The organism is Actinoallomurus sp. NPDC052274, from assembly GCF_040679475.1.
Lineage (GTDB): Bacteria > Actinomycetota > Actinomycetes > Streptosporangiales > Streptosporangiaceae > Actinoallomurus > Actinoallomurus liliacearum.
Genome location: NZ_JBFAUT010000060.1, coordinates 1 through 53,546 on the forward strand (window position 1 = coordinate 1; position 53,546 = coordinate 53,546).

54 protein-coding genes and 2 pseudogenes are annotated in these 53,546 nt (G+C 70.8%); 33 read left to right on the top strand and 23 right to left on the bottom strand.

Annotation, left to right across the window (positions count from 1 at the left end):
• The coding region (locus tag AB0K82_RS35830; RefSeq protein ID WP_364405576.1) for a hypothetical protein at window positions 1-395 on the top strand (395 nt) is incomplete at its 5' end.
• A gap of 9 nt (window positions 396-404) precedes the next feature.
• Here the strand turns inward: AB0K82_RS35830 and AB0K82_RS35835 are convergent.
• The 3 genes from AB0K82_RS35835 to AB0K82_RS35845 are packed head-to-tail and all read right to left on the bottom strand — an operon-like array spanning window position 405 to window position 4,252.
• The gene (locus AB0K82_RS35835) at window positions 405-1,490 is read right to left on the bottom strand and encodes a glycosyltransferase (RefSeq protein ID WP_364405578.1); all 1,086 of its coding nucleotides are present in this window, start codon (window positions 1,488-1,490) and stop codon (window positions 405-407) included.
• Between the two features lie 23 nt (window positions 1,491-1,513).
• Window positions 1,514-2,782 carry a nucleotide sugar dehydrogenase gene (locus AB0K82_RS35840; RefSeq protein ID WP_364405580.1) on the bottom strand — a complete coding sequence of 423 codons (1,269 nt, stop codon included), beginning with the start codon at window positions 2,780-2,782 and terminating at the stop codon, window positions 1,514-1,516.
• Between the two features lie 12 nt (window positions 2,783-2,794).
• Window positions 2,795-4,252 (bottom strand): glycosyltransferase family 4 protein, encoded by a 1,458-nt coding sequence (locus AB0K82_RS35845; RefSeq protein ID WP_364405582.1) that lies wholly within the window; start codon window positions 4,250-4,252, stop codon window positions 2,795-2,797.
• A gap of 50 nt (window positions 4,253-4,302) precedes the next feature.
• On the opposite strand from AB0K82_RS35845, the gene wecB reads away from it, so the two are divergent.
• From wecB to AB0K82_RS35860, 3 genes are read left to right on the top strand one after another with little or no spacing between them, the layout of a single operon-like run.
• Window positions 4,303-5,370: a UDP-N-acetylglucosamine 2-epimerase (non-hydrolyzing) gene (wecB, locus tag AB0K82_RS35850; protein ID WP_364405663.1), complete on the top strand. Its 1,068-nt coding sequence runs from the start codon at window positions 4,303-4,305 to the stop codon at window positions 5,368-5,370.
• A complete protein-coding gene (locus tag AB0K82_RS35855; RefSeq protein ID WP_364405584.1) occupies window positions 5,363-6,037 on the top strand; it encodes a hypothetical protein in 675 nt (224 codons plus the stop codon). Before wecB ends, AB0K82_RS35855 begins: the two co-directional genes overlap by 8 nt.
• Window positions 6,034-8,268, top strand: coding sequence for a glycosyltransferase (locus AB0K82_RS35860; RefSeq protein WP_364405586.1), 2,235 nt, complete (start codon window positions 6,034-6,036; stop codon window positions 8,266-8,268). The genes AB0K82_RS35855 and AB0K82_RS35860 overlap by 4 nt, the downstream gene beginning before the upstream one ends.
• On the opposite strand, the gene AB0K82_RS35865 is transcribed toward AB0K82_RS35860, so the two are convergent.
• The 3 genes from AB0K82_RS35865 to AB0K82_RS35875 all read right to left on the bottom strand — a co-directional run bounded on the left by AB0K82_RS35865 (window position 8,198) and on the right by AB0K82_RS35875 (window position 11,652).
• A complete protein-coding gene (locus AB0K82_RS35865) occupies window positions 8,198-9,319 on the bottom strand; it encodes an acyltransferase family protein (protein WP_364405587.1) in 1,122 nt (373 codons plus the stop codon). The two genes, AB0K82_RS35860 and AB0K82_RS35865, sit on opposite strands and share 71 nt — an antisense overlap.
• Before the next feature lie 141 nt (window positions 9,320-9,460).
• Window positions 9,461-10,885, bottom strand: a complete 1,425-nt coding sequence (locus AB0K82_RS35870; RefSeq protein WP_364405589.1) for an LCP family protein — start codon at window positions 10,883-10,885, stop codon at window positions 9,461-9,463.
• Between the two features lie 44 nt (window positions 10,886-10,929).
• A complete protein-coding gene (locus AB0K82_RS35875) occupies window positions 10,930-11,652 on the bottom strand; it encodes a TIGR03089 family protein (protein WP_364405591.1) in 723 nt (240 codons plus the stop codon).
• A gap of 61 nt (window positions 11,653-11,713) precedes the next feature.
• Here AB0K82_RS35875 and AB0K82_RS35880 point away from each other — a divergent pair, with 61 nt between their 5' ends.
• From AB0K82_RS35880 to AB0K82_RS35890, 3 genes are read left to right on the top strand one after another with little or no spacing between them, the layout of a single operon-like run.
• The gene (locus tag AB0K82_RS35880) at window positions 11,714-13,756 is read left to right on the top strand and encodes a hypothetical protein (protein ID WP_364405593.1); all 2,043 of its coding nucleotides are present in this window, start codon (window positions 11,714-11,716) and stop codon (window positions 13,754-13,756) included.
• A 54-nt stretch (window positions 13,757-13,810) separates the two neighbouring features.
• Window positions 13,811-14,707: a glycosyltransferase family 2 protein gene (locus tag AB0K82_RS35885; protein WP_364405594.1), complete on the top strand. Its 897-nt coding sequence runs from the start codon at window positions 13,811-13,813 to the stop codon at window positions 14,705-14,707.
• Window positions 14,704-15,849: a glycosyltransferase family 4 protein gene (locus AB0K82_RS35890; RefSeq protein ID WP_364405596.1), complete on the top strand. Its 1,146-nt coding sequence runs from the start codon at window positions 14,704-14,706 to the stop codon at window positions 15,847-15,849. The genes AB0K82_RS35885 and AB0K82_RS35890 overlap by 4 nt, the downstream gene beginning before the upstream one ends.
• Before the next feature lie 11 nt (window positions 15,850-15,860).
• Here the strand turns inward: AB0K82_RS35890 and trxA are convergent, their stop codons facing one another.
• Together trxA and AB0K82_RS35900 are read right to left on the bottom strand one after the other, a co-directional pair.
• A complete protein-coding gene (gene trxA / locus AB0K82_RS35895) occupies window positions 15,861-16,190 on the bottom strand; it encodes a thioredoxin (RefSeq protein WP_345353364.1) in 330 nt (109 codons plus the stop codon).
• A 99-nt stretch (window positions 16,191-16,289) separates the two neighbouring features.
• Window positions 16,290-17,237, bottom strand: a complete 948-nt coding sequence (locus tag AB0K82_RS35900) for a lysylphosphatidylglycerol synthase transmembrane domain-containing protein (protein WP_364405598.1) — start codon at window positions 17,235-17,237, stop codon at window positions 16,290-16,292.
• A gap of 82 nt (window positions 17,238-17,319) precedes the next feature.
• Between AB0K82_RS35900 and AB0K82_RS35905 the strand changes: the two genes are divergently transcribed.
• The 5 genes from AB0K82_RS35905 (at window position 17,320) to AB0K82_RS35925 (ending at window position 21,982) form a co-directional block, all read left to right on the top strand.
• Complete coding sequence (locus tag AB0K82_RS35905) at window positions 17,320-18,027, top strand: class I SAM-dependent methyltransferase (RefSeq protein WP_364405600.1); 708 nt, start codon at window positions 17,320-17,322, stop codon at window positions 18,025-18,027.
• A gap of 101 nt (window positions 18,028-18,128) precedes the next feature.
• The gene (locus AB0K82_RS35910; RefSeq protein ID WP_364405602.1) at window positions 18,129-19,244 is read left to right on the top strand and encodes a glycosyltransferase family 1 protein; all 1,116 of its coding nucleotides are present in this window, start codon (window positions 18,129-18,131) and stop codon (window positions 19,242-19,244) included.
• 49 nt (window positions 19,245-19,293) lie between these two features.
• Window positions 19,294-20,346, top strand: a complete 1,053-nt coding sequence (locus AB0K82_RS35915; RefSeq protein ID WP_364405665.1) for an NDP-sugar synthase — start codon at window positions 19,294-19,296, stop codon at window positions 20,344-20,346.
• A 12-nt stretch (window positions 20,347-20,358) separates the two neighbouring features.
• Complete coding sequence (locus tag AB0K82_RS35920; protein ID WP_364405604.1) at window positions 20,359-21,270, top strand: DNA-3-methyladenine glycosylase 2 family protein; 912 nt, start codon at window positions 20,359-20,361, stop codon at window positions 21,268-21,270.
• 181 nt (window positions 21,271-21,451) lie between these two features.
• On the top strand, window positions 21,452-21,982 hold the full coding sequence (locus AB0K82_RS35925) for a GNAT family N-acetyltransferase (protein ID WP_364405605.1): 531 nt from the start codon (window positions 21,452-21,454) through the stop codon (window positions 21,980-21,982).
• On the opposite strand, the gene AB0K82_RS35930 is transcribed toward AB0K82_RS35925, so the two are convergent.
• From AB0K82_RS35930 to AB0K82_RS35940, 3 genes are all read right to left on the bottom strand, one after another.
• On the bottom strand, window positions 21,963-22,154 hold the full coding sequence (locus AB0K82_RS35930) for a hypothetical protein (RefSeq protein WP_364405606.1): 192 nt from the start codon (window positions 22,152-22,154) through the stop codon (window positions 21,963-21,965). The two genes, AB0K82_RS35925 and AB0K82_RS35930, sit on opposite strands and share 20 nt — an antisense overlap.
• Before the next feature lie 312 nt (window positions 22,155-22,466).
• Complete coding sequence (locus AB0K82_RS35935) at window positions 22,467-22,667, bottom strand: hypothetical protein (protein ID WP_364405607.1); 201 nt, start codon at window positions 22,665-22,667, stop codon at window positions 22,467-22,469.
• Between the two features lie 143 nt (window positions 22,668-22,810).
• Window positions 22,811-23,299 carry an ATP-binding protein gene (locus tag AB0K82_RS35940; RefSeq protein ID WP_364405609.1) on the bottom strand — a complete coding sequence of 163 codons (489 nt, stop codon included), beginning with the start codon at window positions 23,297-23,299 and terminating at the stop codon, window positions 22,811-22,813.
• Between the two features lie 254 nt (window positions 23,300-23,553).
• On the opposite strand from AB0K82_RS35940, the gene AB0K82_RS35945 reads away from it, so the two are divergent.
• From AB0K82_RS35945 to AB0K82_RS35955, 3 genes are all read left to right on the top strand, one after another.
• Window positions 23,554-24,846 carry a helix-turn-helix domain-containing protein gene (locus AB0K82_RS35945; protein ID WP_364405611.1) on the top strand — a complete coding sequence of 431 codons (1,293 nt, stop codon included), beginning with the start codon at window positions 23,554-23,556 and terminating at the stop codon, window positions 24,844-24,846.
• A gap of 9 nt (window positions 24,847-24,855) precedes the next feature.
• Entirely contained in the window at window positions 24,856-25,236 is a 381-nt protein-coding gene (locus AB0K82_RS35950; protein WP_364405613.1) for a hypothetical protein, read from the top strand.
• A gap of 221 nt (window positions 25,237-25,457) precedes the next feature.
• On the top strand, window positions 25,458-28,010 hold the full coding sequence (locus AB0K82_RS35955; protein WP_364405615.1) for a bifunctional FO biosynthesis protein CofGH: 2,553 nt from the start codon (window positions 25,458-25,460) through the stop codon (window positions 28,008-28,010).
• 86 nt (window positions 28,011-28,096) lie between these two features.
• Here the strand turns inward: AB0K82_RS35955 and AB0K82_RS35960 are convergent, their stop codons facing one another.
• Window positions 28,097-29,041, bottom strand: coding sequence for an NlpC/P60 family protein (locus AB0K82_RS35960; protein ID WP_364405617.1), 945 nt, complete (start codon window positions 29,039-29,041; stop codon window positions 28,097-28,099).
• 255 nt (window positions 29,042-29,296) lie between these two features.
• Here AB0K82_RS35960 and AB0K82_RS35965 point away from each other — a divergent pair, with 255 nt between their 5' ends.
• On the top strand, window positions 29,297-30,274 hold the full coding sequence (locus AB0K82_RS35965) for a substrate-binding domain-containing protein (RefSeq protein WP_364405618.1): 978 nt from the start codon (window positions 29,297-29,299) through the stop codon (window positions 30,272-30,274).
• 3 nt (window positions 30,275-30,277) lie between these two features.
• Here AB0K82_RS35965 and AB0K82_RS35970 read toward each other — a convergent pair whose 3' ends face one another.
• Entirely contained in the window at window positions 30,278-30,667 is a 390-nt protein-coding gene (locus AB0K82_RS35970) for a helix-turn-helix domain-containing protein (RefSeq protein ID WP_364405620.1), read from the bottom strand.
• 63 nt (window positions 30,668-30,730) lie between these two features.
• Between AB0K82_RS35970 and AB0K82_RS35975 the strand changes: the two genes are divergently transcribed.
• The gene (locus AB0K82_RS35975; protein ID WP_364405622.1) at window positions 30,731-31,123 is read left to right on the top strand and encodes a DUF4440 domain-containing protein; all 393 of its coding nucleotides are present in this window, start codon (window positions 30,731-30,733) and stop codon (window positions 31,121-31,123) included.
• A 100-nt stretch (window positions 31,124-31,223) separates the two neighbouring features.
• Here the strand turns inward: AB0K82_RS35975 and AB0K82_RS35980 are convergent, their stop codons facing one another.
• Both AB0K82_RS35980 and cofD read right to left on the bottom strand, forming a co-directional pair.
• The gene (locus AB0K82_RS35980) at window positions 31,224-32,495 is read right to left on the bottom strand and encodes a coenzyme F420-0:L-glutamate ligase (RefSeq protein WP_364405624.1); all 1,272 of its coding nucleotides are present in this window, start codon (window positions 32,493-32,495) and stop codon (window positions 31,224-31,226) included.
• Window positions 32,492-33,433 (bottom strand): 2-phospho-L-lactate transferase, encoded by a 942-nt coding sequence (cofD, locus tag AB0K82_RS35985; protein ID WP_364405626.1) that lies wholly within the window; start codon window positions 33,431-33,433, stop codon window positions 32,492-32,494. The genes AB0K82_RS35980 and cofD overlap by 4 nt, the downstream gene beginning before the upstream one ends.
• Before the next feature lie 99 nt (window positions 33,434-33,532).
• Here cofD and AB0K82_RS35990 point away from each other — a divergent pair, with 99 nt between their 5' ends.
• Both AB0K82_RS35990 and AB0K82_RS35995 read left to right on the top strand, forming a co-directional pair.
• Window positions 33,533-34,366, top strand: coding sequence for a hypothetical protein (locus tag AB0K82_RS35990; protein ID WP_364405628.1), 834 nt, complete (start codon window positions 33,533-33,535; stop codon window positions 34,364-34,366).
• A 223-nt stretch (window positions 34,367-34,589) separates the two neighbouring features.
• Window positions 34,590-34,853, top strand: coding sequence for a WhiB family transcriptional regulator (locus tag AB0K82_RS35995; RefSeq protein ID WP_364405630.1), 264 nt, complete (start codon window positions 34,590-34,592; stop codon window positions 34,851-34,853).
• Between the two features lie 110 nt (window positions 34,854-34,963).
• Here the strand turns inward: AB0K82_RS35995 and AB0K82_RS36000 are convergent, their stop codons facing one another.
• Window positions 34,964-35,395 carry a metallopeptidase family protein gene (locus AB0K82_RS36000; protein WP_364405632.1) on the bottom strand — a complete coding sequence of 144 codons (432 nt, stop codon included), beginning with the start codon at window positions 35,393-35,395 and terminating at the stop codon, window positions 34,964-34,966.
• 145 nt (window positions 35,396-35,540) lie between these two features.
• Between AB0K82_RS36000 and AB0K82_RS36005 the strand changes: the two genes are divergently transcribed.
• The 5 genes from AB0K82_RS36005 to AB0K82_RS36025 all read left to right on the top strand — a co-directional run bounded on the left by AB0K82_RS36005 (window position 35,541) and on the right by AB0K82_RS36025 (window position 39,594).
• Window positions 35,541-35,903, top strand: a complete 363-nt coding sequence (locus tag AB0K82_RS36005) for a DUF3499 domain-containing protein (protein WP_345353391.1) — start codon at window positions 35,541-35,543, stop codon at window positions 35,901-35,903.
• 61 nt (window positions 35,904-35,964) lie between these two features.
• A complete protein-coding gene (locus AB0K82_RS36010) occupies window positions 35,965-37,320 on the top strand; it encodes a phosphomannomutase/phosphoglucomutase (RefSeq protein WP_364405667.1) in 1,356 nt (451 codons plus the stop codon).
• A complete protein-coding gene (locus AB0K82_RS36015; RefSeq protein ID WP_345353393.1) occupies window positions 37,317-37,490 on the top strand; it encodes a Trm112 family protein in 174 nt (57 codons plus the stop codon). The genes AB0K82_RS36010 and AB0K82_RS36015 overlap by 4 nt, the downstream gene beginning before the upstream one ends.
• 1 nt (window position 37,491) lies before the next feature.
• A complete protein-coding gene (locus tag AB0K82_RS36020; RefSeq protein ID WP_364405634.1) occupies window positions 37,492-38,631 on the top strand; it encodes an SIS domain-containing protein in 1,140 nt (379 codons plus the stop codon).
• Window positions 38,632-38,664: 33 nt separating this feature from the next.
• A complete protein-coding gene (locus tag AB0K82_RS36025) occupies window positions 38,665-39,594 on the top strand; it encodes a cation diffusion facilitator family transporter (RefSeq protein WP_364405636.1) in 930 nt (309 codons plus the stop codon).
• Window positions 39,595-39,697: 103 nt separating this feature from the next.
• Here AB0K82_RS36025 and AB0K82_RS36030 read toward each other — a convergent pair whose 3' ends face one another.
• From AB0K82_RS36030 to AB0K82_RS36040, 3 genes are all read right to left on the bottom strand, one after another.
• On the bottom strand, window positions 39,698-39,832 hold the full coding sequence (locus tag AB0K82_RS36030) for a hypothetical protein (RefSeq protein WP_364405638.1): 135 nt from the start codon (window positions 39,830-39,832) through the stop codon (window positions 39,698-39,700).
• Between the two features lie 515 nt (window positions 39,833-40,347).
• A complete protein-coding gene (locus AB0K82_RS36035; protein WP_364405640.1) occupies window positions 40,348-41,019 on the bottom strand; it encodes a response regulator transcription factor in 672 nt (223 codons plus the stop codon).
• Complete coding sequence (locus tag AB0K82_RS36040) at window positions 41,016-42,515, bottom strand: sensor histidine kinase (RefSeq protein WP_364405642.1); 1,500 nt, start codon at window positions 42,513-42,515, stop codon at window positions 41,016-41,018. Before AB0K82_RS36040 ends, AB0K82_RS36035 begins: the two co-directional genes overlap by 4 nt.
• 996 nt (window positions 42,516-43,511) lie before the next feature.
• Between AB0K82_RS36040 and AB0K82_RS36045 the strand changes: the two genes are divergently transcribed.
• On the top strand, window positions 43,512-43,892 hold the full coding sequence (locus AB0K82_RS36045; protein ID WP_364405644.1) for a hypothetical protein: 381 nt from the start codon (window positions 43,512-43,514) through the stop codon (window positions 43,890-43,892).
• A gap of 307 nt (window positions 43,893-44,199) precedes the next feature.
• Here the strand turns inward: AB0K82_RS36045 and AB0K82_RS36050 are convergent, their stop codons facing one another.
• Entirely contained in the window at window positions 44,200-44,538 is a 339-nt protein-coding gene (locus AB0K82_RS36050) for a MerR family DNA-binding transcriptional regulator (RefSeq protein ID WP_364405645.1), read from the bottom strand.
• A 109-nt stretch (window positions 44,539-44,647) separates the two neighbouring features.
• On the opposite strand from AB0K82_RS36050, the gene ahcY (AB0K82_RS36055) reads away from it, so the two are divergent.
• Complete coding sequence (gene ahcY, locus AB0K82_RS36055; RefSeq protein ID WP_364405647.1) at window positions 44,648-46,075, top strand: adenosylhomocysteinase; 1,428 nt, start codon at window positions 44,648-44,650, stop codon at window positions 46,073-46,075.
• Window positions 46,076-46,088: 13 nt separating this feature from the next.
• Window positions 46,089-47,342, top strand: coding sequence for an adenosylhomocysteinase (gene ahcY, locus AB0K82_RS36060; protein ID WP_364405648.1), 1,254 nt, complete (start codon window positions 46,089-46,091; stop codon window positions 47,340-47,342).
• Between the two features lie 256 nt (window positions 47,343-47,598).
• Here the strand turns inward: ahcY (AB0K82_RS36060) and AB0K82_RS36065 are convergent, their stop codons facing one another.
• Window positions 47,599-48,453, bottom strand: coding sequence for a helix-turn-helix transcriptional regulator (locus AB0K82_RS36065; protein WP_364405650.1), 855 nt, complete (start codon window positions 48,451-48,453; stop codon window positions 47,599-47,601).
• A 229-nt stretch (window positions 48,454-48,682) separates the two neighbouring features.
• On the opposite strand from AB0K82_RS36065, the gene AB0K82_RS36070 reads away from it, so the two are divergent.
• The 4 genes from AB0K82_RS36070 to AB0K82_RS36085 all read left to right on the top strand — a co-directional run bounded on the left by AB0K82_RS36070 (window position 48,683) and on the right by AB0K82_RS36085 (window position 50,857).
• On the top strand, window positions 48,683-49,126 hold the full coding sequence (locus AB0K82_RS36070; protein ID WP_364405652.1) for an ATP-binding protein: 444 nt from the start codon (window positions 48,683-48,685) through the stop codon (window positions 49,124-49,126).
• Window positions 49,123-49,407 (top strand): hypothetical protein, encoded by a 285-nt coding sequence (locus AB0K82_RS36075; protein WP_364405654.1) that lies wholly within the window; start codon window positions 49,123-49,125, stop codon window positions 49,405-49,407. Before AB0K82_RS36070 ends, AB0K82_RS36075 begins: the two co-directional genes overlap by 4 nt.
• A gap of 443 nt (window positions 49,408-49,850) precedes the next feature.
• Window positions 49,851-50,411, top strand: a complete 561-nt coding sequence (locus tag AB0K82_RS36080; RefSeq protein ID WP_364405656.1) for a hypothetical protein — start codon at window positions 49,851-49,853, stop codon at window positions 50,409-50,411.
• Window positions 50,412-50,455: 44 nt separating this feature from the next.
• Window positions 50,456-50,857: a hypothetical protein gene (locus AB0K82_RS36085; protein ID WP_364405657.1), complete on the top strand. Its 402-nt coding sequence runs from the start codon at window positions 50,456-50,458 to the stop codon at window positions 50,855-50,857.
• Window positions 50,858-50,888: 31 nt separating this feature from the next.
• On the opposite strand, the pseudogene AB0K82_RS36090 reads toward AB0K82_RS36085, so the two are convergent.
• Window positions 50,889-51,184 (bottom strand): annotated as a pseudogene (locus AB0K82_RS36090) (transposase); the annotation flags it as partial.
• 465 nt (window positions 51,185-51,649) lie between these two features.
• Here AB0K82_RS36090 and AB0K82_RS36095 point away from each other — a divergent pair.
• Complete coding sequence (locus AB0K82_RS36095) at window positions 51,650-51,988, top strand: hypothetical protein (protein WP_364405659.1); 339 nt, start codon at window positions 51,650-51,652, stop codon at window positions 51,986-51,988.
• A 128-nt stretch (window positions 51,989-52,116) separates the two neighbouring features.
• Window positions 52,117-53,352 carry an FxsB family cyclophane-forming radical SAM/SPASM peptide maturase gene (locus AB0K82_RS36100; RefSeq protein WP_364405661.1) on the top strand — a complete coding sequence of 412 codons (1,236 nt, stop codon included), beginning with the start codon at window positions 52,117-52,119 and terminating at the stop codon, window positions 53,350-53,352.
• Here the strand turns inward: AB0K82_RS36100 and AB0K82_RS36105 are convergent.
• Window positions 53,353-53,546, bottom strand: a pseudogene (locus AB0K82_RS36105) (response regulator); the annotation flags it as partial. It lies immediately after the preceding gene.

Here is a 53,546-nt window from a genome sequence, read left to right on the forward strand (position 1 = left end):
TGAACCGCTACCTCACCGTCCTCCACCGCGAGGACTGGTCATCGATGGCGCACGCAGCACTCGACCCCACCGACAAATTCACCGCCTGGTTCCTGCGCGCGCGGGGACGGGTCCCCGACGGGCCGGAGCGGGAGGCCGGGGTCCTGTCGGTCACCGTGCAGTGGGTCGCTCCCGACGACGGGGCGGCCAAGGCGCTGTTCGCCGCCGCCCGTGACACGCAGAACGGCGCGCGGGACCGGGTGCGCGCCGGCAACGAGGCGTACGCGATCGGCACGTCGTCGGGCACGGTGGTGATGCGGGTCGGCCGCACGATCGTGACCGTCAGCTCCGGACTGCCCGACACGGCGACGCGCCTGGCCGCCGTCATCGCCGCGCGCCTGCCCACCGCCGCCTAGATTCCGGACTCAGGCGGAGACGGCCCACTCCTCGAGTTGGGCGACGAACAACCGGGCCTGTTCGGGCCAGTGGAACCGTGCGCGGGCGGCCTCATGGCCGCGCTTGCCCATGTCGCGGCGCAGCTCCGGGTCGTCGCGCAGCCGCCGGACCGCCGCCGCGGTGGCCTCGGGGTTCTCGAACGGCACGACGAGGCCGCAGCCCGCCTCCTCGACGATCCGGGCGGCGATCGGGTTCGGCGTGCTGACGACGGGGATGCCGCGTGCCATGTACTCGACGACCTTGGTGGGCATCGAGTGCCGGTAGTTCGGCGTGTCGTGCAGCAGGGACAGGCCCGCGAGGGCGCCCTCGGCCATGCGCAGCGCCCGGTCGTTCGGCACGAACCCGTACCACCGGAGGATCCCCTCCCGCTGGGCGTCGCGCAGCAGGGGCCGTACGTCGGCGTCGGCGCCGCCGACCAGGTCGAGCGTGATCCCGTCGGCGTGCACCAGCCGGGCCAGCGCGATCAGGTCCTTCACGCCGCGGGCGAAGGAGAGCTGCCCGACGTAGACGATCCGGTCGTCGCCGGGCGGGGCCGGCGGCAGGTCGGGGACGTGGGTGGTGTTCGGCACGACCGGGTGTGGATGGCGGAACCGGTCGCGGTACCCCTCCTCCGCCAGCAGCAGCTTCAGCCGGCGTTCGGCGCGGCGCTCGATGCGGCGTACGGCGAACCGCAGCGGGACGCGCAGCGGCGCGGGCAGCCAGCCCTTGGCGCCCAGGGCGGCGGCGGTGTCCTCGTGCACGTCCCAGACGGTGCGCGAGCGGAGCCGGTGCGGCACCGCGAGCAGCAGCTCGGGGTCGTGCAGCAGGAGGATGTCGGCGTCCTTCGCGTGCCTGGCGAGGACGCGCCGCGCCGTCCGCAGCGCGTGCAGCCGGTTCCGGCCGGTCGCGCGCGGGACATCGAGTGGATCGATCTCCGGCCAGGGCGTCACATTACAGGTCCGGAACGGCGCCACATAGGTCACGTCGTGTCCGGCGTCCAAAAGCGCGCGGATCTGCCGATGCAGAATTCGCGCGTCCTCCGGGTGATGCACGACGGTGCACACGAATATCCGCATCTTAATTTCCGATGAATTCCAGGTCACAGCAATTCGACGCGTTCGGCGGCCGTTTCCTCGAGGCGGCGTGTGGCGCCCCGGGTGTCGAACAGCAGCCGCGCGTGCCGGGTGAGGCTCTCCGGGTCGTACTCCCGGTGGTCGGTGAGGACGATCACGAGGTCGGCCTCCGCGAGCGCCGTGTACAGCACGCGGGCGCGCGGCACCGGTTCGCCGTCGACCTCCCAGCTCTCGACGTGCGGGTCGTGGAAGCTCAGGTCGGCGCCCATCTTCCGCAGCCGCCGGGCGACCGGGCGGGCCGGCGACTCGCGCTGGTCGGCGATGTCGGGCTTGTACGTGACGCCGAGGACGAGCACCTTGGCGCCCTTCATCGCCAGGCCCTCGCGGTTGAGCAGGGCCTGCGCGCGCTCGACGACGTACCGGGGCATCCGCTCGTTGATCTCCTGGGCCAGCTCGACGAACCGGAACGGGTAGCCCAGGGACCGCACCTTGTACGACAGGTAGTTCGGGTCGATCGGGATGCAGTGCCCGCCGACGCCGGGGCCCGGGTAGAAGGCCTGGAAGCCGAACGGCTTGGTGGAGGCGCAGGCGATCGAGTCCCACAGGTCGATGCCCAGCTCGTTGCAGAACACCGCCATCTCGTTGACCAGGGCGATGTTGACGTGCCGGTAGGTGTTCTCCAGGAGCTTGGCCATCTCGGCCTCGCGGGTGCCCTTGGCCTGCACGACGTGGTCGACGAACTTGCCGTAGAACGCGGCGGCGGCGTGCGCGCAGGACGGCGTGAGGCCACCGACGATCTTCGGGGTGTTGCGGACGCCGTACACCGGGTTGCCCGGGTCGATCCGCTCCGGGGAGAAGGCCAGGTGGAAGTCCTCGCCGGCGACCAGGCCGGACTCCTCCAGGATCGGCCGGACGACCTCGTCGGTGGTGCCCGGGTAGGTCGTCGACTCCAGCACCACGAGCGTGCCGGGGTCCAGGTGCCGCGCGACCGTCTGGGCGGCGGCCCGGACGGCCGTCAGGTCCGGGCCGCCGTCGGACGACAACGGTGTGGGCACGCAGATCACGATGGTGCGCGCACCGTCGAGGATGTCCTCGTCCCGTGAGGGCGTGAACCCGGCGGCGAGCATGTGCTCGACGTCCTCGGCGCTCACGTCGTCGACGTGGGACAGGCCGGCCTTGAGCCCGGCGACGACACGGGCGTCGCGGTCCAGCCCGCCGACCCGGAGGCCGGCGCGGCCGGCCTCCCGCACGAGCGGGAGGCCGACGTAGCCAAGTCCGATGACCACCAGATCCACCAGTGGCTCCCTTCAGGATGCTGCGGAGGCGATGTCCCGGTAGGCGCCGAGACAGCGGGCCGTGACGGCCCGCCAGGTGCGGTTCGCCGCGACCCATTCCCGGGCCGCCTGACCGATTTCGCCGCGTAGCTTCGGACTGTAAATGAGCTGGTCCAGGCAATTCGCCCAAGCTTCCGGGTCTTCTGGAAGAGTTAACGTGCCGGTCACGCCCGGTTCGATGATTTCGCGAAGCGCTCTGACATCACTTGCTATTACTGGGAGTCCCCCTGCCATCGCCTCCAGCGGTTTCAGCGGAGTCACCAACTGGCACACCCGGTCCGCTCTCCGCGGGACCGCGAAAACATCGAGGACTGCGTGATACCGACGTACCTGATCGACCGGCACCCGGCCGGTGAAGATCGCCGGGACCTTGAGCTCGGCGGCGCGGCGCTCGAGCGCCGGCCGCTCGGGGCCGTCGCCGACGAGCAGGAGCGTGAAGTCGCGCCGCAGCGCCGCCGCCTCGATGAGCGTGTCGATGCCCTCGAAGCCGTAGAACGTCGAGGTGAGCCCGACGACGACGTCGCCCTCGGCGATGCCGAGGTCGGCGCGGAGCTTCCCGCCGTCCGGCAGGGGAGCGAGGAAGCCGTCGTCGACGGCGTTCGGCACGACCAGCACGTCGCCGACGCCGCCGCGCCCCTGGATCTCGGCCCGCATCGCCTCGCCGAGCGTCACGACCAGATCGGCGTCGCGCATCCGGGCGGTCTCCAGCTCGCGGGTGAGCCGGTAGAAGTCATCGCCGGTCGAGCGCGCCGGGTCCCGCGACAGCCAGGAGTCCTCCAGGAAGCCGCGCACCTCGTACACCACCGGCAGGCCGTACCTGCGGCGCAGCTCCAGCGCGACGGCCGCGTTGAGGTGGTTGCTGGCCGCGTGCAGCACCGAGGGGTGGAGCTCCTCGACGAGGCGCCCGGCCAGGTCGGCGGCCTTGCGCACCTCACGTACCGGCCCGCGCGGCGGCGTCCACGGCAGCAGCCGGTGGTAGGGGATCCCGTCCACCTCGCACCACGCCCGCGCGTCCCGGACGCCCTGGGTCAGCGGGTAGCCGAGCCGCGTCACGACGTGCGGGTCCAGGCCCAGCTCGCGCTGCGCCGACACGATGCGGTGCGTCCGCACCGTGTACCCGGCCTGCGTGCGCGGCAGCGCGTTCGTGACCAGGTGCAGCACCGTCATCCGGTCCCCGTCCGGCCGGGGCGCGTGGCGATGGCCTCGGGACTTGACCTGAGCGGCGTCGGCGAGCAGCGCGCGCAGGTCCCGGTTCTCCCGGTCGGCGCGCTGCGGGGCCGGCGCGGCGAGCGCGCGGAACCGCGTGCGCACCCGACCGGGTGCCGCGCGGAGCGCCAGCCGTACGGCCAGCCGGACCGCCCGGCGGGGATCGGCGCACGCGTGCCGCCACGCGAGCACCGCCCCGAAGAAGAGCATCTTCGCCACCTGCATGGCGGGCGAGGTTAGGGATCGTTCGTGAACGAAAGGGAAACGCAACTGTGATCGCGCATGTCCTCGGCGCCCGGCCGAACTTCGTCAAGGCGGCGCCGGTGATCGCCGCGCTGTCCTCGACGGGCCGCGAGCAGCGGGTGATCCACACGGGCCAGCACTACGACGAGCGCATGTCGGAGGTGTTCTTCCGCGACCTCGGCCTGCCCGAACCCGACGTGAACCTGGAGGTCGGGTCCGGCAGCCACGCCGCCCAGACCGCGGCGATCATGGTGGCGCTGGAGAAGGAGTTCATCGAGCGTTCACCCGAGCTCGTCATGGTGTACGGCGACGTGAACTCCACCATCGCCGCCGCCCTCGTCGCGGCCAAGCTGCACATCCCGGTCGCCCACGTGGAGGCGGGGCTGCGCAGCTTCGACATGACCATGCCCGAAGAGGTCAACCGCCGGCTCGTCGATCAGCTGTCGGACCTGTGCCTCGTCACCAGCCCGGAGGCCGTCGGCCATCTCGCAGCCGAGGGCGTCGCGGTCGAGCGGATCCACTTCGTGGGCAATCCGATGATCGACACGCTGCTCACGAATCTGGACAAGTTCGACACCGAGGCCGTGCTGCGGGCGTACGACCTGCCCGCGCGGTACGTCGTCGCGACGCTGCACCGGCCGGCGAACGTCGACGACCCGGAGGTCGCGGCCGGCCTGGTCAAGCGGCTGCACGAGATCGCCGAGCTGGTGGACGTCGTCATGCCGGTGCACCCGCGCGGCCGGAAGGTGCTCACCGAGTCCGGCCTGAACGCGCACCCGCGCGTGCGGCTGCTCGAACCGCTCGGCTACGTCGAGTTCGTGGCGGCCGTACGCGGAGCGGCGGCGGTCGTCACCGACTCCGGCGGCGTGCAGGAGGAGACGACGATCCTCGGCGTCCCGTGCCTGACGCTCCGGCCCAACACCGAGCGGCCGATCACGATCACGCACGGCACCAACCGGCTCGTCACCGCCGACGACGTCGTTCCGGCGGTCACCGAGGCCCTGGCGGCAGGCCGCGGCGACGGGGAGCACCCGCCGCTGTGGGACGGCCAGGCCGGCCCGCGCATCGCCCGCGTCGTCGAGGGGTGGCTCGGTGGCTGACCGGCAGGTGGCCCGGCTCAAGGCGGCGCTGGCCGACCGGGAGGCGCGGGTCCAGATCCTCGAGGCGCGGGTCGCCGCGCTGGAGGGCTCCACGTCCCTGAAGGTCGGCCGGGCCGTCACCGACGCGGCCCGCAGGCCCGGCAAGGGCGTCGTCCAGCTGCCGCGTGAGCTGTACCGCATGTGGCGGCACCGGGGCGCGCCGAACGTCGTGACGTCCGTGGACGCCCGTGAACGCCCGATGTTCACCGCGCGCGACGAGGACCGGCTGATCGCGGCGGCGCCCGCGACCGGTCTGGTGGTCGCCGGTGTGCTCGGCCCGGCCGCCGCCGAGGCGCTGGCGGACGTCGCGCACGTCGTGCCGCTGATGCCGCACGACGCCGCCCTCGTCCTCGACACGACCGACGTCGACCTGGTGATCGTCGATGCCGCCGCCGGGGCGCCCGGCGGGCCGTGGGCCTACCTGGGCGTCCCGGGTGTCCCCGATCGCGACCGGGCGCTCCTCGCCCTGATGAGCGTAGCCCGTGACCGGGGCCGCCCCGCCGTGCTGGCCGGCTCCGCCCCGGCCATCGCCGGGTTCGGCTGGGACGCCACCGTGCCGTCCGGGACGCCGATCGCCGACGCGCTGCCCGGCCTGTGCGCCCGGTTCGGCATCGAAGAGCTCTCATGATCCTGCGAGAAGGAGAACGCGTGCGCGCTCTCGTGTACGGCGACGTCGATCTCAACCTCATCGACGGGTCGGCGATCTGGGCCCAGGGGATGGTGCAGGCGCTGCGGCTCGCCGGCGTCGAGGTGACCTTCGTCCTCAAGGCCCCGGTGAAGACCGCGCGCCTCGTCGAGCCGCTCGAGCGGCTGGCCGGGGTGACCGTACGCCGACGGCCGGACGAGGCGACCACGTCGCTCACCGTCGAGGAGGCGGCCGGGCTGCTCACCGAGCTCGACGCCGAGCGGCCGTACGACCTGATCGTCGTGCGCGGGAAGCGCCTGGCCGTGCGGCTGACCGCGACGCCCCTGGCCGGGCGGCTGTGGACGTACCTCACCGACGTGCCGCAGACCGTCGCCGACCTGGACGGGAGGACGCGCGGCGAGCTGGCGGCGGTCGCCAAGGCGTCCCGGTTCCTGCTCTGCCAGACCGAGGAGCTGCGCTGCCACCTGGAAGGGGTGCTGCACAAGGCGACGGGCAAGTGCGTGCTGTTCCCGCCGGTCGTCGCCCTCCCCGAGGGCCTCGAACCGGCGGCGGAGCGCGCCCCCGGCAGGCCGCTGCGGCTGGTCTACACCGGCAAGTTCGCGCCGCGCTGGAACACCTACGAGATGACCGCGCTGCCGCGCCGACTGGCCGCCCGGCAGATCGACGCCGAGCTGCACATGATCGGCGACAAGATCCACCACGACAGGAAGGACCCGGGCTTCTCCCGCCGCATGCGCGTGGCCCTGGAGTCCACGCCCGGTCTGACCTGGCACGGCGGCCACCCGCGCGCCGAGGCGATGCGGGTGTCGGCCGGCTGCGACGTCGGGCTGTCGTGGCGCCACCCGGAGCTCGACGCGAGCCTGGAGCTGTCCACCAAGGTCCTGGAGATGGGGGCGCTCGGCCTGCCGGTGGTCCTCAACCGCACCCCCATGCACGAGAACCTCCTCGGCGCGGACTATCCGCTGTTCGCCGCGACCGAGGAGGACGTCGTCGACGTGCTCGCGGACGTGACCGACCCGGAGGTCTACGCGCTCGCCCGCCGCCGGTGCCTCGACGCCGCGCGGGCGTTCACCCTCGACGCGGCGGCCGACCGGCTCCGTACGTACCTGGGGCAGGCGTTCCCCCCGCCGCTGCGAGCCGACGGGGCCGGGCACAAGACGCGGATCGTCGTGGCCGGGCACGACCTGAAGTTCTTCACCCGGCTGCTCGACCACATCGGCGCGCTCCCGGACGTCGAGGTGCGCGTCGACCGCTGGCCCGCCCTCGGCACGCACGACCCGGAGGTCAGCACGGAGCTGGCCGAGTGGGCCGACGTGATCATCTGCGAGTGGTGCGGCCCGAACGCCGTCTGGTACAGCGAGTGGCGCAAGAAGCACGGCCGCCCGGACCAGCGCCTGATCGTCCGGCTGCACCGCTTCGAGCTGTACGGCGCGTGGCCGGGTCGGCTGGACATCGACCTGATCGACCAGGTCGTCTGCGTCAGCCCGTCGTACGCGGAGCTGACGCGCAAGATGACCGGCTGGCCCGCCGAGAAGATCACCGTGATCCCCAACTGGGTGGACGTCGCGCAGTTCGACCGCGCCAAGCTCCCCGGCGCCCGGTTCCACCTCGGCATGATCGGGATCGCGCCGTGGCGCAAGCGCCTCGACCTGGCCGTGGACGTCCTGGAGGAGCTGCGCCGGCAGGACCCGCGGTTCACGCTGTTCGTGAAGTCGAAGCTGCCCTGGGACCTGCCGTGGATCTGGAACCGCACGGAGGAGCGGGAGGCGTTCGAGGCGCTGTTCCGGCGGATCCGGCGGTCGCCGCTCCTAGCGCGCTCGGTCGTCTTCGACCCGGCCGGACCGGACGTCGCCGCGTGGCTGCGCCGCGTCGGCTTCGTGCTGTCCACCAGCGACGACGAGAGCTTCCATCTGGCGCCGGCCGAGGGCATGGCGTCCGGGGCGGTGCCCGCGCTGCTCGGCTGGCCGGGCGCGGACACCATCTACGACCGGCGCTGGATCCACGAGTCGCCGGCCGCGATGGCGCGGGGGATCGCCGCGATGGTCGCGGAGGGCCGGTGGGACGAGGAGAGGGCGCAGGCCCACGCGGAGGTCGCGCGGTTCTACGCCCTCGATCTCGTCGGCGAGCGGTGGGTGGAGCTGCTCAGGCCCTCCGCGGCCGCCGCAGCGGCACGAACGCCCACGACATATCCGGCTCAAGCGCCCAGTGCATGACCTTGCGCACCGGCGGGGTGCAGAGCAGCGTCGCCACCACCGCGCCGGTCGCCGCGGTCACCAGCACGCCCGGGATGGTGTGCAGGAACGACACGTCGTACCAGCCCATGTACTCCATCAGCTTCGTGAGGAAGCCGTGCAGCAGGTAGGCGTACAGCGTGGCGCCGCCGAGGCCGGTGAACCACGTCTGCTTGGCCGGCACCATGGTCAGGAACGCCGCCACCAGGATGGTCGCCGCGATCATCAGGCCCAGGCGCATGCCCGTGCCCGTGAGGTTGTTCACGTGCATGTGGGCGTTGGGGCTACGCCAGTACACCCACTCGGTCGTCATGTGGCGGTCGGCGACGAAGAAGGTGAAGACGAACCCGAACAGGAGCGTCAGCGCCCCCAGCACACGGGCCTTGGTCTGCTTGAGCAGGTCGAAGTGCTCCTGCTTGAGCATGAGGCCCAGGACGTAGAACGGCACCAGGCCGAACGTGCGGTGCATCTCGAGCTCGTCCGGCAGGTCGCTCATGCCCGACAGCAGGGAGATGATCAGGGCCACCAGCACCGGCCAGCGGATCTGCTGCCACACCGGCGTGGACAGGCGCCACAGGAACAGCGCCATCAGGAACCAGGTGAGGTAGTACGGGTCGAGCAGGCTGATCTGGAAGGCGGAGTGACCGACCGCCCAGTGGTACGTGGAGTACGCCGTCTCGAAGACGATGTACGGCACGCCCAGGTTGGTGATCAGCTTGCGGGCCTTGCCCCCGGAGAACGTGAAGTTCCGGGAGAAGTAGCCGGTGATCACGATGAACACCGGCATGTGGAACGTGTAGACGAACAGGTACAGGGCATGCGCGAACCGGACGTCGCGCAGGTTGACGATCGAGTGGCCCATCACGACCAGGACGATCGCCAGGAACTTGGCGTTGTCGAAGAACGGGTCCCGCCGGCGGCGTGCGCGGGGGGCGGGCACGGCGGGCAGCGCGGGCGAGACGGCGTACAGGTCGGGGATCGTTGGCGGGGACGACGACGGGTAATGGGCGTAGTTCGCGGTCGGCGAGGTCATCGATTCCAGGAAGTGGAGGCGGAGTTCCGGACCCCGGGGAGATCACGGGGCTCAGAAACGACCATACCGACACTCGGAGGCACACGCAGGACAACGGCCGAGCTCTGAGGAACCTCTCAGGAACGGCGCGGACCGGCGGGTCTAGGACTTGTCCGAGCAGACGTCGGCGGCGGCGTTCACCGCTCCGGCGGCGCTCGAGGAGGGGATCTCGGCCGACTGCGCGCTCTTCAGCCCCTGCCAGTCGGGGCCCAGGACGAGGTCCACGGTCCCGGCCGGAGTGTCCTGTCCGGCGACCGGCTTGGCGTCCGGGACGACCTGGGCCAGGGCGGCGGCCTGCTGGTCGGCGCCGGTGCCGTAGCGCACCTCGGTCTTGCTCGGCCTCGTGCCGGTCAGGGTGCCGACCTTGACCACCTGGAAGCCGCGCGCCTTGAGCTGGTCCCCGGCCCGTCCGGCGAGCCCGGGGGTCGCCGTGCCGTTGAGGACCTCGACCTTCACCTGCGACGGCGGGATCTTCACCTTCTTGGTGGCGGCCTGGGCCTGCACCTGGTTGTCGTTGCGGATCGCGGCGAACAGGTTGTCCGCGTCCGGCTGCCGCCACGCGATGCGGTTGGGGTCGGGGGCGTACGCCCCCCAGGGCACGGTGATGAACTGCACCTTGCCGGCCGACATCCCCTGCACGCTGCCGGCGACCTTCTTCATCTCGTCGATGGTGAAGTCATTGTCGGTGGTGACCGACTTGGTCGCGGCATCGAGGAAGCTCAGCAGCTTCGACGGGTTGCTCAGCGTGCCGTTGCTCGTCGCCTTCTTCACGACGGCGCCGAGGAACTTCTGCTGACGCTTGATGCGGTCCGTGTCGGAGCCGTCGCCGAGGCCGTGGCGCATGCGGACGTAGGCCAGCGCCTGCTCGCCCTTGACGACGTGCCGCCCGGCGGACAGGTACAGCTTGCTGCTCTTGTCGGCGACGCGCTTCGGGAGGCAGATCTCGACGCCGCCGAGGGCGTCCACGACCCGCTTGAACCCGGAGAAGTCGACCTTGACGAAGTGGTCGATGCGGATCTTCGTCAGCGATTCGATGGTCCGGATCGTGCAGGCGGCGCCGCCGTTGTTGAACGACGAGTTGATCATCGCGGCGCTCTGCGCCGGGATCGTGTGGCCGCTGCTCGACTTGCAGGCGGGGATCGCCACCATCGAGTCGCGGGGGAAGCTGATGCCGACGGCCTTCTTCCCGCCGGGGGACAGGTGCAGCAGGATCATCGTGTCGGAGCGCTCGCCGACGTCCCTGCCGTACTTGGCGTTCGCGCCGTTCCGCTGGTCCGAGCCGATGAGCAGGACGTTCAGCGCGTTGTTGAGCTTGGGCGGGCGTTTGCCGCCCAGTTGGGCGGCGACGTCCTCGTGCTTGATGTTGCCTTCGAGCTTCCGGTAGGCCGCGTAGGCGGTCAGGCTCGTGCCGACGAGGACCACCGCCATCCCGATGGACGCCCAACCGATCACGCGCCACCAGATCCCCCGCTTCGGCGGGGGACCGGACGCATCGTCCTGGCCCAGGTAGTCGTAGTCGCTGATCATCGGCCCCATCGGCTCGGCATTGATCCATGTAACGGGCGATCCGGTCAGATCACGGATGTCACATGTTCTACTGAGATTCGGCGTTCCAAACCTGTCTCGTCGAGGTTTTGGCAGATTATTACTGATCCACCCGAGGTCAAAGGCCCCAGCAGACCTTTCAGGAGACCCTCAGGTGTGTCGAATCCCACAGTAGTGAGCACCCGGCTGCCCTCTGGCGTGCCCAACGCGCGGGCCTCGGCGAGGAGTTCCGTCCCCGTCAGGGTCCGCCCGGCGAACTCCACCACCGGGGCGCCGGCATCGAGGACGCCGCCGGAGAAACGGTCGCCGTACGCGCGCACCTCCACCGCGTAGTCGATGACGCCCGGCGGGCACTCCGCCAGCGGCGCGCCGAGCGAGTCCAGGGACAGCCCGACGACGTCTGCGGCCGAGCGCGCCGCCTCGGCCAGCCGGGCGGGCTCCGCCGCTACGATGTCGGCGTCGCCCGGGATGGCGCCGTCGCCGACCGGCACCGCCGTCAGCCCGGCCGACCAGCATGCGAACAGCCAGACGGCGGTCTGCCAATGCCCCGGCAGGGCGAGGGCCACCCGTCCGGACGGTACCGCACCGAGCCCGTCGACCAGGAGGTTCGCGGTCTTGGCCACCCAGTTGTCGAACGTCTTCACCGACAGCTCGACGCGATCTCCGGTGGCGTCGTCGTAGAAGGTGACGAGCGGACGGGACGGGTCGGCGGCCAGGGCCCCGCGCAGGAGCTCAACGGGATGTGACATGAAAGTGAAGATTACGGCCACCCGGCCGTCAGGCTCGCGCGGCCGTTACTCTCCGGACTCGATGGACGACAACGACGGAGGTTCCGGAGCATCCCGGGCGGACCTCCTCCTCGCCCGGGTCACCGTCATCCCGGTCCTGCTCCTGGCCTCCTGGCTGGCGGTCGCCCTGCCGCTGCTGATGGCGGGGATCTTCCGGCCCTGGGCGGCGATCCCGCTGTACGTGCCGGTGGCGGCGGTCACGCTCAGGTTCGGCCTGCGGGCCGTACGGCCCACCGGCCTGACGATGGGCCGTGCCTCCTGGCGGCCGGTGGCGTGGCTCCTCGTGATCGCGGCGGCGTTCGGCGCGCTGCAGCTCGTGATGTGCTCCCAGCAGATCACCGTGCGCCGTGACCCGGCGTCGTACTTCAACTTCGCGACCTGGCTGGCCGGCCACGGCTCGCTGCCGATCCCGCAGATGCGGTGGGCGTTCGGCGGCGGGGACGGCGCGCTGACGTACGGCAGCCCGGCGTTCTACCAGCGCGGCGGCGTGCTCGTCCCGCAGTTCATGGCCGGGATGCCGCTGACCGTCACGCCGGGCGGCTGGCTCGGCGGCCCGTACGCGACGCTGGCGATGATGCCGCTGGTCGGCGCGCTGGCCCTGATCTCGTTCGCGGGCCTGGCCGCCCGGCTGATCGGCTCGCGCTGGGCGCCCGTCGCGGCGCTGGCGCTCGGGCTGACCTGGCCGATGATGATGATCTCCCGGTCGATCTACAGCGAGACCGGCGCGCTGATCCTCATGTTCGGCGGCGTGTCCCTCACGCTCGACGCGGTGCGCGCGGGCCGCCGCCTGCCGGCGCTGCTCGGCGGGCTGTCGCTGGGCCTGACGATCCTCGTGCGCATCGACGGGGTGCGCGACGTGCTGCCGGTGGTGGCGTTCGCGGGGCTGCTGCTCGCGCTGCGGCGGCGCGTCGGCCTCCCGCTGCTGGCGGGCCTGACGGTCGGCGTCGGCGCCGGACTGCTCGAGGGCTTCGTGATGTCCCGGCCCTACCTGCACTACCTGGGCGCGTCGCTGTACCCGCTGCTGTTCATCGCGGTCGCGGTGGTCGCGGCCTCGGCGGTCGCGAGCCTGGTGATCCGCCGCTGGGGGCTGCCGGACCTCACGCGGTTCCGGCTGCCGGACCTGGCGGTCCCGGCGACCTTCGCGGTGCTGGCCTTCTTCGCCGCCCGCCCGATGCTGCAGACCGTGCGCCGGGTGCCGAACAACCCCGACGACCGGGTCAACGCCTCCTTCATCGCCGCCCTGCAGCGGTCCCAGAACCTGCCGCTCGACCCGAACCGCCAGTACTCGGAGCTGAGCCTGCACTGGGTGGCGTGGTACATCGGGATCCCCGCCGTCCTGCTGGCCGCCGTGGGCGCCGCGGTGGTCCTGCGCGACCTGCTGCGGCGGCGCCGCACCGCCTGGCTCCTGCCGTACGCGCTGATCGTCTGGACGACGGTGGCGACCCTCTGGCGGCCCGGCATCACGCCCGACCATCCGTGGGCGAGCCGCCGCCTCATCGGCATGGTGATCCCCGGCCTGCTCCTGTTCGCGCTGTGGGCCGTCGCCTGGGGGGCGCGCCACGTACGGCGGTTCCGCCCCGGCCGCGCGGCCACGACCGGAGTGGCGGTCGTGGGCGCGCTGATGATCCTGGTGCCGACCGCGTGGGCCTCGGCGCCGATGGCCGTGACGCGGACCGAGGAGCGCGAGGTGTCCCAGGCGCGGGCGATGTGCCGGGCCATCGGCCCGAACGCCTCGGTGCTCTTCATCGAACGCGTCACCGGCGACCGGTTCGCCCAGCTCATCCGCGGGATGTGCGGCACGCCCACCGCCCGCGTGCGCATCGCCGCCGGGTTCAAGACCGCCCCGGAGCAGGACGTGCGGCGGGTGATCCAGAAGGTCGCCGCGGCCGGCCGCCGCCCGGTGCTGCTCGGCGCCGACTCCGTCGACGTGGAGCCGTACGGCCAGGCCAGGCGGGTCTTCCACATCCACACCCGCCGGGACGCGAGCACCCTGGTGTCGGCTCCCCGGGGCACGTGGTCGCTCACGATCAACGTCTGGATGGCCGATCCCGTGTACAGAGGGTGAACGTTGCGTACGCTTGGAACCGTGCACCGGAGCGGGCGACTATCCTCGCCGGGCGTGACTACCACGCCCCATGTGACGATCGTCCTGCCGTGCTACAACGAGCAGGACCACGTCATCGACGAGGTCGAGCGCATCTGCAAGGCGATGGACGCCAGCGGGCACACCTACGAGTTGCTGGCCGTCGACGACTGCTCGACCGATGACACCCTGGCCCGGCTCGAGGCGGCGGCTCCGCAGTTCCCGAACATGCAGGTCGTGCCGTTCCACCGCAACGGCGGGTCCGGCACCGTCCGGCGGATCGGCTCCCAGCAGGCGCGGGGCGACATCGTCGTCTGGACCGACGCCGACATGAGCTACCCGAACGAGCGGATCCCCGACCTGATCGACATCCTCGACCAGGATCCGACCATCGACCAGGTCGTCGGCGCCCGCACCACGGAGGAGGGCACCCACAAGTTCCTGCGGGTGCCGGCCAAGTGGTTCATCCGCAAGGTGGCCGAGCGGCTCGCCGGGCAGAAGATCCCCGACCTGAACTCCGGACTGCGGGCCTTCCGCAAGGACGTCGCCGCGCCCTACCTGAAACTCCTGCCGCCCGGCTTCTCCTGCGTCACGACGATCACCTTGGCGTTCATGTCGAACCAGCACGACATCCGCTATGTCCCGATCGACTATTTCAAGCGGTCCGGCAGCTCGAAGTTCCACTTCGTGCACGACGCCTACCGCTACATCCTGCAGGTGCTGCGGATGGTGATGTACTTCAACCCGCTGAAGGTCCTGATGCCGCTCGCGCTGTGGCTGCTGGGCCTCGGGGTGGCCAAGGGCATCCTCGACATGGTCCTGCACCCCCTGCGGTTCGCGATCAACACGGTGCTGATCTTCGTGACCGGGCTGATCATCGCGTCGATGGCGTTGCTGGCCGACCTGATCGTGCGATCGCGGGGAGACACGTGAGAATCGCGATCATCGGGCCCGCGTTCCCGTACAAGGGCGGCGGCGCCCATCACACGACCGAGCTCGCGCACCGGCTGGCCGCCGCCGGACACGACGTGACCCTGGAGTCGTGGAAGGCGCAGTACCCCTCCTTCCTCTACCCGGGCGAGCAGACGATCGCGACGCCGGAGGGCGAGCCGTTCCCCGGCACCCGGCACGCGCTGGCCTGGTACCGCCCGGACGGCTGGCTGCGCCTCGGCCGCCGCCTGCGCGCCCAGGACCTCGTCATCCTCGTCGTGCTCTCGCCCGTGCAGGTCCCGGCCTACCTCGGCATGCTGCTGGGCCTGGGCGGCCGGAACGGCCAGGGCCCGCGCGTCCTCGCGCTGTGCCACAACGTCCTGCCGCACGAGCGCAAGCCGTACGACGTGCCACTGATGCGCCGGCTGCTGAAGCGCGTCGACGGCGCCCTGGTGCACTCCGCCCAGCAGGCGCAGCTCGCCCGCGATCTGGCGCCGGGCACGACGGTCCGTACGGCCGTGCTGCCCGCGCACCTGCCGACGCCCCCCCAGGGGACCAGAGTGTTCACGGGCGCGCCGCAGGGCTCCCGCGACCGTCTGCTGTTCTTCGGCATCGTCCGGCCGTACAAGGGCCTGGACGTGCTGCTGCGGGCGCTCGCGCGGGTGGACGGCGTCGCGCTGACCGTGGCGGGGGAGTTCTGGGGCGGCGCGGACGAGACCCGCGCGCTGATCTCCTCGCTGGGACTGGAGGAGAGGGTGGAGGTGCGGCCGGGATACGTGCCGGCCGCCGAGGTGCCGGAGCTGTTCGCCCGCGCCGACGCGCTCGTCCTGCCCTACCGGACCGCGACGGCCTCGCAGAACGTCTTCATGGCGTACGAGCACGGCATCCCCGTGATCGCGACGCGCGCCGGCACCCTCGCGGATCACGTCCGCGAGGGCGTCGACGGGGTGCTGTGCGAGCCGGACGACGTCGACTCGCTGACCGACGCGCTGCGCCGGTTCTACGCGCCGGGCGAGCCGGCGCGGCTGCGGGCGGGCGTGCGGCCCGTCGACTCCGAGCCGCACTGGACCGCCTACCTCGATCAGCTCCTCACGGCCGGCCCGCTCGTGCCGAGGGGGGCCGACGGTGAGGCGCGGTCGGCCTAGACCTGCCGGTCCTAGCCGATGTGCGGCGTGATCGACTTGAGCAGGGCCCGCTTCGGCTTGGCGCCGGTGATCTGCTCGACGACCTCGCCGCCCTTGAACAGCAGGAGGGTCGGCAGGCCGAGCACGTTGTACTTGCCCGGGGTCGCCTGGTTCGCGTCGTAGTCGAGCTTGGCGATCTTGAGCTTGCCGGCGTACTCGGCGGCGATCTCGTCCAGGATCGGCGCGATCATGCGGCACGGCCCGCACCACGACGCCCAGAAGTCCACCAGCACGGGCGTGTCGCTGGCCAGGACCTCCTGGTCGAAGGTCGCGTCGGTCACGGTGATGGGTTCGGTGGCCACGCCAGCCATTATCTCTCCTTCCGGTACGCCGCCGAGTGCGGCGTCGGGCGACACGGATCACAAGGCCGGTGGCCCTGGCGATATTCCAGCGGGCAGAGATTAGTCGACCGGGCCGGCGACCGGCTCCACTTCGTCCTCGGCGAGGACGGGGTGTCGGGTACCCAGGAGTACGGCGGCGCCCGCCCACGCGAGGTCCGCGACCGTCAGCACGACGCGGGAGGTGAGCGCGACGACCAGCGGCGCGCCGGCCGCCGGCAGCACCGGCCCCAGCGTCACCGTCAGGGCGGCCTCCCGCACGCCCACGCCGCCCGGCGCGATCACGATGATGAAACCGGCCGTGAAGGCGAGGGCGTACGCCCCGGTGGACAGGAAGAGGCCGTGCCCGCCGGCCGCCCGCACGAGCAGCCACGTGTGCGCGCCGAACAGCAGCCAGCCCACCGCCGTCCAGGCCACCGCGCGGGCCATCGTGCCGAGCCCGGCGGTGCGGGCCAATGGCGGGCGCCGCACCAGGCGCAACGCGCGGTTCAGCGCGAACGCCAGGATCCGCGGGTGCAGCATGGCGAGGAAGATCGGCGCGAGGGCGAGCAGCCACCAGTAGCGGCGGGTGGCGTCCGGCGAGGTCAGCGGCAGCGTCACGGCGGCGACCGCGCAGCCGGTGGCGACCGTGGTGGCCATGGACAGCACGCCGGCGCTCGCGCCGCGATCGCGCGGCACCCGGTGCTCCTTGGCCAGCTCCATCTGGGCGACCAGCGCCCACACCGACCCGGGGATGTACTTGCCGAGCTGGGAGACGAAGTAGACCCGCACCGCGGCTCGCAGCGGCAGCGGCGAGCCCAGACCGGCCAGCAGGCGGCGCCACGCGAGCATCCACGCGCCGAGGCCGAGCACGCCCGCCAGCAGCGCGGCGCCGGCGTACGGCCAGGACAGCCGGGTCAGGGCGTCGCGTGTGTCGTCCCAGCGGGCGAACAGCCCATAGCCGCAGAAACCGAGCGCGACGACGACCAGGGCGACGCGCGCCAGGCGGCTCGCTCGCAGGCGGGAGATCACCTCGTCAGACTAGTCGGTACGCGCCGATGAACACTCGGTGATCAGCGGGTACACGGTCCGCCGGGGCCGTAAAGTGAACTCGATGAAACTCAACGACGCGAAGGCCTTCGTCGGCCACCAGGTGCACGTGTGCCGTTTCCGCGAGGCCGGGACCCTCCTGCGCTGGATGGGCGACGACCTGCGCGGCAAACGAGTGCTCGACGTGGCCGGCGGCGACGGCTACTGGGCCGGGCAGGCCCGCAAGCGCGGCGCGTACGCGGTCTCGATCGACCTGGCGCGCGGCAAGATGCTGTACGGCCGGACGCTGAAGCACCCGCCGGCCCTGATCGAGTGCGACGCGCTGAAGCTGCCGTTCGCCGACGGCACCTTCGACGCCGTCCTGTCGGTGTGCGCGATCGAGCACTTCGACGACGGCGGCACGGCGCTGGACGAGATGTCGCGGATCCTGAGGCCGGGCGGCGAGCTGTTCATGTCCGCCGACGTGCTCAGCCGGTCCCGTACGTGGCCCAAGCTTCGCGAGGCGCACTGCGCGAAGTACCACGTGCAGCACACCTACACCCACGAGAGCCTCGGGCAGCTGCTCGCCGACCGCGGGATGGAGCTCGCCGAGTACTCCTACCAGTTCCGCACCAAGGCGACCGAGCGCCTCTACCTCTCGCTGTCGGCGTACGGCGGCCGGGTCGGGTTCAACGCCGCCGCGCCGCTCACCCCGCTCGTCGCGCTCGCCGACCGGCGGAGTCCGAACGACCGCGGCAGCATCGTCCTCATCAGGGCGCGCAAGAAGGGCTGACGTCCCCCTGTCGGCGATCGATCGGCGTAGGCTTCGATCGGGAGTGATCCCGACCACATCGGCACCGGACGGAGGGGGCGACTGACACCGTGGTGCCTCGTGTGCTGATCGACGCGACCGCCATAGCCGCCGACCGCGGCGCGCTCGGCCGCTACGTCGACGGGCTGATCGGCGCGCTGCACCGCGCGGACGCCGATCTGGCCGTCGTCTGCCAGCGGTCGGACGAGGAGCGGTACGGCCAGCTGGCGCCGAAGGCGCGGGTCGTCGCCGGCCCGACCTCGATCGCGCACCGCCAGGCGCGCCTGGCGTGGGAGCAGTCGGGCCTGCCGCTCGTCGCCCAGCAGGTGGGCGCGCACGTCATCCACGCGCCGTACTACTCGATTCCCCTCCGGCCGGGTCTGCCGACCGTCGTCACGGTCCACGACATGGCGTACTTCACCGACCCGGAGGCGCACAACCCGGTCAAGACGACGTTCATCAGGTCGGCGACGCGCACGGCGGTGCGGCGCGCGACCCGGGTGATCGTCCCGTCCAAGGCGACCCGCGACGACCTCGTCCGGCTGCTCGGCGCGGACCCGACCCGGATCGACGTCGCCTACCACGGCGTCGACCACACGATCTTCCACCCGCCGACCGAGGAGGAGCGGCGGCGCGTCTCCGACCGGCTGGGCCTGCACGGGCGGCCCTACCTCGCGTTCCTGGGCGCGCTGGAGCCGCGCAAGAACGTCCCGAACCTCATCCGCGGCTGGGTCCGGGCGACGGAGGGCCTGGAGGGGCCGCCCGCGCTGATCCTGGCCGGCAGCGGGGGCTGGGACGACGAGCTGGACGCCGCGCTGGCCGACGTCCCCTCCCATCTGAGGGTCATCCGGCCGGGTTACCTGCCGTGGCCGTCGCTGCCGGGCTTCTTCGCCGGGTCGCTGGCCGTCGCCCTGCCCAGCCGGGGTGAGGGGTTCGGCCTGCCGGTCCTGGAGGCGATGGCGTGCGGCGCCACCGTGCTGACCACCCACCGTGCCTCGCTGCCGGAGGTGGGCGGCGACGCCGTCGCCTACACCGAGCCCGGCATCGAGGACATCGCGGCGGCGCTGCGGGCGCTGATCGACGATCCGGAGCGGCGGCGGCGGCTCGCCGAGGCGGCGCACGTCCGTTCCCGGGAATTCACCTGGGCGGCATCCGCCGAGGCGCATCTGGCGGCGTACCAGCGCGCCGTCGAACAGTAAGGTGACTGGCCGGTACTCATGAGGGAGGGGCATCCTGGAAGCGATCCTGCTGGTCGGCGGTAAGGGCACGCGGCTGCGGCCGCTGACGATCTCGACGCCGAAGCCACTGCTGCCGACGGCCGGGGTGCCGCTGCTGGAGCACCAGCTGCGCAAGGCGAGCGCGGCGGGCATCCGCCGCGTCGTGTTCGCCACGTCGTACCGCGCCGCGATGTTCACCGAGGCGTTCGGCGACGGGTCGCGGTTCGGGCTGGAGCTCGTCTACGTCACCGAGGACGAGCCGCTGGGCACGGCCGGCGCCATCCGGAACGCCGCCGCGAAGCTGACCTGCGAGGACCACAGCCCGGTCGTCGTGCTGAACGGCGACATCCTGTCCGGCCACGACCTGGTGTCCCAGGTCGCGATGCACGAGAAGTCCGACGCGGCCGTCACGATGCACCTGACCCTGGTCGACGACGCCCGGCGCTACGGCGCGGTGCCGACGACCTCGGAGGGCAAGGTCATCGCGTTCGTGGAGAAGTCCCCGAAGCCGCCGACCAACCAGGTGAACGCCGGCTGCTACGTCTTCCGCCGCTCGGCGATCGACGCGATCCCCACCGGCCGGGTCGTGTCGGTGGAGTACGAGACGTTCCCGGAGCTGCTCGCCTCCGGTGAGACGATCATGGGGTACGTCGAGGGCGCGTACTGGCTGGACGTCGGCACGCCGGCCACGTTCGTCCAGGGCTCCTGCGACCTGGTGCTCGGCCGGATGGAGTCGCCCGCCGTGCGGCCGGGCGGGGGCGTGCTCTTCCTCAACGGCTCGGTGGTCGCCCCGGAGGCCGCGGTCTCCGGCGGCACGACCGTCGGCGCCGGGGCCGTGGTCGAGTCGGGCGCGACCGTGGAGTCCAGCGTGCTGTTCGACGGGGCCGTGGTCGAGCGCGGGGCGCGGGTGTCGCGTTCGGTGCTCGGCCGGGGCGCGCGGATCTGCGCGGGCGCGGTCGTGTCGGACGCCGTGATCGGCGACGGCGCGATGGTCGGCCCGGGCAACGAGCTGCGTGACGGGCTGCGGCTGTGGCCCGGCGTGCAACTGCCGGAGACGGCCGTGCGGTTCTCCGCCGACGTGTGAGGGGTTCCGGCCGTGCTCACCGACGCCCGCACCCCGGCCCGCAGCCGGACGTGGCGGCCGCCGTGGCCGGTCGACGTGCTGCTGACGCTGTCGCCGCACCGTAGGGGCACCGGTGACCCCGCCTTCGCCGTGACGCCCGACGGCGCGGTGTGGCGGGCCTCGACGACCCCGGACGGGCCGGGCACGCTGCGGCTGCTCGGGCGCGGTGGCGAGGTCGAGGCGGAGGCGTGGGGGCCCGGCGCGTCCTGGCTGCTCGACGGCGTGCCCGACCTGCTCGGCGCCGCCGACGACCCGGAGTCGTTCCGGCCGGAGCACGAGGTCCTGCGCCGGGCGAGCCTGCGCCTGCGGCACCTGCGCATCGGCCGGACCCGCAACGTCTTCGAGGCGCTCGTCCCGGCGGTGCTCGAGCAGAAGGTCGTCGGCAAGGAGGCGTGGCGGGCCTGGCGCTACCTCGTGCGCCGGTTCGGTGCGCCCGCGCCCGGTCCGCTGGACCTGCGGGTGCCGCCCCCGCCCCGGACCTGGGTCACGATCCCCTCCTGGGAGTGGCACAAGTCCGGCATCGAGGCGGTCCGGGCCCGTACGATCATCGGCGCCGCGCGGGTGGCGAGCCGGTTGGAGGTCGGCGACACGCTGGACGCGGACCGGCGGCTGCGTTCGCTGAGCGGCATCGGCGTGTGGACGTCGGCGGAGGTGCGGCAGCGCGCCCTCGGCGACGCCGACGCGGTCTCGGTCGGCGACTACCACATCCCCGGCATCGTCGGCTGGGCGCTGAGCGGCCGGAAGGTCGACGACGCGGGCATGCTCGAACTGCTCGCACCGTACGCCGGCCACCGCTACCGCGTGACCCGCCTGCTGGAACTGTCCGGCGCGGCTCCACCGCGCAGAGGGCCGCGAATGCCCGTCCGCGACTACCGCCACTTCTGACCACGCGAACCGCTCCGCACCAGTCTGGCGGTACGCCGGTGAGGCGGAGTGTTCCACATGTCCGGGGTAGGCCAGCGCGGCGGCTAGGAAGTGGCGGATCGTAGTGGGCGCGGGACTCATCGTCTGGCACATTAAGCCGCTTAAGGCGACTCCGTCAGCGCACAATGGGCTGATGTTGCGGATGCGACTTGCCACAAGCGATGACGGTCCCGAGGTCGCCGAGATGGTACGAGCCCGGTGTGACTGGCTGGAGCAGAACGGCCTGGAGAGCTGGCGGGACGCGATAGACGACCTGGCCGCCCAGTGCGACAACCCGGCCGGTGACGTGTGGGTACTGGCCGACGACGAACGCGGTGTCGTCGGCCAGGTGGTGGTGCAGGACCAGGGCCCACCGTGGGGGTGGACAGACGCCGAGCGCGCTGAGGCGGCCCTGTACCTGTCAGGGTCGATCACTGACCCATCGCTGCGGGAGCGGAAGCTGGGCACGGTGATGTCGTGGTGGGTGGTCGATCGAGCCGCCCAGCTCGGCGTGCCGTGGGTGCGTCGCCACTGCCACTTCGCGGGGGTGGCCCGCTACAACGAGACGCAGGGGTTCGCGGTGGTACGCGAGGAGCAGCGGACGCACGCCCGGCTGTACATAATGGCGCGGCGGGCGGAGCGGCTCGATCTGTCATCGTGGTTCGGGTCCGGGGTCAGGTCAGGAACGCTCTGACGGCCTGGTCGAGCGTGATGACCTCGACCAGCTTGGAGTGGTATTCCTCGCGGTAGCGCCCGTCCTCCAGTTCGCCGACGAGGACCTTGAGCCCGTCCGGGTCGAGGAGATCGGCCTCGATCAGCGGCGAGCCCTCCGCCAGGATGCGCCACAGGATCGGCAGCCCGTTCACCTGGAGCGATTCTTCGACCGCACGGGCACCGGGGACGAGTTCGCCCGCTGGGAAACGCGCTCACGAACAACGATCACGGTACGGGCACCGTCGGTGGCCGCGACCTGCTCAACCATCGGATGCGCGAACGGCGTCACACGGGTTCCCACCGGTGACGTACGAGGTCCCGTCCCACCTCCATACCGATGAGGGGCCTGTTTCGATCCGTTCAGGGTTGAGCTGAAGGGTCAGCACAGCCGACTCCTTTCGCTGCTGAGTCAGAGCGGGGACCTGCCGGTGGCCGGTCCCCGCCCGAGATGCGGATTCTTCGGGTCACCTGGCCGTCGTGTCGTAGGTCCTGGCCCCGTCCGAGGAGCCCGCCTTCTTCTTGTAGTCGTTGCGGACCGGTGGCGTCTGCACGATGTGATGCGTCGTCCCGGTGAACAGGTGATCGGTCTCCGGCGTCGGGTCGGCGGGCGCCTCGAACGCCTCCGGCAGGGACGCCGCGCTGGTCTCGGGCGCGGTAATGGTCATCTGGTGCCTCCTTCGGGTAGGTACGCACGGCGGATGGCCGTGCCCGTCAGCATCTGCTCCGCGACGGTGCGCGGAACAGCAGCGGCCTGGACACAGTCGTTTCCACGGGGCCCGGGCGACCCGACAGGTGACCTGCTCACCGCTCACGCCGGCACCCCGATCCGCTTGAGTTCGGCGTCGGTCAGGACGACTTTGTTCGCGGCGACGACGACGTGCACGGTCTTGGATCGCTGGTCATACGTCACCCAGCGCACGGCGGCCAACTGGTCGACGATCGACAGACCGCGGCCGTACTCCGCGAGCTGGCCGCCCTGGTCCACGCCGGCGATGGGCCGGTGGTCGGGGTCGGTGACGGCCAGGTGCGCATACCGATCGGTGACGATCATTCGGATGCTGATCGGCGACATGTGGTCCGGCCATTCGCACAGCGCGCGGGCGGCGTTGACCGCGTTGGTGACGATCTCGCTGGTGATCAGCCCGATCTCGTAGGCGTCGAACGGTAGACCGAACACCTCGGACGAGGCGAAAGACCGTGCCCGGGCCACTTCGCTGGGCTGGGCACGCAGGTCACGCCACGCAGGGCGGCGAGGTGTGGGGAACGGGCGGTCGGTGACCGCTAGGTCTACTGGCACAGGGAATCACTCCCCGTCGGGGTCATCGAGTGAGATGCGGCGAGGGCAACATCACTCTGCGTATGGGACTGGTAGCTCGGTTCTCTTCCAGGGAAGCCGAGCGGACGCCTGCACCCCAGAGCATCCGTGACGCGGTACTGGTGCAGTCGTGAGGCATCTCTGCTGCATTCGCGCTGCATCGCCGATTCACGTCTTACGCTGACGTTGGCTAACTCGACGACGGCGAGTCGGCTTCATCACGCGGAGGACTTTCGATGACGGCAGCACGACGGCCTCGGCTGGCCGAACGCCGAAGAACGTGCGGGTTCACTCAGGAGTCGCTTGCCGCCGCGCTCGGGGTCGATCGATCCACTGTTGCCCGATGGGAACGCGGGCAATGTGACCCCCAGCTCTACCACCGATCCAAGCTCTGTGAGCTCCTCCAGGTCAGCCTGGAGGAGCTGGACGAACTACTGACGATCGATGCGACAAGGATGCAGGTCCACGCGTCGCCCGCTCAAAGACGGGTGCTCCAGGGGCGTGTTATCGCCCCCACAGTGGTCACACCCGATGTCGGCTCTGATGGACTGGAGGACATGAACCGTCGGGAGTTGCTTCGTCTGCTGAGCGTCGCGGGAACGCTGGTCGCGGTGCCTGATGTCGTCACCGATGGGCATGCGGATGACTCCGAGCAGATCAGCCAGTACGAGCAGCTGAACTCTCACCTGTGGCAGGTGTACGCCCTGTCGGAGTCCAAGTGGTCCGTGTACCCGGTCGTACGGCAACAACTGGACTTGCTGACCGGGAGTCTCGACCGTGCGCACTCGTCCGCCGCGCATAAGCGACTCTGCGTCGCAGCCGGGGATCTCCTCCAACTCGCCGGAGAGATCTTCTTTGACTCCGACCGGTATACCGAGGCGGCGCACTGTTACAAACTGGCGGCCGATGCGAGCAAAGAGGGCGACGCGTTCGACCTGTGGGCGTGCGCCTTGACTCGACATGCCTACCTCGGTATGTACGAACGCCGATTCGAGGACGTGATGCCGATCTTGGAGGGGGCCGCCAGGGTCGCCCGACGTGGTGATGGGCAATTGTCTACGCGGCATTGGGTCGCTGCGGTGCAGGCGGAGGCGTATGCCGGGCTGGGGGACCTCGACGCGTGCCAACGTGCCCTCGACGAAGCCGAGCAGGTGAAGGCGCTGACCGGGTCTGTGATGCCGGGCGGCTGGCTCCGCTTTGACGACTCGCGATTGGCCGAAGAACGCGGCACCTGTTACGCCACCCTGGGGCGGGCCGACTTGGCCTCGGAAGCGCTGATCAAGGCTCTCGGCGCGGCTACATCGCCGCGCCGACGCGGAAGCATCCTGACCGACCTTGCCGCCCTGGGCATGCAGACCAGAGACCTTGATCGGGTCCTTGATTACGGCGGGCAAGCGGTCGAACTGGCAGAACAGACCCGGTCGTCGGGGTACATCGGCCGCAAGCTCCGAGGATTGCGTACCCAGCTTGCCCCGTTGGCGTCCGACAGCCGGGCGGCTCAACTCAGCGAACGAATCGCCCAACTCTGAGGAGACGATATGCAGGCACAGTCGGACACCCAGCGAAGCGAAAACGGCCGTATCTTCCGGGAAGCGTGGATCGCCGGAGTGCGCAAGCACTATCCAGGTGACCCCAAACCCGGATACGTCGCCCCGTGGGACGAGACCCCCGACTGGGAACGCCAAGCCGCAAGCGCGGTGTACCGGCAAGTGGCTGATTTCGTCGCGGTGTCCGGCGGAGCAACCGACAAGCTCACCCGAGAACAAAAGGGCCGCTTTGTCGCGCTATGTTGGATCGTCCAGATTTACAAGCATATCCCTGACCCGAAACCATCCTACGTCGCGGATTGGGACGCGCTTCCGGAATGGCAACAACAGACCGATATCGATATCTTCGAAGAGATCGAAAAGCGTGCTTGATCAACGCGATTCCCCTTCGGGCTGTTCACAACGCGGTCAGGCTGCGTGACCGGACGGCTCGCACGTGACCTGAGCCGTCCGGTACGGGAAGGGAGCGACGAACCAGACGCCGGCCGTGAGCGTCGGCCCGCAGACCAGGGCCGGTGTGTTCTCGCTCCGACACGCCCTATCGTCCGGGGGCAGTGGGAATACCTGGTACCGGCCCGGCGTAGGTTGCCAGCATGAGTGATCTGGTCGCCCCGGCACCCTCACCCACCGCCATCCGTCGCGCGCTCGCCCGCGCGCGCGACGGCAAATCGCTCGACGTGTCCGAGGCCGAGGTGCTGTTGCACGCCCGCGGCGAGGACCTGGAGACGCTGCTGACGTACGCCGCCCGCGTCCGTGACGCCGGGCTCGAGGCCGCCGGCCGGCCCGGCGTGATCACCTACAGCCGCAAGGTCTTCATCCCGCTCACGCGCCTCTGCCGCGACCGCTGCGGCTACTGCACGTTCGCGACGGTCCCCGGCCGCCTGGACGCGCCCTACCTCAGCCCCGACCAGGTTCTGGAGATCGCCCGGCAGGGCGCCGAGCTGGGCTGCAAGGAGGCCCTGTTCACCCTCGGCGACCGGCCGGAGGACCGCTGGAAGCAGGCCGGCGAGTGGCTGCACGCGCACGGCTACGACGACACGCTCTCGTACGTGCGCGCGATGGCGATCCGCGTGCTGGAGGAGACCGGGCTGCTGCCCCACCTCAACCCCGGCGTGCTGGGCTGGCGGGACCTGCAGCGGCTGCGGCCGGTCGCGCCGTCGATGGGCATGATGCTGGAGACGACGTCCCGGCGGCTCTTCGAGGAGAAGGGCGGCGCGCACTTCGGGTCCCCGGACAAGGACCCCGCCGTGCGCCTGCGCGTGCTGGAGGACGCCGGCCGGTCGAACGTGCCGTTCACCACCGGGATCCTCATCGGCATCGGCGAGACGGTCCACGACCGCGCCGAGTCGATCTTCGCCATCCGCAAGGTCATGCGGGAGTACGGCGGGATCCAGGAGGTCATCGTCCAGAACTTCCGCGCCAAGCCGGACACCAAGATGCGCGCCACGCCCGACGCGGAGCTGGAGGAGCTGGCCGCCACGATCGCCGTGACGCGGGTCGTCCTGGGGCCCAGGGCGCGGGTGCAGGCCCCGCCGAACCTGGTCGACTCCGAGTACGCCCTGATGCTGCGGGCGGGCATCGACGACTGGGGCGGCGTCTCGCCGCTCACGCCGGACCACGTCAACCCCGAGCGCCCGTGGCCGCAGATCGACGAGCTGGCCGCCCGTACCGCCGACAGCGGGTTCACGCTGCGGGAGCGCCTGACCATCTACCCCGAGTACGTCCGGCGCGGCGAGTCCTGGCTCGACCCCCGCCTCGCCGCCCACGTGGCCACGCTGGCGGGCCCGGACGGCCTGGCCCGCGAGGACGTCACGCCGGTCGGCCTGCCCTGGCAGGAGCCGGACGGCAGCTGGGGGGAGGCCGGACGAACCGACCTGCACGTGGCGATCGACGCCGAGGGCCGTACGAAGGACCGCCGGGACGACTTCGACGAGGTCTACGGCGACTGGTCGGAGGTGGGGACGCGGATCCGGCCCGCCGAACGCTTCGACGCCGACGTCGCGGCGGCGCTGCGCAGCGCCGAGCGGGACCCGGCCGGGCTGTCCGACCAGGACGCCCTCGCGCTGCTGCAGGCCGACGGCCCCGAGCTGGAGGCCCTGGCGCGGCTCGCCGACGACCTGCGCCGCGACGCCGTCGGCGACGACGTGACCTACGTCGTCACGCGCAACATCAACTTCACCAACGTCTGCTACACCGGCTGCCGGTTCTGCGCGTTCGCCCAGCGGCGTACGGACGCCGACGCGTACACGCTGTCGATCGAGCAGGTCGGGCAGCGGGTCGACGAGGCCTGGGCGGCCGGGGCGACCGAGGTGTGCATGCAGGGCGGCATCCACCCGGACCTGCCGGGCACCGCCTACTTCGACCTCGCCCGCGAGGTCAAGAGGCGGGCCCCGGAGATCCACATGCACGCCTTCAGCCCCATGGAGGTCGTCAACGGCGCCGCCCGGACCGACCTGTCCATCCGCGACTTCCTGCTCGAGGCGAAGGCGGCGGGCGTGGACTCGCTGCCCGGCACGGCCGCCGAGATCCTCGACGACGACGTCCGCTGGGTGCTCACGAAGGGCAAGCTGCCGACCTCGGCGTGGATCGAGGTGGTGACGACCGCCCACGAGCTCGGCCTGCCGACGACCTCCACGATGATGTACGGCCACGTGGACACGCCCGCGCACTGGGTCGCGCACCTGAGGCTGATTCGGTCGATCCAGGAGCGCACCGGCGGTTTCACCGAGTTCGTGCTGCTGCCGTTCGTGCACCAGAACGCGCCGATCTACCTCGCCGGCCTGGCCCGGACGGGCCCGACGGCCCGGGAGAACCGCGCGGTCCACGCGCTGGCCCGCGTCCTCCTGCACGGGGCGATCCAGAACATCCAGTGCTCGTGGGTGAAGCTCGAGGACGAGCTGTGCGGTCAGGTCCTGCGGGGCGGCGTCAACGACCTCGGCGGCACGCTCATGGAGGAGACGATCAGCCGGATGGCCGGGTCGGAGAACGGCTCGTTCAAGACGATGTCGGCGCTGGAGGGACTGGCCGCTCGGGCCGGGCGTCCGGCGCGGCAGCGGACGACGCTGTACGGCCCGGTGCCGGAGGAACGGCGCGCCGCGGCGCTGGCGACCGACGGCGTCGGCCGGTTCCTGCCACTGGCCCACTGAGGGCCGAGGGGGATTCCTGTCGCCCGCCCGCTGAGGGGCGGGTGGAGGACGGACAGGGCGGTCCGGCGCCCTGTCCGCCGCGTCACCTACTTGATGAAGCGGATGACGTGGGCGGTGTGCCGTCCCGACCCGTACAGGGTGGTGACGTGCACGCTGTGCGAGCCGCGGGGCGGCGCGGCCTCGATGATCTTGTTGTTGCCGATGTAGAGCGCCACGTGGGTCGTGGAGTAGATGTCGTCACCGCTGCCCCAGAAGATCAGGTCGCCCTTGCGCAGCGACGACCAGCTCTTCTTCGGGCCCCGGCTGTACTGCTGGGTGGTGTTGGCGCCGATGTCGATGCCCGCGCCCTTGTAGAACGCGTACAACGTCAGTCCCGAGCAGTCGAAGCCGTACCGGCGGTAGTCGTTGTAGCCGCCGGGGCTCAGGCTCGCGATGCCGCAGGACGGGCCGCCCTTGCCCCCGGCGCCCCATGAGTAGCTGCGGACCTTCTCGGTCTCCGCCGTGGCGACGGCGATCACCCGGTTGACGCGGGTGGTCACCGATCCGCCGCGGGAGCCGACGGCGCCGTTGTTGCGCCCGTGCACGGCGGCGCTGCTGTAGCAGTTGCTGGAGCCGGGGGTGTCGCCGCCGCTGCTCGTGCTCCCACCGCCGGTGTTCGACGTGCCGGTGCTGCACCGGGGAACACCCGGAACGAAACCGGTGTGGCCGGTCCTGACGTAGACGTCGGTCACCCAGGCGCCGTCCGTCGTCTTGTCCCAGATGTTGGATCCGTAGGCGTACTCGCCCGGGTCCTGGCAGACGACGGGGACCTTCTGTCCCTTCTTGTACTTGTCGGCCGTGACGACCTTCGCGTTGAGCGACTTGCCGGCGCGGGTGTTCAGGGCGGCCGTGGCCACGAAGTAGTGGGCGGTCACCTTCTTGCTGGACGACGTGGACTCGACGTTCGACGACGAGCAACCGGCGAGCGCGGCGACGCCGATGGACACGGCGGCGACGCTCAGGCCGGTGACGAGTGGTCGTCTCGTGGTCATGGGCGGGTCCTTTCCTGGCGCGGCTAGGGGACCGCGCCGGTCGGGGTTGCGGGGGCAGTGATCATGGCACCGTGCGCAGAGTAATTCCGGATTTTCACAAACCCGGTCGAATCAGACACAGAATGTCACGCAAAGTAAGTACCTACTGGCGAGTATAAAAATCGCTCATTTATTCTCATTGAGCGTTCAAAGCTGATGAAGCGTTCAGAGAGTGCATTAACGGTGTAGTCCGCCGGGCGCGCTATTCTCCGGCTCATGGCCGTGACCAGGAGGGATCCCCGGGTCCGTCTGCTGGTCGTCGGAGCTGCGGTCCTCCTCGCCGGCCTGTCCACCGGCTGGTATCTCCTGCGCGACCGCCCGCAGGCCTGCCAGGGCAAGACCCTGCAGGTCGGCGTGGTGGCCGCCCCGGACATCACCCCCGCGCTCGCCGCCATCGCCGCCCGCTTCAACGTGCAGCCGCACGAGATCGGGGGACGGTGCGCCCAGATCGAGGTCGAGGCGCGGGACCCGGCGACCGTCGTCCGCTCTCTCGCCAAGGGGGACCCGGCCGGCGCGGACGCGTGGGTGCCCGACTCCTCGATGTGGCTCGACCGCGCCCGGGCCGCCGGAGCGCGGACGGTCGGTTTCGGCTCGCCGCTCGCCGCGTCCCCCGTGGTGATCGCGGCACCGCGCGCCGTCGCCGCCGAGCTGCGGGACGACGGGACCGCCGCGAGCTGGCACCTGCTGGAGAAGGCCCCGCTGCACGCGTCGGTGCGCGTCCTCGACCCGGCCCGAAACGCCGCCGGAGCCGCGGTCGCGCTGGCGGCCCGGGCCACGATCGGTTCCGTCACGGCGCGGCGCGACCCGGACCCGGACCGGCTCTACGCCTCCTTCGCCGGACTGGAGGACCTTCGCCGCCCTCTCGTGGCCGCCTCCGAACAGTCGGTCGTCGCCTACAACGACGCCCACCGGCCCAATCCGGCGTCGGTCATCGTCCCCGAGGAGGGCACTCTCCTCCTCGACCACCCGTTCGTCGCGGTGAGCGCGGACTCGCTGCGCGCCCAGGCCGCCGACGCGTTCCGCTGGGCCCTGCAGGCGCAGCAGGCCCGCGACACCTTCCAGTGGTACGGCTTCCGGACCACGGACGGCCGCATCGACGCCCGTGACGCGACCCGCCTCGGCCTCCGCGCGACCCTCCCCAAGATCCTCCCCGCCCCGACCCCGGCCCAGGTCGCCGCCGCCATGCGCGCCTGAGCGTCACGCGCGGCCGGATACGGCGGCCGGTGAGTCGGCGCCCCAGTCCCAGAGCGCCTGCAGCACCGGGCCGAGGCGCTCCCCGTGCGGCGTGAGCCGGTACCGCGTACGAGGCGGCACCCCGGTCTCCCGGCGTCGCTCGAGAACACCGGCCTCGACGAGATGCGCCAGCCGGTCGGACAGCACCTTGTCCGAAAGGCCCCGCAGCGCCGCGCGAAGCCCGCTGTAGGAGTGCTCACCGCCGAGGAGCTCCCTGATCACGAGGGTCGTCCAGCGGCCGCGCAGCGCCGCGAGCGCGACCTCCACCGGACACGCCGGCGTCGGCTCGGCGACCTCGGCGCGGGGATCGTCCGGCAGGCCGGGCCGGGGCCGACCAACCGTTTGGTGAGCCATGAAGGCGCCTCCTAGCGTCTGCAGCGTCTGAGAGATGTCTACCTGTTCCAAGGAGAGATGAATATGCGGCGGCTCGCGGAGCGTCCCGAGGACGTGCCCCTGGTGTTCGCGGAGCGGTTCAACAGCGGTGATCCCGACGCGGTGGCCGAGGTCTACGAGACCGGCGCCGTGTTCGTTCCCGAATCGGGAGCGCCGGTGACGGGCGCGGAGGTCCACGCCGCCAACGCCCGGTTCCTGGCCCTCGGGCTCCCGATCACGGTCCGTCCCCGGCACGTCCACACCACCGGTGACCTCGCCCTGCTGATCGTCGACTGGACCATCGAGGGCACGGACCCCGGCGGCCGGCCGGTGCGCATCGAGGGCACCGCCACCGACGTCGCCCGCCGTGGACCCGACGGTCATTGGCGCTACGCGATCGACAGCCCCTTCGGTGTCGCTCAGAGCGGGATGTCGTGAGTGCCGAGGATTTCCGTCGCTCCAGCGACGGAAATCCTCGGCACTGAGCTGTGCGACGTCGGGTGATCGGGTTCCTTCGCCGGCGTGAGACCGCGGCGGCTCAGCGGCGGAGGATGAAGTCCTCCGGGTCGCGGGGCGGGCGGTCGCGTGGGGGAGCGGCGGGATGGCCGACGCCGACCGCGCCCATCGGGTCCCAGTTCGGCGGCAGGCCGAGCGTCTCGCGGACGACGTCGGCGCAGAACAGCGTGCTCGACACCCAGCACGAGCCGAGTCCCTCGACGGCCAGCGCGACGAGGAGGTTCTCCACGCCCGCGCCCATGGCGACCAGGAACATCTCGCGTTCGGCGCGGGACCGGCGCGCGTCCGGGTAGTCGTGCGCGCCGTCCGCCACCAGGCACGGCACGACGAGGTACGGCGCGCGGCGCAGCACGTCGCCGCGCTTGAGCCGCCGCGTGATCGACTCCTCGCTGAAGCCGTCGCCGCGCAGGTCGGCCTCCCAGGCGTCGCGCATCGCGTCGAGCAGCCGGTCCTTGTGCTCCTCGACCAGCACGAAGCGCCAGGGCGTCGTGTGGTGCGGGGCGGGCGCGGTGATCGCGGCGGCCACCGCCCGGTGGACCGCGGCCGGGTCGACCGGCTCGGGCGCGAACTCCCGGACCGTACGGCGGGCCGTCAGCACGTCCGCCGAGCCGTACCGGAACATGTCCTCGTCGGGCGAGCGGACGAGGGCCCGCGCACCCGGCCCGTCCTCCTCGGTCACCAGGCCGGCCAGACCGCGCACGACCGCGACCGGGACGCCGGCCAGCTTGCCCTTCACGAGTTCGGCCGCCGAGGCGAGCTCGTCGGCGACCGAGACGACCGTGGCGTCGAGCCGGTTGCCGTACGCGTCGACGCGGCCCCGCAGGTCGTCCAGCGGTGAGACGCCGGCCGCGCCGATGGCGGCGTCGGTGAGGCCCAGCCGCCACGGGCGGCCGAGCGTGTCCGAGACGATCACACCGACGCGGACCCCGGTCAGCTCGCGCAGGCGCGCGCGGATGCGGCGCGCCGACGCGTCGGGGTCCTCGGGGAGGAGCAGCACCGTGCCCGGGTCGGTGTTCGACGCGTCCACGCCCGCCGCCGCCAGGACCAGGCCCTGGCGGGTCTGCACGATCCGGGTGGCGCCCCGCCGGGCCACGACCCGCACGGTCTCCGCGTCGATCGCCTTCTCCCGGTCGTCGGCGACCAGGACCCGCCCCTCCGCCTTGCTGACGATCTTGGAGGTGACGACGACCACGTCGCCGTCCCGCAGATCGGCCCCGGCGATCAGCCCGGCGACGTCGTCGCCTTCGCGCACCTCGGGAAGGCCGTCCAGCCCGAAGACCTCGAATCCGCTCACGCCAGCTCCAGGGCCAGGTCGACGGCGGCGCGGGCGATGTCCGCGGCGGCGTCGACGTCCGTCATCAGGAGCGGCCGGGAGCGGACGGCGATGCCGCCGAGGTCGCCCTCGAGCGCGGCGTCGGCGGTGTCCACGAGCCAGCCGTCGAGCAGGTCGGCGCCGTAGTGCGCGGCCACCGCTCCCGCCGAGGTCTCCACGCCGATCGCGGTCAGGCAGGCGTCGGCCATGCCGCGCACGGGGGCGCCGCCGATGATCGGGGAGACGCCCACCACGGCCTTGGCCGCGACCGCCGGGCGGATGCCCGGAACGGACAGGATCGTCCCCACGCTCACCACCGGGTTGGACGGCGGGAGGATCACGAAGTCGGCCGCGTCCAGGGCCTCGAGGACGCCGGGCGCGGGCTTGGCGTCCTCGGCCCCGACCGCCACGATCGAGCGGGCCGGGACCTGCGCGTGCAGGCGCACCCACCACTCCTGGAAGTGGACGGCCCGCCGACCCTGCTCCTCCTCGATGACGACGTGGGTCTCCACTCGGTCGTCGCTCATCGGCAGCAGGCGCACGCCGGGCTTCCAGCGTTCGCACAGCGCCTCGGTCACGGCGGACAGCGGATATCCCGCGTCCAGCATCTGCGTGCGCACGATGTGCGTCGCGAAGTCACGGTCGCCGAGGGTGAACCAGGAGGGGCCGACCTCGTACGCGGCGAGTTCCTCGCGGATCGTGAACGTCTCGTCCGCGCGGCCCCATCCCTGCTCCTCGTTGATGCCGCCGCCGAGGGTGTACATCACGGTGTCCAGATCGGGACAGACCCGAAGCCCGAAGAGTGAAATGTCGTCGCCGATGTTGCCGATTACGGTGATGTCCGCCTCCGGGGCGGCCTGCCGTAGTCCGCGCAGGAAACGGGCTCCCCCGATTCCGCCCGCCAGTGCCACGATGCGCATGCGGACAAGTCTGGCACCTCGGGGAGCGGCGGACGCCCACGGGCCGCCGGTCAGTATGCGAAGCTGGCAATGATCCGATTACTCACAGGGAGTACACGCGTGAACAACGACGCCGTGCAGCGGCTACGAGGACCCGGGGCGTGGATCCTCCTCGGTTCGGTCGTCCTGCAGTTCCTCAGCGGACTGATCGGCCTGTCCACGGGTAAGGGAACGACCTTCACGTACCGCGCCTACACCTTCGTCGCGTACGACAACTTCTTCGCGGGCGTGGCCACCGTCGCGGTCGTCGTGGTGGCGGTGGCGCTGGCGTCCCGGCTCGGCGGCCCCCCGATCGCCCAGGCCCGCAACGTCGCCCTGGCAGGCGTGATCCTGCTCGGCGTCATCGCGCTGTTCGACGTGATCGGCATCCTCGCCGGCCTCGCCGCGGGCAACGGCAGCGAGGCCGCGGTCCTGGACATCCCGGTCAGCGCGAAGCTCGCGATGTTCCTGTACGGCGTCGCGAAGCTCGCCGTGCTGGCGGTCGGCGCCTTCTACGCCTTCTCGACGTTCCAGTCGCTCCAGCCCACACCGCCGGCCGTTCCGCAGTATCCCCAGCAGGGTTACGGCCAGCCGGGGCCGCAGTACGGTCAGGCGTACGGTCAGCAGCAGCCTTACGGTCAGCCGGGACAGCCCTATGGACAGCCCCAGGTGCAGCAACCGTATGGTCAACAGTCGCCATATCCGCAGCAGGGGTACGGCCAGTCTGCTTACTATCAGCAGCGACCGGCCCAGCCCGCCCAGCCGGCGCAGCCGGCCGGGCAGAGCGAGGGTGAGTGGACGCGTGCCTACGGCAGCACGGAGCAGCCGGCGCCGCAGGAGACGAAGGAGACCTCATCGGGATCCGGGGAGTCGGATCAGTCGCCTCCCGCGGACCCGTACCGGCCTCCGGAGTAGTCGGCGACGGCAGAAACACATAACCGCGGGATTCTGTGGAGTCACTGATCGTCTCTGCAGGTCAGCACGGCTTTACGGTCGTGACACCCCGTGCCGTGCCCATTCGGCTTGACGTCCCTGGTCATACACGCGTGTAATTTCATGGGTGTAGTTCTGCCTTCCCGGGGGACTGTGTCGGGGAAGGTGACCAGGGGGGGACTCCACGGGGCGAGGAGGTGCGTCTGTGAGCGAAGTGCTCATCCCGCTGACGCACGGTGCAGACGGCGAAGAGTTGGGCTGGCAGGAGCGCGCGCTGTGCGCGCAAACCGACCCGGAAGCTTTTTTTCCGGAAAAGGGTGGCTCGACCCGTGAAGCCAAGAAAGTGTGCCGTGCCTGTGAGGTGCGGGCGGAATGCTTGGAATACGCGCTGGGGCATGACGAGCGGTTCGGGATCTGGGGAGGTCTTTCCGAACGTGAACGCCGGAAGCTCAAGCGCGCGGCAGGCTGAAATCCGCCTCCGCGGCGTCTGACGCCCGCGGCGACCATTTCACCGGGGTCCTGCCGGACGGCTTGACGCGGTCCGGCAGGGCCCGGCGGCGCGCCGCGTGAGACGCCGCCTCAGTCGTCGCGGGACTCGTAGGTCGGGTCGATGGACTCCGGCGCGAGCCCGAGCAGATCCGCGACCTCCTCGACGACCACGTCACGGACCAGCCGGACGCGGTCGCGCTCATCGTCGCCACCACGCGCCTCCACGGGCCGCCGGTACACCACGATCCGCGCCGGCCTGCCGTCCGCCGCGGGCAGCAGGCGCCCGAGCGGAACCGGATCGGCCGGGTCCACCCACGGCTCGACGGGCGGGACCTCTTCGACGGCGAACTCCACGCCTGTCAACTCGCGGCTCCACCGCTGCTCGAGCCGGCGCGCCTCCTCGCGGACCAGATCGTCGAAGCGCTCGGCGCGGGTCCGGGAGATCGGCGCATCGGGCGGCGCGAGCGGGCCGCGCAGGCCGCGTCCACGGCGGTCGCGGCGGCGTGTGCTGGAGCGTGTCACCCGGGATCGCACTCCTTGAGCATAGTCCGGACCTCGCCGGACCGCCCCCCGCACAAAGATCCGTTATGCGGTCGCGCGTCGGAAATACGGCGACACGAAGTGAGGATAGTGGCGCGGGGGCGGCAGGAGGAGATACGTTCCCGTCGTGAGCCCCGTCCGCATCTGCTCCCGCACCGCGTGCAAGCAGTCTGCTGTCTACACGCTCACGTACGTCTACGCCGACTCGACCGCTGTTCTGGGCCCGCTGGCAGCGTACGTCGAGCCGCATTGCTATGACCTCTGCGCCGAGCACGCCGAGCGCCTGACCGCCCCCGTCGGCTGGGAGCTCGTCCGCCTCCCCGCCGAAGAGTCCGAGCCGACCACTGACGACCTCGAAGCACTGGCCAACGCCGTCCGTGAGGCCGCGAAACCGGCCACGCCGCGGGAGGAACCGGTCGGGCAGGGCATCGAGGTCGGCCGGCGCGGCCATCTGCGGGTCCTCCGCTCCGACACGCCCCGCAAACCCTGATCCGCTCCCGGTAGGCTCATGACCGCAATGCGACGACCGGGCCATGAGCAGGGGGGCGCACGTGGGCGACCTGGCCAAGATCTTCAAGGCGTACGACGTCCGGGGGATCGTGCCCGATGACTTCGACGAGCGGATAGCCGAGGCGGCCGGTGCCGCCTTCGTCCGCGTCACCGGCGCCACGGCGATCGTCACCGCCCACGACATGCGCACCTCGTCGGGCCCGCTGTCCGCCGCGTTCGCGCGGGGCGCCGCCGCCCAGGGCGCCGACGTCACGGAGGCGGGCCTCGGCTCCACCGACCTGCTCTACTACGCCAGCGGCAGCCTCGGTCTGCCCGGCGCGATGTTCACCGCCAGCCACAACCCGGCCCGGTACAACGGCATCAAGCTGTGCCGGGCGGGCGCCCGGCCGATCGGCCGGGACACCGGGCTCGGCGAGATGCGCCGGCTGGTCGAGGAGGGCGTTCCCGCCCACGACGGCCCGGCGGGCACGGTCCTCGGCGCGGATCTGCTCCCGGGGTACTCCGCGCATCTGCGGTCCCTCGTCGACCTGTCGGGCATCCGTCCGCTCAAGGTCGTCGTCGACGCCGGCAACGGCATGGCCGGGCACACGGTGCCGGGCGTGTTCGCGGGTCTGCCGATCGACCTCGTCCCGCTCTACTTCGAGCTCGACGGCACGTTCCCGAACCACGAGGCCAACCCGATCGAGCCGGAGAACCTCCGCGACCTGCAGGCGGCGGTCCGCGAGCACGGCGCCGACATCGGGCTGGCCTTCGACGGCGACGCGGACCGCTGTTTCGTCGTGGACGAGCGCGGCGAGCCGGTCACGCCCTCGGCGATCACGGCCCTGGTCGCCGTACGGGAGCTGGCCAAACACCCCGGCGCGCGGATCGTGCACAACCTGATCACCTCCCGGGCCGTACCGGAGATCATCCGAGAGCACGGCGGCGAGCCCGTCCGCACGAGGGTCGGGCACTCGTTCATCAAGCAGACGATGGCCGAGGCCGGCGCCGTCTTCGGCGGTGAGCACTCCGCCCACTACTACTTCCGCGACTTCTGGTTCGCCGACTCCGGCATGCTCGCCGCGCTGCACGTCCTGGCCGCGCTCGGCGAGCAGGCGGGGCCGCTGTCCGCGCTGCTCGCCGCCTACAGCCCGTACACGGCGTCCGGTGAGATCAACTCCGAGGTCGCCGACCAGGCGGCCGCGACGGCGCGGGTGCGCGCCGAGTTCGCCGGCCGGCCCGGCGTCACCCTGGACGAGCTCGACGGCCTCACGGTCGGGCACGCCGACTGGTGGTTCAACCTGCGACCGTCCAACACCGAACCCCTCCTCCGCCTCAACGCCGAGGCGGCCGACCCTGAGACCATGGCCGCGGTGCGCGACGAAGTGCTCGCCGTCGTCCGAAAGGAAGAAAGTTGAACATCGACGCCTGGCTGCTGGAGATCCTGGCCTGCCCCAACTGCCGGGGCGAGCTGAAGGCCGACGAGGCGGCCGACGAACTCGTCTGCACCGGAACGTGCAAGTACGCCTACCCGGTGCGCGACGACATCCCGGTCCTGCTGGTCGACGAGGCACGGACCCCGGCCTGACATGACTTTTGTCGAGGTCGACCCCGGCCGCCTCGACGACCCCGAGGCGCTGGCGGCCGCCGATCCCGGAGACATGCTCCGGTGCGTCGCCTCCGCCGCGGCGCAGGTCCGCGAGGCGCGGCTCTACACCGCCGAAGCGGGCGTCGAACGCATCGCTCAGGGCGGGCGGCCCCGTGCCATCGTGGTCGTCGGCACCAGCGGCTCCGGCCTCGCCGGGGAGATGCTGGCGGCCGTCTGCGGGCAGGGCTGCCGCGTGCCGATCATGACCGTACGAGGTCACCGGCTCCCCGGCTGGGTCGGCGCGGCCGACCTGGTCATCGCCGTGTCCGGGCCGGGCGGCACCGAGGAGACCCTGACGGCGGCCGTCGAGGCCGTGCGCCGGGGCTGCCGCCTGCTGTGCGTCGGCGCCGGCGCCTCACCGCTGGCCGAGATCGCCGTCCAGGCCGGCGTGCCGTTCGTCCCCGTACGACCGGCCGGGCCGGAGCGGGCGATGCTGTGGGGCCTGACCGTCCCGCTGCTGCTCGCCGCCCGGGCGCTCGGGCTGACCGACGTCACGGCCGCGACCCTCGAACGGACGGCCGAGGTGCTGGAGGACATGAGCCACCAGTGCCGGCCGGCGAGCGAGTCGTTCGTCAACCCCGCCAAACAGGTCGCGCTGGAGCTCGCCGGCTCGCTGCCCGTCATCTGGGGCACGTCACCGCTGACCGGGGCGGCCGCCCATCGCTTCGCGAGCCGGCTCGCGGCCGACGCCGGCTACCCCGCCCTACACGGTGAGCTGCCGGCGGCCTGGCACGACCAGGCGGCGATGTTCGACGGTCCGTTCGCGGCCGGCGCGGGCGGCTCCGCCGAGGAGGACTTCTTCCGCGACCGGGTCGAGGATCCGGAGCCGACCCGGCTGTCCCTCGTGCTCGTCCACGACGTCGAGGAGCACCCGCAGGTGACCAGGCGGCGGGAGATCGCCGCCGAGTTCGCCCGCGACCGCGCCGTACCCGTGGTGGAGCTGACGACCAGGGGCACCCATCCTCTGGAACGGCTCGCCGGGCTCATCGCGCACATCGACTACATCAGCGTCTACCTGGCCCTGGCCGTCGGCGTCGACCCGTCGGCGACCATCCGGGAGCCCGAAGAGAGGAACACGTGAGTAACACCGGCCGCGCGACGGGCAGGAGCGACCGTGAGTGCTGAAGGCGGTACCAAGGCGATCATCGCGGCACTCGGGGCGAACCTCGGTATCGCGGCTGCGAAGTTCGTGGCGTTCGCGTTCACCGGATCGGCGTCGATGATGGCCGAGGGGGTGCACTCGATCGCCGACTCGGGCAACCAGGGCCTCCTGCTGCTCGGCAGCAAGCGGTCCAAGCGGGCCAGGACCCGCGAGCACCCGTTCGGCTACGGCAGCGAGCGCTACTTCTACGCCTTCATCGTCGCGGTCGTGCTGTTCACCGTCGGTGCCCTGTTCTCGCTGTACGAGGGCTGGCACAAGGTCACCGACCCCCATGACGTCGAGGACCCGATCTGGGCGTTCGGCGTGCTGATCTTCGCGATCCTCCTCGAGGGCTCCTCGTTCCGTACGGCGATGAAGGAGGCGGGCCGGACCCGGGGCAAGCAGAGCTGGGTGTCCTACATCCGCCGGGCCAAGGCGCCTGAGCTACCGGTCGTGCTCCTGGAGGATTCCGCGGCCCTGCTCGGCCTGGTCATCGCCTTCGTCTGCGTCGCGCTGGCGGTCGTCACCGGCAACGGGATCTGGGACGGCGTCGGCTCGATGGCCATCGGCGTGCTGCTGGCGTTCGTGGCGATCGTGCTGGCCATCGAGACCAAGAGCCTGCTGATCGGTGAGGCGGCCGCCACCGAGGTGGAGAAGCGGATCGTCACCGAGCTCGAGTCGGTCGACGAGGTCGACCGCGTCATCCACATCCGGACGCTGCACGTCGGCCCGGAGGAACTGCTCGTGGCAGCGAAGATCGCGGTGACCCACGACGACACCGCCGCCGAGGTCGCCAGGGCGATCGACGCGGCCGAGAAGCGCGTACGGGCCGCCGTCCCGATGGCCCGCCACATCTACCTCGAACCCGACCTGGACCGCTCCGGCGTGCCGGACGCCTCGTAGCCCTTAGGGAACCGCTTCAAACGGGCACCCGCTGAACGAAGACCGCCGACCCCACGGTACGGGGTCGGCGGTGATTGGTCGGTGCGGACGGCGAAGACTCCGGTCACACCCTGTCGGTCGTACGGCCCCGCCGGCGTCCGCGGATGAAGCCCCCGACGAACAGCGCCACCACGCCGGCACCGCAGATCAGCAGGCCGGCCATGTGCACCATCGGGGGGAAGTCGATGTGGCGGAGCATGGGCTCCCTCCAGGTCTTCTTTGTAGTGATGCTTACGGAAGGAAACCGTCCGTGACGAAGCCCCGGCGGCAAGCCGTGCCCGGCTTTCACTCGCCAGGACGCCCGCATGACATAACGGTATAAAAGGTGCAGCCCTCCGCCCGGTGGCGGAGGGCTGCTGTGCTGGCAGGGACCGCGTCAGCGGTCCTCGTTCGGCGCCGTCACTCGGTCATCCGAGCGATCGGCGGGACCGGCTGAGCTACTGGACCGGGAACGGCAGCGGGTCGCCCGGCCCGGGCTGCGGAAACGGGTTCGGGCACGGGTTGGTCGGCGGCTGCGGCCTGGTGGGGTTCCTGGTCATGGACGTGCTCCTTCTCTGCGCTGTGGTCACCGTCCGCGCTTTTGGCGTGGTCGGCCTCGGTCCGGATGGATCCGAGTGATCTAGACAGTACGACGTCCGGTGCTCGGCGCAATCCGATCTCGGGGAAGACCTCGGCTCGGCTGGTCCGATGAGTGCTGCCGGAAAGATGATGGGGCTATCCGGGGGAGCCGCCGGGGGTGACCAGGCCGGACTCGTAGGCCAGGACGACGGCCTGGGCGCGGTCGCGCAGGCCGAGCTTGGTGAACACGCGGGCGACGTGCGTCTTGACCGTGTGCTCGCTCACCACGAGACGGGCGGCGATCTCGGCGTTGGACAGGCCCCCGGCGATCAGTTGGAGGACCTCGGTCTCCCGGGCGGTGAGCGTCTCCAGCGCCGGGACGGGCGTCGGCCTGTCCCGCCGCTGCCGGGCGAACTCCCGGATCAGCCGTCCCGTCACCTGCGGGGCCAGCAGCGCGTCGCCCCGGGCGACGACGCGCACGGCGGCCACGAGGTCGTCGGCGGTCGAGTCCTTCAGCAGGAAGCCGCTCGCCCCGGCGGCCAGCGCCTCGTAGACGTACTCGTCCACGTCGAACGTCGTCAGCACCAGCACCCGCGTCGATCCGCCGGCCGGGTCGGCGAGGATGCGCCGCGTGGCCTCGATGCCGTCCATCTTCGGCATCCTGATGTCCATCAGCACGACGTCGGGCCGGTGGGTCTCGGCGAGGCGCACGGCCTCCCGCCCGTCACCGCACTGCCCGACGACGTCGATGTCCGGCTGGGCGGCGAGGAGGGCGGCGAAGCCGGCCCGGACGATCGTCTGGTCGTCGACGATCAGCACTCGAATCACGATCGACGATTCTGGCCTACCGGAAGCTCCGCCTGCACCGCGAATCCGCCTTCCGGCCGCGGCCCGGCCGCGAACCGGCCGCCGAGCATCGTCGCCCGCTCGCGCATGCCCACGAGGCCGTGGCCCATGACCTTCGTACGGCCGTCGTTCACCGTCGTGGGCGGGGCCGTCGTGCCGTCGTCGGTGACGCGGACGGCGAGCCGGTCGCCCTGGTAGTCCAGTTCGACGTTCACCTGGGCGCCCGGGGCGTGCCGCCGCGCGTTCGTCAGGGCCTCCTGCACGATCCGGTACGCCGACAGCTCGATCGTCGTCGACAGGGGCCGGGCGCTGCCGCGTACGGTCAGCCGCGCCTCGCCGCCGGCGCCGCGGTGCGAGTCGATGAGCTCGCCCAGCCGGTCCAGTCGCGGCTGCGGCGTCACCTCCGGCTCGGCGCCGGGTTCGGCGCGCAGCACGGTCAGCAGCCGGCGCATCTCCTCGAGGGCCTCCCGGGCGGCGCCCGCGATCTCACCGAAGCCCTTCTTGGCCTCGGGGGACAGCTCCCGCATCGTGTACGGGGCCGTCTCCGCCTGCACGGCGATCATCGAGACCGAGTGGGCGACGACGTCGTGCAGCTCGCGGGCGATCCGGGCGCGCTCCCGCAGGATGGCCTGCTCACGCTGGGCGGCGTTGAGCTGGGTGAGGGTCTCGCTGCTGCGCTCCCGCTCCTCGTCCACGCTCGCCTCGGCGGTCTCCACCGTACGGCGGGCGTCGCCCAGGCCGATGGCGGCGATGACGGCCGTGAACCCGGCCAGCCACGGAATGTCGTCCAGGCTGCCGGAGGCGAGGTACACCACGCCGACGGCGACGACGCTGCACACGCCGAGCACGCCCGTGGACTGGCGGGGGAGCTGCTGGGCGAGGAGGAACAGCGTGTACAGCCCGGCGAAGGCCGTCGTCAGCAGGACCTGCTGCCCGGACAGCAGGCTTGCGGCGAGCGCGCCCAGCACGATCGCCGACGCCGGCCGCAGCGACTCCCGGCGGAACATCAGCGGCAGCGTCGCCGCCAGCGCGAACGCGCCGGGCAGGCTCACGACCTGAAGGTGGTGCAGGGGCAGCTCGATCAGGGCCGCCACGGCGAGGATCGCGCCCGTCACCGGACCGTACGCCCACGACTCCCCGAACCGGCGCCAGGCGTGCACCCAGCGCAGCAGCGGCGGCGTCTTGGGCGGCCGGGCCGGCGGGGCGGGCGCTCCCGCCGGGGTCGGCGGCTGCCGGGTGAACAGGGTGCCGTCCGGCGTCGCGTACGCGGGCGGTCCGCCGTAAGGCGGAGGCGCCGCGGGCGGAGTGCTCCGGCCGTACAGGGCGGCGACGAGGCGGCTGGTGATCGGGCGCAGGAGCCGGCCGATCCCGGTGAGGATCCACAGAAGGACCTGGCCCACCGCGGTCACGACCTGTGCGGCCACGCGCCACGCCGTCGGTCCGGCCTCGTGGAGGAAGTCAGGCTTGTCGCTGGTCACTCTTTACCATGACATGTCTTCGGGGGTGTTCGCCTCACCGTACGGAGCGATTCCGTCTCGGCCCTGAGTGCCCCGATGTCCACCTCTGGAACGATTCCGGATCCATCCTTGCGGGGGACGACCTGCCGCCGTCCGCGGCGTACTTTTGCACTGTGACGAGGCGCCGGCGCTCTCGTACTAGGGGGTCCGAGGTCGCCGGCGTCCGGGCCGGGCCATCTGGATCTCGGGGGTTCGGATGGCGCGGCCGATCGTCCCTCGCCGAGGTGGCCGCAGTCCGTCCGGGTCTCCCGCGGGTAATGTCCCGTGGACGGCTGGTCGGGGCGACCATGGGCTGGGGAAGGCCCCGATCCGGCCTCCTCGGCGAGGGCCGCACTCGAAGGCCCGCCGATCATGCCGGCGGACGCGCCGGCCTCGGGCCTCCACGGCCCGTCCGCGCTGACCGGGCCGGTCGTCGCCGGTGGGCTGCTGGACGATGAGCCCACGCGGAGGCCACGACCGCCGTACCGGCGATCGGCTCCCTGATTCTGAAGTCAGAAATTGCTGGTGCCACATCACAGCGCGGCAGCGCGCTTCGCATTGGGTCTCTGGTCCTAACCGCACCGGGGCCAGAGGCTCAATTTCGGCCCTCGGGAATCACATCCCCCATCCGCGTCCGAGGGGGCGATGCTCGGCGTCCGCGGAGATGGGGTTTCCGGCGAAGTGAGCGAGAACACGTGAAGCCAATTGCGGCGTAAGGCGGGGGATGTGGCGCAAGGCCCTCTTCCGGCGATACGATCATCGCGCCGGATCTCACCCCCTGCCAATCGAAGGTGAGTTCTCCACTCCCGACACCCGCGGCGGAGAACGCTGAGACGCCTCGCGCAAGGAATGGTCCGGTACATGTACCCCACTCCCCATCGGTGGCTCAGGAACGCGCACATCATGCCCCGGGCAGATCGAGCACGCTCTTGGCGGCCGATCAATCAGTACTGCTCTCTACCGAGAGGATGCCTCGCAATGAAGAAGGGTCTACTGGCGGGCGCGGCGGTCACCGCGTTCGCGATTTCCGGTCTCGGGCTGGCCGGCACCGCGTCGGCGGCGCCGGTCTCCGCGGCGACCGACTACTGTCACCTGACGGTCAAGGCGAAGACCAACACCAGGATCCACAAGAAGCCCAGCATGTCGACGAAGGGCAACCCCGTCCTGGGTGTGTTCCTCAAGGGCCACAAGGCCTGCTCGCCCGGTGCGCAGCAGGGCGGCGGGTACAAGTTCTCGGGCAGCTGCAAGACGTACGGCACGAACCACTACTGGAACGCCCTCTACAAGAAGAAGAGCGGCAAGTGGGTCCGGATCGGTTACGTTCCCAACAGCTGCACCACCTGGAAGCTCACCAAGTAGGACCGCCTGCCGCCACCAGGGGACGGCCGCTCCTGGTGGCGGCATCTTGGCCCATTCCCGGATCTCCGCCGCCCGCGACATTCGATTCGGGGCGGCCGTCACCGGTGCCGGTTCGGGTGCCCCGGCATGCGGGAGGCCGCCGGCAGGCGGAATCTCGGAATGGCGGACCAAGGCCGGGGCGGGGAGTGGCATTGATGCGCGTTCCCATATTGCTCGAATAAGCGTGCGGCCGGCCTGAGAATCGGTTCCGGCTCGTATGCCGCCCGCGTCTTCGCGGTCGTCCGGCATCCAGATCATCGAGTACGGATCAAGGTCGGCGACGCAGGAGGCGCAGTGCCTTCTCCTTCTCGAAGTCCAGGGCGCGCGCCGGCGGCGCCGACAGCCGGCCGACGCGCTCGCCGAGCTCCCGGACGCCCGCCCGTACCTCCGGGTCGGCCAGCACGCGCAACCCGAACGCGAGCTCCGCGGGGCTGATGTCGTACCTCCGCTCCAGCGCCAGCGCGAGCGCCACGGCGCGCAGCTCGGCCTCGCCGAAGCGGCGGTGCCCCTGCCGCTCGCGGGTCGGCGGCAGGAGGCCGAGGGTCTCGCGGTAGCGGAGCATGCGGGGGGACGTGCCGAGTCGCCGTGCGGCCTCCGTGATACGCATGGGCACCATTCTGACAAATCAGTGTTAGATACGGCGCCTGCCTCGTGCGATCCTCAAGCGGCCCCGCCTAGACTCGCTGTGAAACCGAATCCCAGGGAGCAAACGAACCATGGACTACAAGGTCGCCGACCTGTCGCTGGCGGCGTTCGGCCGCAAGGAGATCCAGCTCGCCGAGCACGAGATGCCGGGTCTCATGGCGGTCCGCGAGGAGTACGCCAAGGACCAGCCGCTGCGCGGCGCGAAGATCATGGGCTCGCTGCACATGACCATCCAGACGGCCGTGCTGATCGAGACGCTGGTCGCGCTGGGCGCCGAGGTCCGCTGGGTGAGCTGCAACATCTTCTCCACCCAGGACCACGCCGCCGCCGCGGTGGTCGTCGGCCCGAACGGCACCGCGGAGGACCCGCGGGGCGTCCCGGTGTTCGCCTGGAAGGGCGAGACGCTGGAGGAGTACTGGTGGTGCACCGAGCAGGCGCTCACCTGGCCCGGTGGTGACGGTCCCAACATGATCCTCGACGACGGCGGCGACGCCACCCTGCTCGTCCACAAGGGCGCCGAGTACGAGAAGGCCGGCGCCGTGCCCTCCGCGGCCGAGGACGACCCGGAGGAGTGGAAGGTCATCCTCGACCTGCTGCACCGCACCGTCGACGGCTCCGGCAGGTGGACCGCGATCGCCGAGCGCATCAAGGGCGTGACCGAGGAGACCACGACCGGCGTGCACCGCCTCTACGAGATGCACAAGAACGGTGCGCTGCTGTTCCCGGCGATCAACGTCAACGACTCGGTCACCAAGTCCAAGTTCGACAACAAGTACGGCTGCCGGCACAGCGTCATCGACGGCCTCAACCGCGCCACCGACGTGCTGATCGGCGGCAAGGTCGCCGTCGTCTGCGGCTACGGCGACGTCGGCAAGGGCTGCGCCGACGCGCTGCGCGGCCAGGGCGCCCGCGTCATCGTCACCGAGATCGACCCCATCTGCGCGCTGCAGGCCGCGATGGACGGCTTCCAGGTCACCACGCTCGACGACGTCGTCGACATCGCCGACATCTTCGTGACGACGACCGGCAACTTCAACATCATCCGCGCCGACCACATGGAGCGGATGAAGCACCAGGCGATCGTCTCCAACATCGGCCACTTCGACAACGAGATCGACATGGCCGGCCTGGCGAAGATCCCCGGCATCGTGAAGGAAGAGGTCAAGCCGCAGGTCCACACCTGGACCTTCCCGGACGGCCACTCGATCATCGTGCTGGCCGAGGGCCGGCTGATGAACCTCGGCTGCGCCACCGGCCACCCGAGCTTCGTGATGTCCAACTCCTTCACCAACCAGGTGATCGCGCAGATCGAGCTGTTCACCCGCACCGAGAACTACCCGATCGGCGTGTACACCCTGCCGAAGCACCTCGACGAGAAGGTCGCCCGCCTGCACCTCGACGCGCTCGGCGTCAAGCTGACCAAGCTCACCAAGGAGCAGGCCGCCTACATCGGCGTCGACGTCGAGGGCCCCTACAAGTCGGACCACTACCGCTACTGAGGTCTACCTCGTCGTGACGTACGACATCGCGGACCCCGGACTCGCCGAGTCCGGGGTCCGGCGCATCGAGTGGGCCGACCGGTCCATGCCCGTGCTGCGGCGCATCCGCGAGCGCTTCGCCGCCGACCGTCCCCTGGACGGCCTGCGGGTCGCGGCGTGCATGCACGTCACCACGGAGACCGCCAACCTGATCCGTACGCTCCAGGCCGGCGGCGCCCAGGTGGCCCTGGCCGCCTCGAACCCGCTGTCCACCCAGGACGACACCGCCGCCGCGCTGGTCCACGAGTACGGCGCCGCGGTGTTCGCCCGGCAGGGGGTCGACCGCGACGGGTACTACCGGCACATCCACCAGGCGCTCGAGATCGCCCCCGACCTCGTCCTCGACGACGGCTGCGACCTGGTCAACATCCTGCACACCGAGCGCCTCGACCTGCTCGACGGCGTACGCGGCGGCTGTGAGGAGACCACCACCGGCGTCATCCGCCTGCACCAGATGGCCCGCGAGGGCGCGCTGCGCTTCCCGATGGTGGCGGTCAACGACACCGACACCAAGCACATGTTCGACAACCGGTACGGCACCGGCCAGTCGACCCTCGACGGCATCGTCCGCGCCACCAACACGCTGCTGGCCGGCAAGACGATCGTCATCGCCGGGTTCGGCTACTGCGGCCGCGGCCTGGCCGAACGCGCCCGCGGCATGGGCGGCCGCGTCGTCGTCACCGAGATCGACCCGGTCAAGGCGCTCGACGCCGTCCTGCAGGGCTACCGCGTCCAGCCGATGGCGCAGGCCGCCGAGCACGGTGACGTCTTCATCACCGTCACCGGCAACCGGGACGTCATCCGCGCCGAGCACCTCGCCCGAATGAAGGACGGCGCGATCCTCGCCAACTCCGGCCACTTCGACGTGGAGATCGACGTACGCGCGCTGGCCGACCTCGCCGTGGAGATCCACCGCGACGTACGCCCGCAGGCCGACGAGTACGTCCTCGCCGACGGCCGCAGGCTCGTCCTGCTCGCCGAGGGGCGTCTCGTCAACCTCGCCGCCGCCGAGGGCCACCCGGCGGCCGTCATGGACATGTCCTTCGCCGACCAGGCCCTCACCTGTGAGTGGATCGCCGGCCAGGACCTGGTCCCCGGCGTGTACGACGTCCCAAAGGAGATCGACACCGAGGTCGCCGGCCTGAAGCTGGCCTCCATGGACGTAGCGATCGACGCCCTCACGCAGTCCCAGGAGGACTACCTGTCCTCCTGGCGCCAGGGCTCCTAACATCGCGTCGCACTGGCGTTCGCTGCGTCTAGAGCGCAGCGAACGCCAGGAATCTGTACGTGGCCGTTGGGTTGAGTCAGGCAGCAAGAGAACCCCCGGCAGACGGCGCGGGGGCTCTCTCGCTGCTCAGCTGTTGACGACGGCGACTTCGACACAGGCGTCTTGCTGCTGCGAGCGCAACGCCTTGCGCCAGTCGATCTCGTGGGTCACGTCTCGGGGTGAGTCCATGGGCGCACGTTCTCTAGTAGTGGGCTGATTAGGTTTCGGTGACCTCGGTGGCCAGCTTCGAGATCGTAGCCTCTGGGCTCAGAGCCTTCCCGATGAGACGACGGAAGACACGTTCGTACCGCTTTACGTCCTTGTCTTCTTCGATGAGAAGCTCGCCCGCGATCGTCGGGACGTAGACGGCGGCGGGATCGCCCTCGAAGGACAGGATCGTGAACGCTCCACCGGTGCCCGGGTGCGGGCCGGCATCGTACGGCAGGAGCTGAACGATCACGTGCGGCAGGTTCGCCAGCTCGATCAGCCGCTGCATCTGCTCGCGCATGACCTTCGGGCCGCCGACCGGTCGGCGGAGCGCCGCCTCATCGATGATCATCTGCAGGCTCACCGGATCGTCAGCGGTCAGGATCTGCTGGCGTTCGACCCGAATCTGGACGCGTTTTTCGATCTCCGCTTCGTCGATCTCGGCCGGTCCCTCTTTGATGAGGGCGCGAGCGTACGCATCGGTCTGTGCCAGGCCGGGGACGACCGCCAGCTCGAAGGTGAGCACCTCGGCCGCTTCGGCTTCTAGGCCGATGTAGGTGGAGTACCGCTCGGACAGCATCTCGCGGTAGGCGTGCCACCAGCCTTTCTGGCGGCCTTCGCGTGCCCAGCGCAGGAGTTCCTCGCGCTCGCGGGTGTCGGTGACGCCGTAGATGTCGAGCAGGTCCTGAACGTCGCGCGGGTTGGGCCGCACCCACTGAGCGTCTTCGATCCAGCGTTGTTTCGCCTCGGACCAGTTCGCCTGCTCGGCGACCTCGATGACGCTCAGCCCTTTCACGGCGCGGAGGCGTCTGAGCTCGGCGGACAGGCGGCGTCGGCGCAGAGTCGGGCTGCGACGTTCTGGCATGGGGGCGATGGTATCGACCGTCATTCCGCCCCCTCTCGTGAAACGGCCATACGCCTCAAACCATGAGGCTTAAGGCATGGGCTTGAAACTTTAGGGCCCAAGGTTCATCGTAAGGGCTACTACTCGGCCTGCCGGGCCTACCCGCCCCGGCACGACTACAGCGAGTTGATCTCCTGTGACACCCGATCCCGCGGTCGTCGCCGACCGCTCCCCATATCCCCCCGCATCGGTGCCCGTGCGTCTTTCGCTGCACGTCCGGCGTGACGCCGTCCGTCAGGCTCGGCGTTTCGTCGCCGACGCCGTGGCCGGGCACCCCTACGACTCCTACGAGGTCGCGCTGCTGGCGTCGGAGTTGACGACCAACGCGATACGCGCCGCCGAGGCCATGCACCCCTCCTGCCCGGAGGACATCCGGCCGATCAGCGTCGAGCTGACCGTCACCGATCGGTACGCGCATCTGGCCGTCAGCGACCCCGGCACCGAACCGCTGCCCGCTCAGCAGCACGGTGGCCTGCTCGCCGAGCGCGGGCGCGGCCTGGCCATCGTCGACCAGCACGCCGCCGCCCGGTGGGTCACCTGCACCGACCACGGCAAGACCGTGCACGCCCTCATCACCGCACCCGGCGTCATCCTGACGGCCGCTGAACTGGCTCTGCTCCGGGAGGCGTCGTGATCCGGCGGCTCCTCGCCTGCCTCGGCATCCTGATCGTCAGACCCGACCGGTCGGCGTGGCCGTCTCCGCCGCGTCGGCGCGAGCCGCCGGATCCGTCTCCTGCCCAGCTCGCCGAGATCCAGGACCTGTGCTCCCAATGGCTGGTCATGTGGTGCTGGTACCGCCGCGAGTACGCCGCCATCGCCAGGTTCGGCTCCGAACCGACGATCATCTACGACCGAAACCCCCGGCATTTAGTGTTCCAATGCCGCGCAGCCGAACTGGCGATGCCGATCCCATGAGCATGCACGCGTCGCGCTGGCGTTCGCTGCGCCTAGAGCGCAGTGACCGCCAGGGATCATTGAGCCAGGCCGCCTTGGACGTACGGCCACGCGGCTCGCATCCGGCTCGCGGGACTTCGCCGTCGTGGTGGTCACATCGCCGCCGTTGCTGCCGGGGCAATGACCGGTTTGCCGGTCCTGGTGGGTCCATACTGGCGCCGACGTGACGGATGATCCGGCCGGATGGCTCCACGCTCGGATCGGCCGGGCGTAAAGCTCGGGAACGCACGCGTGGGCGGGTGGCTCGTCCCGATATGGGGGCCGATCTTGGCGGCTTCGCCGAGCATTGTGCACGGCTCCATCCACGAAGCACACCTGCAGGGCGGCGTTCCGCCGGGTCGGGAGCGGCAGCCTGACGGGGTTTCGATCGGCACCCGGTTCGGTCCGTCGCGTAGATTCTGGGCATGCCGCGCGGTACGTACGTTCATGAGCCCGGGGTCGAGGAGCGGTTCGCCTGTGACCTGGACGGCGGCGGCTGGCGCTACACCGCCGAGCGGTCCGACGGCGGCACGATCGAGCTGGTCGCCGACAGCCGCTGGCGGCCCGCCCGGCTCCAGGTGACCGTCGGCGAGCACGTCCTGCGGGGCGGCGCCGTCGGCGCCGAGCTCATGTGGGTGACCGCGGGACGGGAGCACGCCGCGCGGGCCACCGGCTTCCTCGGCGAGTCGCCGGGCCTGCTGGTCGCCGTGGCCCGGTCGCTGCGCCTGGCCGAGCGCGAGCGCGTCGACCTGCGGATCCTGCTCGTCACCGCACCGTCCCTCGCGGTCCGCACCGTCCCGCAGCGCTGGTCCCTCGCCGAGATCGCCTGGCACGACGCCGACGGCGAACGCGTCCCGGTGGAGCGCTACGAGATCACGGATCTGGAGACCGGGGAGGTGTCGGAGTTCCACCTGGCCGGCGACGTGGTGGTGGCAGCTCCGGGTATCGAACTGGTCAACCTTGAGAATCCCCCGAATTTTTCCTAAGAACTTCTGACAACCTCGGGGTCATGTGCGGTGTCATACCGATCATGAAACACGTGTTCGTCGGCGTCGGTGTGGTCGGTCTCCTCAGCGGCGGGCTCGTCGTGGCGTCCGGGGGCTCGGCGATGGCCAAGTCCGATCTCACCCTCAGCGCCGCGCACAAGGTGATCCATCGGGGCCAGCCCCTGCATCTGGCCGGATCGGTCGGCGACGACGCCGGGCTGCGGCGGACCAGGTTCTGCCTGCAGGTCCGGGACGCCGGGCACTGGAGCCAGCTCGGCGAGTGCGTGGAGCCGTACCGCGCCGACGGCTGGACCGCCGTCTTCGGGTTCGACACCCGCCTGCTCACGCGCGGCAAGTACTCCTTCCGTGCCGTCGGGGTGGGCCTGCGGCACAAGAAGCACGTGATCTACGGCCCCTCCCCGACGGTCCACGTCACGGTGCGCTGAACCGTCTCGGGGCCTAGTACTCCTAACCTCGTCAGCGGCCAGCGAGGCGGAGCCGCAGATGTCTGCCGTCTCGAGAGAGACGTGCGGCGATGGAGAAGATCCGCAAGCGCAGACGTTCGGGCTCCCGGCATCGGGCGGGGAGGCCACCGAAGTCGAGCATCTGGGCCCAGGCGGTCAGCTCACTGGCGAGGCGACCAACTCGCACCAGAGCTGATTCTGGGCGAAGCCGTGCAGGGGAGGTTCCGCATGCCGGGGTCTTTGGCGCCGCGGATGCGGTCTTCGCAGCGGGCCCCGCATGCGGTGGCGTACTTCCAGGTCGGCGAGCTGCACGTGCTTGGCGCCGGGGCGGCGGATCGTCACCGACCTTCAGGCGCAAGCCGATGCGGCCGGGTTGATCATCTTGGATGTCAGCGTGGACTCCGCGATCGCCCTGGGACATCAACACGACGCCGGGGCTCGTCCCCGGCCGGGTGGGCAGAAGATGCCTGCAGGCGAGGCGGTTCCCAAGCCAGACGACCACGCATTGGGACGCTCGCGCGGTGGGCCGACCACCAGCTGCACCTGAGCTGCGAATACCTGTCTCGGCTTCTCCCGCCGACCTCCGCAACGGCATCTGCGTACTTCAGTCAACCCGAGTCTGAGTTATCGGTCAAGGTACGTACGCAAGATGCTTCAAGGACGGTTTTCGTATTTGAGCTTCTGGTCCCTATCGCGATGATCCTTAGGTCTCTATCGTTGATCAACTACTGGGACTTAGTGTGCCTTGAATTCATCGAGTGGAGAGGATCCACCATGGAACACGGACGAAAGTCTGCCCCGCGGTCGGGCGTAGCCGTGGCGGTTACCGTGGCGGCGGCTGCCGTCGCCGTCGCCGTCGCGCAGCCCGCCGAGGCCGCAGGGAACGCCCCGACCAAGGAGGCGACGTCGATCGTCGACCTTACCGGCGTCTCGCAGGAGGCGCTGGCGTCGCTCGGTCGGTCCGCGCTGGCGCTCGCCGTCGCGCGACACCTCGACAGCGCGGGTGCGGTGGCCCCGGCCACGGCCTTCAACAGTGCGGTGGCTCCGGCTACGGCCTTCAACAGTGCGGTGGCCCCGGCCACGGCCTTCAACAGTGCGGTGGCTCCGGCCTGACCCCTTCATATATCCATGGCTCCGCTTCTCCCGTAGGAGGCGGTGGGACGATGTTGGGCTGATGCATTGATCCGGACGGTGGCGGACCATCGTCCGGATCCTCGGCCGCCTTTTGTTTGGAGCGAAACGTGACGGTTGATCCGGTGGATCTGCTGCGGCGATTTGAATGGCCCGACGGGGTCCTGCGGGTGGACGAATTCGAAGCCGCGGGCTGGCGGCCGGTGCCGTTCCAGAGTTTTGTGCTCAAGGTGCACAGCAGGTGCAATCTGTCGTGCGACTACTGCTATATCTACGAGATGGCCGACCAGTCCTGGCGGAACAGTTCGAAGGTCATGAGCGACGCCGTCATCGATCGTACTGCTGCCCGTATCGGCGAGCACGCCCGTACACACGGCCTGACGACGATCGACGTGGTACTGCACGGTGGTGAGCCTCTGCTCGCCGGCGCCGACGTACTGGGCCGAGTCGTTACAGCAGTACGTCGTGAGCTTCCTCTGTCGACGCAGCCGCAGTTCATAGTTCAGACCAACGGCATTCTTCTGGACGATTCAATGCTCGACGTGCTTTCCGCACACGACATCAATGTCGGTGTCAGTATCGATGGTAACGCCGAGGCGAATGACCGCCATCGCCGTTACGCCGATGGTCGTGGCAGCCATGAAGCCGTCCTCCGTGGTCTCAACGCACTCCGTGCCCCTTCCTACCGTCGCCTGTACTCGGGCCTGCTGTGCACGGTCGATCTCGCCAACGACCCGGTCGAGACTTACCGCTCGTTGGTGAGTCATGAGCCGCCGATGATGGATTTCCTGCTGCCCCATGGCAACTGGACGACCCCGCCCCCGGGGCGCGACGACGATCCGAGCCGTACGCCCTACGGGGACTGGTTGGTCGCGGCTTTCGACACGTGGTACGGCGAGACGACGCGGAAGACATCAGTACGGCTCTTCGAGGACGCCCTGAACCTGCTGTTCGGCGGCCACAGCACTTCCGAGCAGATCGGTATCGCGCCCGCCGGTGTGGTCGTGGTCGATACGGACGGCTACGTGGAGCAGGTCGACACTCTGAAGTCGGCCTACGACGGCGCCCCGGCCACCGGCTTCTCCGTACGCGACGCTCCGTTCGACGCGGCACTGCGTCACCCTTCGGTTGCGGCTCGTCAGTTGGGTATCCAGGGGCTGTGTGACGCCTGCCGCTCATGTCCTGAGAGAGACGTCTGCGGTGGCGGCTATTACACCCACAGGTACCGGGCGGGTAACGGGTTCCTCAACCCGACCGTGTACTGCGCGGACATGCTGCGTTTCGTGTCACATGTGCGCGGCAGGGTCAGTGCGGACATCGCGGCGTTGAAAGACGCGACGGCCTAGCTAGCCCGTGGGCGGGAGGAACCGCGGCGGGTTCGCGGCGCCGGGAGCGCCGCCGAGCCACTCCGGGACCGGCATGGGGCCGCCGCCGTAGGACGGGGGCGCGGGAGGCGGCCCGCCCACCGCGACGAAGGCCGGGCCGCCGGGCCGCCCCGGGCCGGGTGGAACGCTCACGGCGAGCGGCAGCCCGCGCCGGG

What these genes read in the sequence shown, in the direction of transcription:
- AB0K82_RS35835 (WP_364405578.1), bottom strand. Translation starts at nt 1,490, where the DNA reads ATGCGGATATTCGTGTGCACCGTCGTGCATCACCCGGAGGACGCGCGA.
- AB0K82_RS35845 (WP_364405582.1), bottom strand. Translation starts at nt 4,252, where the DNA reads ATGCAGGTGGCGAAGATGCTCTTCTTCGGGGCGGTGCTCGCGTGGCGG.
- AB0K82_RS35860 (WP_364405586.1), top strand. Translation starts at nt 6,034, where the DNA reads ATGATCCTGCGAGAAGGAGAACGCGTGCGCGCTCTCGTGTACGGCGAC.
- AB0K82_RS35865 (WP_364405587.1), bottom strand. Translation starts at nt 9,319, where the DNA reads ATGACCTCGCCGACCGCGAACTACGCCCATTACCCGTCGTCGTCCCCG.
- AB0K82_RS35870 (WP_364405589.1), bottom strand. Translation starts at nt 10,885, where the DNA reads ATGATCAGCGACTACGACTACCTGGGCCAGGACGATGCGTCCGGTCCC.
- AB0K82_RS35875 (WP_364405591.1), bottom strand. Translation starts at nt 11,652, where the DNA reads ATGTCACATCCCGTTGAGCTCCTGCGCGGGGCCCTGGCCGCCGACCCG.
- AB0K82_RS35880 (WP_364405593.1), top strand. Translation starts at nt 11,714, where the DNA reads ATGGACGACAACGACGGAGGTTCCGGAGCATCCCGGGCGGACCTCCTC.
- AB0K82_RS35905 (WP_364405600.1), top strand. Translation starts at nt 17,320, where the DNA reads ATGAAACTCAACGACGCGAAGGCCTTCGTCGGCCACCAGGTGCACGTG.
- AB0K82_RS35925 (WP_364405605.1), top strand. Translation starts at nt 21,452, where the DNA reads ATGCGACTTGCCACAAGCGATGACGGTCCCGAGGTCGCCGAGATGGTA.
- AB0K82_RS35935 (WP_364405607.1), bottom strand. Translation starts at nt 22,667, where the DNA reads ATGACCATTACCGCGCCCGAGACCAGCGCGGCGTCCCTGCCGGAGGCG.
- AB0K82_RS35945 (WP_364405611.1), top strand. Translation starts at nt 23,554, where the DNA reads ATGACGGCAGCACGACGGCCTCGGCTGGCCGAACGCCGAAGAACGTGC.
- AB0K82_RS35950 (WP_364405613.1), top strand. Translation starts at nt 24,856, where the DNA reads ATGCAGGCACAGTCGGACACCCAGCGAAGCGAAAACGGCCGTATCTTC.
- AB0K82_RS35955 (WP_364405615.1), top strand. Translation starts at nt 25,458, where the DNA reads ATGAGTGATCTGGTCGCCCCGGCACCCTCACCCACCGCCATCCGTCGC.
- AB0K82_RS35960 (WP_364405617.1), bottom strand. Translation starts at nt 29,041, where the DNA reads ATGACCACGAGACGACCACTCGTCACCGGCCTGAGCGTCGCCGCCGTG.
- AB0K82_RS35965 (WP_364405618.1), top strand. Translation starts at nt 29,297, where the DNA reads ATGGCCGTGACCAGGAGGGATCCCCGGGTCCGTCTGCTGGTCGTCGGA.
- AB0K82_RS35970 (WP_364405620.1), bottom strand. Translation starts at nt 30,667, where the DNA reads ATGGCTCACCAAACGGTTGGTCGGCCCCGGCCCGGCCTGCCGGACGAT.
- AB0K82_RS35975 (WP_364405622.1), top strand. Translation starts at nt 30,731, where the DNA reads ATGCGGCGGCTCGCGGAGCGTCCCGAGGACGTGCCCCTGGTGTTCGCG.
- cofD (WP_364405626.1), bottom strand. Translation starts at nt 33,433, where the DNA reads ATGCGCATCGTGGCACTGGCGGGCGGAATCGGGGGAGCCCGTTTCCTG.
- AB0K82_RS36020 (WP_364405634.1), top strand. Translation starts at nt 37,492, where the DNA reads ATGACTTTTGTCGAGGTCGACCCCGGCCGCCTCGACGACCCCGAGGCG.
- AB0K82_RS36030 (WP_364405638.1), bottom strand. Translation starts at nt 39,832, where the DNA reads ATGCTCCGCCACATCGACTTCCCCCCGATGGTGCACATGGCCGGCCTG.
- AB0K82_RS36045 (WP_364405644.1), top strand. Translation starts at nt 43,512, where the DNA reads ATGAAGAAGGGTCTACTGGCGGGCGCGGCGGTCACCGCGTTCGCGATT.
- AB0K82_RS36050 (WP_364405645.1), bottom strand. Translation starts at nt 44,538, where the DNA reads ATGCGTATCACGGAGGCCGCACGGCGACTCGGCACGTCCCCCCGCATG.
- ahcY (WP_364405647.1), top strand. Translation starts at nt 44,648, where the DNA reads ATGGACTACAAGGTCGCCGACCTGTCGCTGGCGGCGTTCGGCCGCAAG.
- AB0K82_RS36065 (WP_364405650.1), bottom strand. Translation starts at nt 48,453, where the DNA reads ATGCCAGAACGTCGCAGCCCGACTCTGCGCCGACGCCGCCTGTCCGCC.
- AB0K82_RS36080 (WP_364405656.1), top strand. Translation starts at nt 49,851, where the DNA reads ATGCCGCGCGGTACGTACGTTCATGAGCCCGGGGTCGAGGAGCGGTTC.
- AB0K82_RS36085 (WP_364405657.1), top strand. Translation starts at nt 50,456, where the DNA reads ATGAAACACGTGTTCGTCGGCGTCGGTGTGGTCGGTCTCCTCAGCGGC.
- AB0K82_RS36095 (WP_364405659.1), top strand. Translation starts at nt 51,650, where the DNA reads ATGGAACACGGACGAAAGTCTGCCCCGCGGTCGGGCGTAGCCGTGGCG.